This window comes from Inquilinus sp. 2KB_23 (assembly GCF_052115705.1).
Lineage (GTDB): Bacteria > Pseudomonadota > Alphaproteobacteria > DSM-16000 > Inquilinaceae > Inquilinus > Inquilinus ginsengisoli_A.
Window position 1 is genome coordinate 1 of record NZ_JBFRHF010000040.1, and the last position, 40,660, is coordinate 40,660.

The 40,660-nt window shown below is 69.6% G+C and carries 33 protein-coding genes and 2 pseudogenes; 14 read left to right on the forward strand and 21 right to left on the reverse strand.

Translation table 11 applies throughout. The features are described from left to right. Window positions 1-1,831, forward strand: a 1,831-nt coding sequence (locus AB4112_RS33695; protein ID WP_441726495.1) for an aminopeptidase P family protein, incomplete at its 5' end; no start/stop codon positions are given. A gap of 289 nt (window positions 1,832-2,120) precedes the next feature. Here AB4112_RS33695 and AB4112_RS33700 read toward each other — a convergent pair. After that, window positions 2,121-3,374: an MFS transporter gene (locus AB4112_RS33700; RefSeq protein ID WP_441726498.1), complete on the reverse strand. Its 1,254-nt coding sequence runs from the start codon at window positions 3,372-3,374 to the stop codon at window positions 2,121-2,123. Window positions 3,375-3,550: 176 nt separating this feature from the next. On the opposite strand from AB4112_RS33700, the gene AB4112_RS33705 reads away from it, so the two are divergent. Further along, window positions 3,551-4,390: a phytanoyl-CoA dioxygenase family protein gene (locus AB4112_RS33705; protein ID WP_441726501.1), complete on the forward strand. Its 840-nt coding sequence runs from the start codon at window positions 3,551-3,553 to the stop codon at window positions 4,388-4,390. Window positions 4,391-4,629: 239 nt separating this feature from the next. Continuing rightward, window positions 4,630-5,049 (forward strand): hypothetical protein, encoded by a 420-nt coding sequence (locus AB4112_RS33710; protein ID WP_441726504.1) that lies wholly within the window; start codon window positions 4,630-4,632, stop codon window positions 5,047-5,049. A 6-nt stretch (window positions 5,050-5,055) separates the two neighbouring features. On the opposite strand, the gene AB4112_RS33715 is transcribed toward AB4112_RS33710, so the two are convergent. The 3 genes from AB4112_RS33715 to AB4112_RS33725 form a co-directional block, all read right to left on the reverse strand. Further along, window positions 5,056-5,823 (reverse strand): SDR family NAD(P)-dependent oxidoreductase, encoded by a 768-nt coding sequence (locus AB4112_RS33715; protein ID WP_441726507.1) that lies wholly within the window; start codon window positions 5,821-5,823, stop codon window positions 5,056-5,058. Further along, complete coding sequence (locus tag AB4112_RS33720) at window positions 5,820-7,121, reverse strand: MFS transporter (RefSeq protein WP_441726509.1); 1,302 nt, start codon at window positions 7,119-7,121, stop codon at window positions 5,820-5,822. Before AB4112_RS33720 ends, AB4112_RS33715 begins: the two co-directional genes overlap by 4 nt. Window positions 7,122-7,227: 106 nt before the next feature. Beyond that, complete coding sequence (locus AB4112_RS33725) at window positions 7,228-8,616, reverse strand: MmgE/PrpD family protein (protein WP_441726512.1); 1,389 nt, start codon at window positions 8,614-8,616, stop codon at window positions 7,228-7,230. A gap of 146 nt (window positions 8,617-8,762) precedes the next feature. Here AB4112_RS33725 and AB4112_RS33730 point away from each other — a divergent pair, with 146 nt between their 5' ends. The 3 genes from AB4112_RS33730 to AB4112_RS33740 all read left to right on the forward strand — a co-directional run bounded on the left by AB4112_RS33730 (window position 8,763) and on the right by AB4112_RS33740 (window position 11,624). Beyond that, window positions 8,763-9,503: an FCD domain-containing protein gene (locus AB4112_RS33730; protein ID WP_441726514.1), complete on the forward strand. Its 741-nt coding sequence runs from the start codon at window positions 8,763-8,765 to the stop codon at window positions 9,501-9,503. Then, window positions 9,500-10,885, forward strand: coding sequence for an MmgE/PrpD family protein (locus tag AB4112_RS33735; protein WP_441726517.1), 1,386 nt, complete (start codon window positions 9,500-9,502; stop codon window positions 10,883-10,885). Before AB4112_RS33730 ends, AB4112_RS33735 begins: the two co-directional genes overlap by 4 nt. A 103-nt stretch (window positions 10,886-10,988) precedes the next feature. Continuing rightward, window positions 10,989-11,624 (forward strand): DUF924 family protein, encoded by a 636-nt coding sequence (locus AB4112_RS33740; RefSeq protein WP_441726520.1) that lies wholly within the window; start codon window positions 10,989-10,991, stop codon window positions 11,622-11,624. A 58-nt stretch (window positions 11,625-11,682) separates the two neighbouring features. Here the strand turns inward: AB4112_RS33740 and murA are convergent, their stop codons facing one another. After that, window positions 11,683-13,014: a UDP-N-acetylglucosamine 1-carboxyvinyltransferase gene (gene murA, locus AB4112_RS33745; RefSeq protein ID WP_441726523.1), complete on the reverse strand. Its 1,332-nt coding sequence runs from the start codon at window positions 13,012-13,014 to the stop codon at window positions 11,683-11,685. Window positions 13,015-13,331: 317 nt separating this feature from the next. Here murA and AB4112_RS33750 point away from each other — a divergent pair, with 317 nt between their 5' ends. After that, window positions 13,332-14,198, forward strand: coding sequence for a hypothetical protein (locus AB4112_RS33750; RefSeq protein ID WP_441726526.1), 867 nt, complete (start codon window positions 13,332-13,334; stop codon window positions 14,196-14,198). A gap of 120 nt (window positions 14,199-14,318) precedes the next feature. On the opposite strand, the gene AB4112_RS33755 is transcribed toward AB4112_RS33750, so the two are convergent. After that, window positions 14,319-15,077: a metallophosphoesterase family protein gene (locus AB4112_RS33755; protein WP_441726529.1), complete on the reverse strand. Its 759-nt coding sequence runs from the start codon at window positions 15,075-15,077 to the stop codon at window positions 14,319-14,321. Between the two features lie 98 nt (window positions 15,078-15,175). Between AB4112_RS33755 and AB4112_RS33760 the strand changes: the two genes are divergently transcribed. After that, window positions 15,176-15,781, forward strand: a complete 606-nt coding sequence (locus tag AB4112_RS33760) for a DUF1349 domain-containing protein (protein WP_441726531.1) — start codon at window positions 15,176-15,178, stop codon at window positions 15,779-15,781. Here the strand turns inward: AB4112_RS33760 and AB4112_RS33765 are convergent. The 5 genes from AB4112_RS33765 to AB4112_RS33785 all read right to left on the reverse strand — a co-directional run bounded on the left by AB4112_RS33765 (window position 15,778) and on the right by AB4112_RS33785 (window position 20,933). After that, a complete protein-coding gene (locus AB4112_RS33765) occupies window positions 15,778-16,506 on the reverse strand; it encodes an aspartate/glutamate racemase family protein (RefSeq protein ID WP_441726534.1) in 729 nt (242 codons plus the stop codon). The two genes, AB4112_RS33760 and AB4112_RS33765, sit on opposite strands and share 4 nt — an antisense overlap. A gap of 2 nt (window positions 16,507-16,508) precedes the next feature. Then, the gene (locus tag AB4112_RS33770) at window positions 16,509-17,411 is read right to left on the reverse strand and encodes an ABC transporter permease (RefSeq protein WP_441726537.1); all 903 of its coding nucleotides are present in this window, start codon (window positions 17,409-17,411) and stop codon (window positions 16,509-16,511) included. Beyond that, complete coding sequence (locus tag AB4112_RS33775; RefSeq protein WP_441726540.1) at window positions 17,411-18,346, reverse strand: ABC transporter permease; 936 nt, start codon at window positions 18,344-18,346, stop codon at window positions 17,411-17,413. Before AB4112_RS33775 ends, AB4112_RS33770 begins: the two co-directional genes overlap by 1 nt. Window positions 18,347-18,593: 247 nt before the next feature. After that, window positions 18,594-19,889 carry an ABC transporter substrate-binding protein gene (locus AB4112_RS33780; RefSeq protein ID WP_309791963.1) on the reverse strand — a complete coding sequence of 432 codons (1,296 nt, stop codon included), beginning with the start codon at window positions 19,887-19,889 and terminating at the stop codon, window positions 18,594-18,596. 12 nt (window positions 19,890-19,901) lie between these two features. After that, window positions 19,902-20,933 carry an ABC transporter ATP-binding protein gene (locus AB4112_RS33785; protein ID WP_441726544.1) on the reverse strand — a complete coding sequence of 344 codons (1,032 nt, stop codon included), beginning with the start codon at window positions 20,931-20,933 and terminating at the stop codon, window positions 19,902-19,904. 241 nt (window positions 20,934-21,174) lie between these two features. On the opposite strand from AB4112_RS33785, the gene AB4112_RS33790 reads away from it, so the two are divergent. From AB4112_RS33790 to AB4112_RS33810, 5 genes and pseudogenes are all read left to right on the forward strand, one after another. Next, entirely contained in the window at window positions 21,175-21,903 is a 729-nt protein-coding gene (locus AB4112_RS33790; protein ID WP_441726546.1) for a GntR family transcriptional regulator, read from the forward strand. Window positions 21,904-22,241: 338 nt separating this feature from the next. After that, entirely contained in the window at window positions 22,242-22,562 is a 321-nt protein-coding gene (locus AB4112_RS33795; RefSeq protein ID WP_374710590.1) for a GlcG/HbpS family heme-binding protein, read from the forward strand. Further along, window positions 22,526-22,651 (forward strand): annotated as a pseudogene (locus AB4112_RS33800) (hypothetical protein); the annotation flags it as partial. The gene AB4112_RS33795 and the pseudogene AB4112_RS33800, both read left to right, overlap by 37 nt. Window positions 22,652-22,757: 106 nt before the next feature. After that, a complete protein-coding gene (locus AB4112_RS33805) occupies window positions 22,758-23,732 on the forward strand; it encodes a DUF4331 family protein (protein WP_309791959.1) in 975 nt (324 codons plus the stop codon). 89 nt (window positions 23,733-23,821) lie between these two features. Next, window positions 23,822-24,403 carry a HupE/UreJ family protein gene (locus tag AB4112_RS33810; RefSeq protein WP_309791958.1) on the forward strand — a complete coding sequence of 194 codons (582 nt, stop codon included), beginning with the start codon at window positions 23,822-23,824 and terminating at the stop codon, window positions 24,401-24,403. 135 nt (window positions 24,404-24,538) lie between these two features. Here AB4112_RS33810 and AB4112_RS33815 read toward each other — a convergent pair whose 3' ends face one another. The 5 genes from AB4112_RS33815 to AB4112_RS33835 all read right to left on the reverse strand — a co-directional run bounded on the left by AB4112_RS33815 (window position 24,539) and on the right by AB4112_RS33835 (window position 30,170). After that, window positions 24,539-25,585, reverse strand: a complete 1,047-nt coding sequence (locus AB4112_RS33815) for an adenylate/guanylate cyclase domain-containing protein (protein WP_309791957.1) — start codon at window positions 25,583-25,585, stop codon at window positions 24,539-24,541. Further along, window positions 25,578-25,958, reverse strand: coding sequence for a response regulator (locus AB4112_RS33820; RefSeq protein ID WP_441726552.1), 381 nt, complete (start codon window positions 25,956-25,958; stop codon window positions 25,578-25,580). The genes AB4112_RS33815 and AB4112_RS33820 overlap by 8 nt, the downstream gene beginning before the upstream one ends. After that, window positions 25,955-28,717: a response regulator gene (locus AB4112_RS33825; RefSeq protein WP_441726555.1), complete on the reverse strand. Its 2,763-nt coding sequence runs from the start codon at window positions 28,715-28,717 to the stop codon at window positions 25,955-25,957. The genes AB4112_RS33820 and AB4112_RS33825 overlap by 4 nt, the downstream gene beginning before the upstream one ends. A gap of 57 nt (window positions 28,718-28,774) precedes the next feature. Further along, on the reverse strand, window positions 28,775-29,467 hold the full coding sequence (locus AB4112_RS33830) for a Tll0287-like domain-containing protein (RefSeq protein WP_441726558.1): 693 nt from the start codon (window positions 29,465-29,467) through the stop codon (window positions 28,775-28,777). A 370-nt stretch (window positions 29,468-29,837) separates the two neighbouring features. Further along, window positions 29,838-30,170, reverse strand: a complete 333-nt coding sequence (locus AB4112_RS33835; RefSeq protein WP_441726561.1) for a hypothetical protein — start codon at window positions 30,168-30,170, stop codon at window positions 29,838-29,840. A 622-nt stretch (window positions 30,171-30,792) separates the two neighbouring features. On the opposite strand from AB4112_RS33835, the gene AB4112_RS33840 reads away from it, so the two are divergent. After that, on the forward strand, window positions 30,793-34,095 hold the full coding sequence (locus tag AB4112_RS33840; protein ID WP_309791951.1) for a M10 family metallopeptidase: 3,303 nt from the start codon (window positions 30,793-30,795) through the stop codon (window positions 34,093-34,095). A 107-nt stretch (window positions 34,096-34,202) separates the two neighbouring features. Here the strand turns inward: AB4112_RS33840 and ligA are convergent, their stop codons facing one another. The 5 genes and pseudogenes from ligA to AB4112_RS33865 form a co-directional block, all read right to left on the reverse strand. After that, on the reverse strand, window positions 34,203-36,317 hold the full coding sequence (gene ligA / locus AB4112_RS33845; RefSeq protein ID WP_309791950.1) for an NAD-dependent DNA ligase LigA: 2,115 nt from the start codon (window positions 36,315-36,317) through the stop codon (window positions 34,203-34,205). 88 nt (window positions 36,318-36,405) lie between these two features. Beyond that, on the reverse strand, window positions 36,406-38,085 hold the full coding sequence (recN, locus tag AB4112_RS33850) for a DNA repair protein RecN (RefSeq protein WP_441726564.1): 1,680 nt from the start codon (window positions 38,083-38,085) through the stop codon (window positions 36,406-36,408). Window positions 38,086-38,089: 4 nt separating this feature from the next. After that, complete coding sequence (locus AB4112_RS33855; RefSeq protein WP_441726567.1) at window positions 38,090-38,920, reverse strand: outer membrane protein assembly factor BamD; 831 nt, start codon at window positions 38,918-38,920, stop codon at window positions 38,090-38,092. Window positions 38,921-39,066: 146 nt separating this feature from the next. Beyond that, on the reverse strand, window positions 39,067-40,029 hold the full coding sequence (gene lpxC, locus AB4112_RS33860) for a UDP-3-O-acyl-N-acetylglucosamine deacetylase (RefSeq protein ID WP_309791946.1): 963 nt from the start codon (window positions 40,027-40,029) through the stop codon (window positions 39,067-39,069). Between the two features lie 272 nt (window positions 40,030-40,301). Next, window positions 40,302-40,660: pseudogene (locus tag AB4112_RS33865) on the reverse strand (cell division protein FtsZ); the annotation flags it as partial.

A 40,660-nucleotide genomic window follows, 5' to 3' on the forward strand; every position in this document is an offset into this window, starting at 1 on the left:
CCTGCGCGCGGCCAAGGCCGCCGTCGCCGCGGCCCGCCGCCCGGCCGGCCCGCAGCCGGCGGAGCGGCTGGCCGCGCTGCGCGGCGCGCTCGCCCGGCTCGGCCTCGACGGCTATGTCGTGCCTCATGCCGACGAGCACCAGGGCGAATACCTGCCGGCGCGGGCCGAACGCCTGGCCTGGCTGACCGGCTTCACCGGCTCGGCCGGCGTCGCGGTAGTGACCACCGACCGCGCCGCCATCTTCGTCGACGGCCGCTACACCATCCAGGCCGAGCAGCAGACCGACGCGGCCCAGTGGGAGCGCCGGCACCTGCACCAGGACCCGCACGAGGCGTGGCTGGCCGGGGCGCTGCCCAAGGGCGGGAAGGCCGGCTACGACCCGCGCCTGGCCACCGTCGCCTGGGTCGAGAAGACCCGCAAGGCGGTCGAGGCCGCGGGCGGCACCCTGGTCGCGGTCGAGGAGAACCCGATCGATACGCTGTGGACCGACCAGCCGCCGGCGCCGATCTCGCCGACCATCGTCCAGGAGAGCGACGTCGCCGGCCAGGAGGCGCGCGACAAGCGGGCCGAGATCGCCGAGGCGCTGCGGCGCGACCGGCTGGACGCGGTGGTGCTGACCGCGCCGGAAAGCGTCGCCTGGCTGTTGAACCTGCGCGGCGCCGACGTGCCGCACACGCCGCTGCCGCTGTCCTTCGCCGTGCTGCATGCCGACGGGCTGGTCGATCTGTTCATCGACCGGCGCAAGCTGGTGCCCGGCGTCGACCGCCATCTCGGCAACGAGGTCGCGATCCAGCCGCCTTCCAGCCTGGGCCAGGCGCTGGAAGGGCTGGGCCGCGCCGGCAAGGCGGTGCGGATCGACGCCGCCTCGGCCAGCGCCTGGGTGCAGGACCGGCTGAAGGGCGCCAAGGTCGATGTCGGCGCCGACCCCTGCGCCCTGCCCCGCGCCCGCAAGAACGCCACCGAGCTGGAGGGCACCCGCGCCGCCCATCGCCGCGACGGCGCCGCCGTCACCCGCTTCCTGGCCTGGCTGGCGCGCGAGGCGCCGTCGGGCAAGCTCGACGAAGCCAGTGCCGCCGCGAAGCTGCACGACTTCCGGGTCGCCGCCGGGGGGCTGCGCGACGAGAGCTTCGACACCATCTCCGCCGCCGGGCCGAACGCCGCCCTGCCGCATTACCGCTTCAGCGCCGAGAGCAACCGGCCGATCGAGCCGGGCAACGTCTACCTTGTCGACAGCGGCGGGCAGTACCGCGACGGCACCACCGACATCACCCGCACCATCATCGTCGGCACCCCGACCGAGGAGATGCGGCGCGCCTTCACCCTGGTGCTGAAGGGCCATATCGCGATCTCGACCGCGCGCTTCCCCAAGGGCACCACCGGATCGCAGATCGACGCCTTCGCCCGCCGGCCGCTCTGGCAGCACGGGCTGGACTACGACCACGGCACCGGCCACGGCGTCGGCAGCTATCTCAGCGTGCATGAGGGCCCGGCGCGGATCGCCAAGACGCCCAACACCATCGCGCTGGAGCCCGGCATGATCCTGTCGAACGAGCCCGGCTACTATGCCGCCGGCCGCTTCGGCATCCGCACCGAGACCCTGGTGGTGGTGCAGCCCTGCGCGGCGCTGAGCGACGACAGCAGGAGCTTCCTCGAATTCGAGACCATCACCTTCGCCCCGATCGACCTGGCCCTGGTCGACGCGGCGCTGCTGACCGCGGAGGAGCGCGCCTGGCTGGACGCCTACCACGCCCAGGTGCGCGAGATCGTCGGCCCGCAGCTGGACGGCGAGGACCGCGCCTGGCTGGAGCAGGCGACGCGGCCGGTGGGCTGAGACCGTTTGGAAATGCTACTGGCGTGGCCGTCTGACGGCGGTTTCTGCGCTTCCGGTGCTCACGCACCAAACGTGCGCTGCGCTCCGGTTCTCGAAACCACCGCCAGCCGACTCACACCAGCGCATTTCGAAACGGTCTCTATGGACTGCCCTCGCCCTTTTTCTGTCATTGCCCGGCTTGACCGGGCAATCCAGGGGCCACCAAGAGCCGCTCTGGCCGCCCCTTGTCATGCCACGGTCAAGCGGTGGCATGACAAGGGAGGGGTGGGCCTGCCCTACCCCACGCCCCCTACTCCAACTCGACTCCCCGCGTCTCCGGCAGCATCAGCGTGGCGCCGATGTCGAGGACATAGATCACCGCCAGCAGGGCGATCGCCAGGCTGAAGGAATACTGGTTGGCCAGCGCGCCGACCACCAGCGGGCCGAAGCCGCCGACGCCGCGGCCGAGGTTGAACAGCACGCTCTGCGCCGTCGCCCGCGCCGTGGTCGGGTACAGCTCCGAGATCAGGGCGCCGTAGCCGCCGATCATGCCGTTGACGAACATCCCCATCACCGCGCCGCCGAACAGCAGCGCCATCGGCGCCGTCAGCTGGGCGTAGACCACCACCATGATCGCCGCCCCGGCCTGGAACAGGATGAAGGTCGGGCGGCGGCCGATGCGGTCGGCGAGATGGCCGAAGGCGCCGATGCCGACGCACATGCCGAGGATGGTCACCACCGTCCACAGCGCCGATTTGGTCAGGGAATAGCCCATCGCCGTCGACAGGTAGGACGGCAGCCAGATCATCAGCCCGTAATAGCCGAAGTTCTGGACCGAGCAGAGGATGAAGACGGCGAAGCTGATCCGGGTGGTGCGCGTATCCTTGACCAGCAGCCGCAGCGAATTGCCCTGGCGCGAATGTCCCTGCCGCGCCTGGGCCGCGCGGTCGAGGAACAGCGCCGGCTCGCCGATCGTCCGGCGCACCACGAAGGAGATGATGGCGGGCAGCAGGCCGATGGCGAACATGCCGCGCCAGCCGATGAGGGGCAGCAGCAGCGGCGTGGCCAGCGCCGCGGCCAGGACGCCGGCTTGCCAGCCGAGCCCGACATAGGAGGAGGCACGGGCGCGCAGCCGGGCTGGCCAGGTTTCGGCCACCAGGGCCATGCCGATGCCGAATTCGCCGCCGAGGCCGAGGCCGGCGATGGTGCGGTAGGCCAGCAGGTCCCAATAGCCCTGCGCCAGGGCGCAAAGGCCGGTGAAGACCGCGAACAGCAGGATGGTCCAGGTCAGCACCCGCACCCGGCCGATGCGGTCGCTGAGCATGCCGAACAGGATGCCGCCGGCCACCGCGCCGATCAGCGTCGCGGTCACCAGCGACCCCGATTCGGCCGGGGTCAGGGCCAGCCCGGCGGCGACCGCCGACAGCATGAAGCCTAGGATCAGCAGGTCGAACCCGTCCATGGCATAGCCGACCGCGGACGCCACCAGCGCCCGCCGCGCCGTCGCATCCGGCCGGTCCGCCGCGCCGGATCCCACTGCCATCCCGATATCGGATGTGGTCATCGCCGTCCCCCGCCTGCCCCTCGGACTGTCCGAGCATTGTTTCAGTTCGATTGCAAGCAAGACCGGTGCCACGCATAGGAATGCCCGCCCGGTCCCGCCTCCCGCTGGCGGCCGGCGGCGGACGCGCTAGACTGCCCTGATCGGGAGCAATTCCTGCCCGCGGCGAGGACAGACGGATGCTGAGCGAGACCCAGAAGGCGCAGTTCGTGCGCGACGGCTATCTGGTGCTGGACGGCTTCAAGCCGATCGACGAGATTCGCGCCGTGCGGGCCCGGGCCGAGGCCATCGTCGACGCCTTCGATCCCGGCGACAGCGTCTCGATCTTCACCACCGACGACCAGGTGCGGAAGACCGACGAATACTTCCTGACCTCGGGCGACAAGGTGCGCTGCTTCTTCGAGGAGGAGGCGTTCGACGAGGCCGGCCGGCTGAAGCAGGCCAAGGCGCTGTCGATCAACAAGATCGGCCACGCCCTGCATGATCTGGACCCGGTGTTCGACCGCTTCTCGCGCGATCCGAAGCTCGCCGCCCTGGCCGCGGATGTCGGGCTGGCCGAGCCGGAGATCTGGCAGTCGATGTACATCTTCAAGCAGCCCGGCATCGGCGGCGAGGTGCGCTGGCACCAGGACGCCAGCTTCTTCGAGACCACCCCGCTGAGCGTCACCACCTTCTGGTTCGCGCTGGAGGATGCCGACCGCTCCAACGGCTGCCTGTGGGTCGAGCCCGGCGGCCACCGCGGCCCGCTGCGCGAGCGCTTCGTGCTGGAGGACGGCGTCACCCGGATGGAGAAGCTGGACGCTACGCCCTGGCCGACCGACGCCACCGCGGTGCCGGTCGAAGTCAAGGCCGGCGCCCTGGTCTGCTTCCACGGCCGGCTGCCGCATTACAGCGCGCCGAACCGGTCGCCCGCCTCACGCCACGCCTACACGCTGCACGTCACCGACGGCCGCACCGCCTATTCGCCGAGGAACTGGCTGCGCCGCGGCCCGGACCTGCCGGTGCGCGGCTTCGCCTGAGGCCGCCGGCATAGAGCCACTCGTTTTCTGTCATTGCCCGGCTCGACCGGGCAATCCAGGGGCCACCGAGAACCGCTCTGGCCGCCCCTGGATGCCACGATCAAGCCGTGGCATGACACGGGAGGGGGAGCGACGTCGCTCTGGAACCACAGCCGCTTGCCCTTGCATCCTTCCACCGGATGCCGCCATCCTTGCCGCAACGGTTCCGCGAGGGAACCAGCAGCAAGCCGGGAGGCCCCATGGTCAAGACCCAGCTGACCGGGACGGACGACCAGGGCGGCGCCGTCGCGATCCCCAAGGGCGACATCGTCTTCATCCGCGAATCCTACCGGTCGGGTGAGATCCCCGGCCGCACCAAGGTCGATTTCGGCACCGCCGCGACCGAGCAGGAGGCCTATCTGGTGGATTCGCTGACCGCGGTGCTGAAGCAGCTCGGCGCCGGTCTCGCCACCGCCAAACTGACCACGCCCTGCGGCACGGTGGTGCATGTCGCGGCCGCCCGGGTCGAGACCGTACGGGCGCCGCAGAGCTGGCACCACCCCAAGGCCCGCACCATCCTGCTGGCCCGCGGCCGCGAGATCCAGGTGCGCGAGGACCGCGACCTGGCCCTGCGCCGGATCAACGCCGCACGGCCTGACCGGGCCAAGCCGGTGGCGTAGGCGTCGTTACGAGAGGAAGGCCCCGCCGTTGATATGCAGGGTCTGGCCGGTGATGTAGCGGGCCGACGGGCCGGCGAGGTAGCGCACCAGGCTCGCCACCTCCTCCGGCTTGCCGCGGCGGCCGACCAGCGTCGTGTGCTGGGCGTGATGCGCCGGTTCGCCGCCGCGCAGATGGGTGCGCTGGGTGCCGATCAGGCCCGGGACGACGCAGTTCACGGTGATGCCGTCCGGCCCCAGGTCGTGCGCCAGGCCATGGGTGAAGCCGACGATGCCGGCCTTGGCCGTGGTCACATGCACCCGCCCGGCCGACCCGCTATGGGCCGACATGCCGCCGAGGTTGACGATGCTGGCGCCGTCCGACCCTTTGAGATGCGGCACCGCCGCCTGGGCCATCAGGAAGGCGCCGTCCAGGATCACGGCCAGCACCTCGTGCCAATCCGCCAGGGTCATCGCCGCGAACGCCGTCTCGTGCCGGACCGCGGCGCTGTTGACCAGGATGTCGAGCCGGCCGAAGGCGTCGACCGCCGCCGCCACCGTTCCGGCCGCCTGGTCGGGCACGGTGATGTCGGCCAGATGCATCCGGGCCCGGCCGCCCTTGGCCTCGATCTCGCGCACCACCTCGGCCGCGAGGTCGGCGGAGCCCCGGGCGTGGACCAGCACCGCGGCGCCGGCATCGGCGAGGTCGAGCGCGATGGCCCGCCCGATGTTGCGGGCGGCGCCGGTGACGATGGCGACGCGGCCCTCCAGCTCCCGTCCGGCGATCCCTTGGGTCATGGCGAGGTCCTCAACAGGGCGGCATGGGGGCGGCCATCCTCGGCCGGCGCTTCCACCGGCCGGTCGGCGCGGACGAAGAAGGCGAGCACGATGCCGAGGCCGAGCAGCCCGATCGAGATCAGGAAAGGCGGGCGGTAGCTGCCGGTCACATCCAGGATGTATCCGAAGGCGATCGGCGAGACCAGGGCGGCGACCCCGGCCGCGGTGCTGACGAAGCCGCTGGCGATGCCGGCGTAGCGCGGCGCGATGTCGAGCGGCACCGACCAGATCGGCGCCTCGGTCATCTCCAGGAAGAACAGGCCGAGGGCGAGGCAGATGGTGATCAGGATCTGGTCGTGGATGAACAGGACGCCGCTGAGGCAGACCAGCGAGCAGCCGAAACCGAGCAGCATGGCGTTGCGGCGGGCCCGGTTGAGGTCGCCGGTGCGGCGGTAGATCCAGTCGGTCAGCAGGCCGCCCGCGGTGTCGCCGATCATGCCGGCGACGAAGATGATGCTGGAGAGGAGGGCGGAGTCCTTGAGGTCGAAGCCGTATTCGCCGACGAAGAAGCTGGGCAGCCAGCTGAGGTACAGCCACAGCGTCCAGGCATGGCAGAAGAAGGCCAGGGTGACCGGCGCCACCCGCAGGATCAGCCGGCCCCAGGGCACCGTGGCGCGGCTGCCGACCTCGCGGTCGAGCACCGGCAGCTCCGCCAGCTCGGCCTCGGTGATGCCCTCATGCTCGCGGGGATCGTCGCGGAAGTAGTTCCACCACACGGCGACCCAGAGGAAGCTGACCACGCCCAGCACCACGAAGGAGCCGCGCCAGCCCAGCAGCGGGATCAGTGCCACCACCAGCGGCGGCGTCACCGCGGCGGCGAGGCGGGCGGAGGTGTGGGTGAAGCCCTGGGCGAAGCCGCGCCGGACCTTCGGCACCCAGCGGCTGATCGCGCCGGTCGCGGTCGGGATCGTCCCGGCCTCGCCGATGCCGACCAGCAGGCGCGCGCCGATCAGCGTCCACAGCCCGGTGGCGAAGCCGGCCAGCACCGTGCCGCCGGTCCAGAACAGGCCGCTGATCGACAGCATGCGGCGGGCGCCGATGCGGTCGCCGAGATAGCCCGAGATGATCTGGAACAGGGCGTAGCAATAGCCGAAGGCGCCCAGCGCCAGGCCGAGCTCGGTGTTCGACAGGTGCAGCTCGCCCTTTATCAGGGGGGCGGCGATCGACAGGTTCACCCGGTCGACATACATGATGAAGTACATCAGGCAGAGCAGAATGAAGACCCTGCCGGTGGCGCCCTTGAATGCCCGTAGAATCATGGTTCTTCCTCCCGTGGAGGTCGCCGGCGGTTGTTGTTCTTGAAGGCCGGTCTGGAAAGATGGGCCCGGGCCGCGGGGGTGCCGCGGCCCGGTTCGGATTCCGGGGTCAGCCGGCGCGGGCCATCCGGGCGATCTCGCCGGCATCGGCGAAGGTTTGGAGGTCCCAGCACGCCTTGAGCAGCGCGGCCGTCCCGGCCTCGCCATGCACCGGCAGCACCAGGTCGGTGAACTTGGCCTCGAGATCCCCGTCGGTCATCGGCCGGTCGACGCTGCCGATGGCGTGGTCGACGCGCAGATGCAGCACCCGCCCGTCCTTCAGCGTCACCGCGACCGACACCGCATCCGGCGGCATCGCCGGGTCGATCTCGGCGGTGACCTTGTCGCGCAGGGCGATCACCGCAGGGTCCCGCACCTTCTCGTCGCTGTATTGCGGCTCACCGGCGCGGCCGTCGATCAGCGCGACGGCGGCGGAGTGGTAGACGCTGAACTTGCCGTCCAGCCCGGTCTTCGGCGTCTTCTTGCCGGTCAACTCCAGCACCAGCGGATGGACCTTGAGCTCGACCTTGACGATGTCGGCGGCCGCCAGCCCGTGCTGGTTGCGCAGCTGGACGCAGCCGTCGATCGCCGGGTGGATGACGATGCCGCAGGCGAAGGGCTTGTAGCTGTTCAGCAGGATCTCGTTGCGCACGCCCAGCCCGCCGGTGATCTCCTCGTAGTTCCGATGGGTGCTGGTGACGTTGGCCCAGCCGCGCTTGGCCTCGATCCCCTGCTCCGAGCTGGTGTAGCCGCGCTGCGCCAGCAGGGCCGCGGTCAGGCCGTTCTGCGCCGCACGGCCGGGATGGAAGCTCTTGGTCATGGTGCCGAACATCTCGCGCAGGCCGACCGGCTGGGTCGCGGCCAGACCCAGGGCCCAGACCATCTGCTGTTCGTCCAGCCCCAGCAGCTTGCCCGCCGCCGCCGCCGCGCCGAACACGCCGGTGGTGCCGGTGATGTGCCAGCCGACATGGTAGTGGTCGGGATAGACCGCGTTGCCGATGCGGCATTCGACGTCGACGCCCAGGATCAGGGCGTGCAGGAAGTCGCGGCCGCTGACCGGCTTGTACTCGGCCAGCGCCAGGATCGCCGAGGCCACCGGGCCAGCCGGGTGGATCACGGTCTTGAGATGGGTGTCGTCGAAGTCGAAGACATGCGAGCTGATGCCGTTGATCAGCGCCGCATGCAGCACGTCGGTCCGCTCCGAGCGGCCGAGGATGCTGGCCTGGGCCGGGCCGCTGAACGGCGCCATCGCGTCGATGGCGATCGACACCGCCTCGTGCCGGGCGGACCCGACGGCGCAGCCGAGCCAGTTGAGGAAGGTGCGCAGCCCCTCGTGGCGGACATTCGCCGGCAGCGACTCGAACTCCGCCGTGACGAGGTGGCGGGCCAGCAGGCGCGTCACCTGGGGTGCGAGGTCGGGGGGCGAAAGCTCGGTCGGCTGGCCGTGATCGGGGGCCATGGCGGTCCTCATTCCTGGGTCATTCGTGGGGGCGGAGCCCGTCGCGGGTCGCTCTGTCGCATTTCTGTGAATTACATATTGTCGACAATCTTGCAATCTACAATATGTCTTTTCGAACCCCGATCGCGTGCCTTAAGCTGCGGCCCATGACCTCTTCGCTTCCCAATCCGCTGGAGCTCCTGCGCTCCGTCACCCTCTCCGGCCTGGTGCAGGACGAGATCCTGCGCCGCATCAAGGCGGGCGAGATCGAAGTCGGCGCGCGGCTCAACGAGCTCGAGCTGTCGCAGCACCTGCAGGTCAGCCGCGCCCCGGTGCGCGAGGCCCTGCGCGCGCTGCAGGAGGCCGGGCTGGTGCGGCTGGAGAAGAACCGCGGCATGTTCCTGCGGGAGCTGACGGATGCCGAGATCGCCGAGCACTACGCCGTCCGCGCCACCCTGGACGAGATGGCCGGCCGGCTGCTGGCCCCGAAGATCGACGAGGCCCAGATCCTGGAGCTGAAGCGCATGCTGGCGGCGCTGGAGAGCGCCTCGATCCGCGACGGCGTGAACGGCTATTTCCCGCTGAACATCGCCTTCCACGACCGGCTGGTGGAGATGGCCGGCAACGCGACGCTCTTGGACCTGTACCGCCAGGTGGTGAACCGGATGCATCTGGTGCGCCGCCGCAGCTTCGCCACCATCGGCAGCAGCGCCGCCTCGCATGAGGAACACCGCCAGATCCTGGAGGCGCTGGAGACCCGCGACCCCGACGCCGCCGGCGCCGCCATGCGCGGCCATGTCGACGGCGGCTATGCCCGCAACATCATCGCCCGCGCCCCCGAGACCGAGGGGCCGCCGGGCACCGTGCCGCTGCGCCGGACCACCGCCAGGAAGAGACAGAATTCATGAGTGCCGATTTGCCGAAGGCCGGCCAGGCCGTTGCCGAGCGCCTGGGCGCCTGGATCGCGGGCGTCGAGGTCCGGACCCTGCCGGACGAGGCGGTGTACACCGCGCGCATGCTGCTGCTCGACGTCGCCGGCCTGTGCGTCGCCGGCCGGCGCGAGGACTACATCGCCGCCACCCTGGCCGCCGCGGACGGCACCGGGCTGTGCACCGCCCTGGGCCATGCCCGGCCGCTGACCGCCTATGATTCGGCGCTGGTCAACGGCACCGCGGCCCATGGCGAGGATTACGACGACACCTTCGAGGGCGGCCCGGTGCATTCCGGCGCGGTGATCGTGCCGGCGGTGCTGGCCGCCTGCGAACGCGAGCATCTCGACGGCGAGGCGCTGCTGAAGGGCATCGCGGTCGGGGCCGAGCTGATGTGCCGCCTGGCCCTGGTGGCGCCCAAGGCGATCCACACCGCCGGCTTCCACCCGACCGCGGTGCTGGGCGCGCTGGCCGCCGCCGGGGCGGTTTCGGCCAGCCTCGGCCTGACCGCCGACCAGGCCACCGCCGCGCTGGGCATCGCCGGCAGCACGGCCTCCGGCATCATCGAATACCTGGCCGAGGGCACCTCGACCAAGCGCATGCATGCCGGCTGGGCGGCGCAGTCGGGCCTGCGCGCGACGCTGATGGCCCGCGGCGGCTTCGCCGGCCCGCGCACCGTGCTGGAGGGCGTGCACGGCTTCTACAAGGCCTTCGCCCCCTCCCGCACGCCGGATTTCGCGCCGCTGCTGGACGGACTCGGGCGGGACTGGGTGATGCCCAGCATCGCCTTCAAGCCCTATGCCTGCGGAACCATGACCCAGCCCTTCATCGACTGCGCCATCGGCCTGGCCAAGCGCGGCGTGCAGGCCGGCGAGATCGTCTCGATCACCTGCAAGGTCGGCGAAGGCACCGTGCACCGGCTGTGGGAGGACCTGGCGGTGAAGCACCGGCCGCGCACCCCCTATGCCGCGAAGTTCAGCACCCCCTTCTGCATGGCGGTCGGGTTCTTCGACGGCCGCGCCGGCTTCGGCCAGTTCACCGAGGCCCGCATCCACGACCCTGACGTGCTGGCCCTGGCAGCCAAGATCGCCTACCGCATCGACCCGGCGGACGAATACCCGAAGAACTTCACCGGCCATCTCGCCGCCACGCTGGCCGATGGCCGCGTGATCGAGATCCGCCAGCCGCACATGCGCGGCGGCGCCCGCGAGCCGCTGAGCCCGGCGGAGCTGGAGGCCAAGGCGCTGGACAATTTCCGCTACGGCGGCTGGGACGATGCCCTGGCCGAGGCCGCCGGCCACTGGTGCCGCGACGCCTTCTCGGCCCCCGACCTGGCCGCGCTGACGGCGTTCCGGCGGTAGGGTGCGGCCCTCGGACCCGGCGCGACACCGGGTCCGTGCGGAGGTGCCGGCAGCGCATGCGAAGCTGTCCGTCCTTCCCAGAGTCCCGCTGCCGGAGAATGCCATGGCCGATCCCTGCGATTGGCGTGAGGTCTACAGCTTCTGGTTCCCCACGGATCTGGCCGACGCCGACCACGAGCGCCTGGTGAAGCAGCTGCAATGGTGGATGGCGGGGGGTGCGACGCCCGAACTCCCCCGCTTTCTCCCGACCGTCGAAGCCGCCCGGGCCGGGCGGCTCGGGCATTGGTGCGCGGCGCCGGCCGGGCGGCTGTCCCTGATCATCGTGCTCGACCAGTTCACCCGCGGCCTGTTCGCCGGAACGCCCGCCGCCTACGGCTCCGACCCGGATGCGCTGCGCCTCGCCGAGGAGGGGCTTCGCACGGGCGACTACGACGCCCTCTTCCCTTGGGAGAAGGGCTTCTTCCTGATGCCCCTGACCCATGCCGAAGGGCCGGGGCATCAGGAGCGGTTGGACCGGGCAGTGGCGGAGTCCGAAAGACGGCTGGCCGCAGCGCCGGACCATCAGAAGCGGATCTTCGACTTCGCCCTGGGCCAGGCCAGGGGCCACCGCGACGTCATCGCCCGCTTCGGGCGCTTCCCCCATCGCAACGCCGTGCTGGGGCGGCCGTCCACCGCCGAGGAGGCGGCCTATGTCGCGGCCGGCGTGTTCGTCCACCAGCGCCGTCCGGCGGCATCATGAGCCCGCGGCGGGATCGGGCCGCGAACCAGCCGGGTCCCGCCGCTAGAGGTCGCCCCCGCTAGAGGTCGACGCGCCGGATCCGGGCGCCGCAGCGGCGCAGGCGCTCGACCAGGTTGTCGTAGCCGCGGTCGACATGCTCGACCCCGTGCAGCGTGCTGGTGCCCTGCGCCGCCAGCGCCGCGATCAGCAGCGCCGCGCCGGCGCGGATGTCGGTCGCGGTCACCTCGGCCCCGGCCAGCGCCGGCACGCCCCGGATCACCGCGTGGTTGCGCACCACCCGGATGTTGGCGCCCATGCGCTGCAGTTCCGGCACATGGCGGAAGCGGTTCTCGAACAGGGTCTCGGTGATCATCGCCGCGCCCTCGGCGCAGGACAGCAGGGCCATGGCCTGGGGCTGCAGGTCGGTGGCGAAGCCAGGGAAGGGCTGGGTCATGATGTCGACGCCCTGCAGCCCCCCTGCCCCGCGCCGGGCGACGATGCCGCCGGCGGCGGATTCGATCTCGATCCCGGCGCCTTCGAACACCGGCAGCGCGGCGCTGAGCAGATCGGTCGAGGCCCCGGTCAGCCGCAGCTCCCCGCCCGTCGCCGCGGCGGCGCAGATCAGGGTGCCCAGCTCGATCCGGTCGGGCAGCACGTCGTAGGTCGCGCCATGCAGCCGGTCGACGCCGGTGATCCGCAGCGTGTCGGTGCCGATGCCGGCGATGCGCGCGCCCATCGCCGAGAGGCAGCGGGCGAGGTCCGTGACCTCCGGCTCGCAGGCGGCGTTGGTGATGCTGGTCTCGCCCTTGGCCAGGACGGCGGCCAGCATCAGGTTCTGGGTGGCGCCGACCGAGGGGAAGGGCAGCACGATGGCGGCGCCGTGCAGGCCGCCGGGTGCGGACAGCACCACCTCGCCGCCCATGATCTCGGCGGTCGCGCCCATCTGGCGGAAGCCGGCGAGGTGGAAGTCGACCGGCCGCAGCCCGATGGCGTCGCCGCCCGGCAGCGGCAGCGCGATCCGGCCCAGCCGGGCCAGCGCCGCGCCGGCGATCAGGAACGAGGCCCGCATCCGCGCGACCAGGGCGCCGTCGACCCGGCCGCTGCCGAAGCCGGCGCCGGCCATGGTGCCGGACAGGGCCGGGCCTGATTCGTCCCACGACACCTCGACGCCGAGCTCCGCCAGGATGCCGGCGAGGATGGCGACATCGAGGATGCGCGGCAGGTTGCACAGGGTCAGCCGGTCGTCGGTCAGCGCGGCGCAGACCATCAGCGGCAGCGCCGCGTTCTTGGCCCCGGCGATGGCGATCTCGCCGGCCAGCCGCGCGCCGCCCTCGATCTCCAGCCGGCTCGCGGCGGCCGCGGTCCACCACGGCGCCGCCCGGCGGAACGACACGACATTGGCACGCGACATGGCACTCGGCTCCGAACGGTGATCAGGACAGCACCGGGATAGCACGGCACGCCGCGCCAGGGGACCGGGCAATCCGATCCCGCGCGGAGGCCTTCCGGAGCCCCCTCTCCGTCATTGCGAGGAGGCGAAGCCGACGAAGCAATCCATGGCGCCGCCTGGCATGGATTGCTTCGCTGCGCTCGCAATGACGATGTTTGAGGCTGGGATGCGAAGCCAGAAAACCGCTCAGATTGCCTCTCCCGCGTGGCGGGAGAGGCAATCGGCGTAAGCAAAACGTGCATTGTGTTAACTGGAACGACTCGTTCATGATACGTTCCATGAAAACGCCACCAGAAGGGTTCGACATCCAGGCCCACTGCCGCAGCCTCGCGCTGCAGCAGATGGAGATGCTCACCGAAATCGCCGAGATCAGCCTGCAGCTGGTCAGGGGCGAGGGCGCCCGCGCCCTCGACGCCCAGGCCCAGGTGAGGGAAGCGGCGCCCAAATCCGACGAGGCCGCGGCGGCCAGGGCCGAGGCGCGGGAGGCCGGGCTGGCCTTCGCCCGCTTCTCCCGCACGGCGCATCAGTCGCTGGCCCAGCGCGCCCGCGCCGCCGAGAAGCTGTGCGCCCAGGACCGGGCCGAGACCCCCGACCGCCTGGCCGCCCGCAAGGCCCGCCGCGACCGTCACCGCGACGAGGTCCAGGACACCCTGCGGGACATGATCTGCGAGGAGATCGAGGATGAGGGCCGCTTCAACGCCCTGAAGGACGATCTCGAGGAGCGGGTCGACGGGCTCTACGAGGACCAGGACGTCCAGGTCGAGGACCGGCCGGTGGGGTCGGTGATGGCGGGGGTGGCCTGCGGCCTCGGCCTGTCCGAGACCTGGCAGCGCTGGCGCGGCGAGGAATGGCCGGCCACGCCGCGCCCCAGGCGGCCGGCGGGCAGCCCGGCGGAGATCCAGGCGATCCGGGCCAAGCGCCGGAAGGCGGTGACCGCCGCGGTCGAGCGCGACTTTGCGGAATGCGCCGATCCCGCCTGGATCCCGGCGCTGCGGGCCGGGCTGGCGGTGCGGCTGCAGGAGCCCGATGGGATCGAGATGCTCGACACCGAGACCATCGCCACCGCGGCCCATCGCCTCTGCCGGTCCCTCGGGCTCAGCCCGATGATCTTCGGCTTCAAGCCGAAGGCGCCGGATACCGGGTGACGGGCTGGATGGGACGGAGCCACCCCCTCATCACCCCGACACCGTCATTGCGAGCGCAGCTTCGTCGGCTTCGCCTCCTCGCAATGACGGAGAAGGGGGCGGCTGAGGCCCCACCCGGCGTCACGACCCCGCCGCGGACACCCCGAGCGAATGGCCGGTCGCCAGCGCATAGGCCCAGTCCGGCCGCCCGTTTTCGGTGGCCCGGCGGACCGCGCGGTCGTGGTCGTAGGGAATCGCGATCAGCTCGGCCGCCACCCGGTCGCCGTCCAGCTCGAGCATGGCGTAGCGGGCCGAGGGCGACCCCGATTCGGAGACATGGGCCGGCGGAGTCGGGTCGTCATAGGCCGGGCCGCCGATGCTGCCGGGGTTGAGGATCCAGCGCCCGTCCGGCAGGCGAAGCAGATGCTGCAGGTGGCTGTGACCGCACAGCACCACCGGCGCCGTCACATCGCCCAACCGGTCGGCGATGGCGGCCACCGGCGCCCGCACCAGCCGGCCGGCCTCGATGTCCTCGAGCAGATAGGCGTTGTCGTCGTCCGGCCGGGCGTGGAAGGCGAGGATGCCGCCCGGCAGCTCCAGCCGCACCGGCAGGGCGCCGAGCCAGGCGCGGCCGGCGGCGTCGAGCGCATGGCGGGCATAGCCGTCCGAGGTCTGCGGCGACTCGTCCCGGTCTTCCCACACCCAGCGGTCGTGGTTGCCGCGCACCGTCGGCCAGCCCTTTTCCATCAGCAGGTCGAGCGTCTCGCGCGGCCATAGCGGGCTGGAGACGCAGTCGCCGAGATTGACGACGGCATCGGCGCCACGGCGGTCGAGATCGGCCAGCACGGCTTCGAGGGCGAGGAGGTTGCCGTGGATGTCGGCGAGGATGGCGAGGCGCATGGAAACTCCTGTCGCGGACTTGCCGGACCATCATGTCTTGATGGAATGGGCGGCCTCGCGTCTGATGGCGCCGCAATCACGGCACCGGGCGAGAGCTGATGGATATCCTGAACGAGACCTTCCTGTCCCCTGCCCTCGACCCGCGCCTGGCCTGGACCAACCCGCCGCCGGACTGGTCGATCGGGCAGGAGGGCCTGAAGCTGGCCACCGCCGCCGGCACCGATTTCTGGCAGGGCACGCATTACGGCTTCCGGGTCGACAACGGCCATGTCCTGGCCCTGCCGGTCGTGGGCGATTTCACGATGGAGACGGTGGTGCGCGGCAACCCTGTGCACCAGTACGACCAGGCCGGGCTGATGGTGCGGCTGGGGCCTTCCAGCTGGATCAAGACCTCGGTCGAGTTCGAGACGGCGGAGCACAGCCGGCTGGGCGCGGTGGTGACCAATGCCGGCTGGTCCGACTGGTCGACCCAGGACGTCGCCACCCGGCCGGGCGGCAGCATCGGCTTCCGCATCCGCCGCGTCGGCGCCGACTACACGGTCGAGGCCGCGCCGGAGGGCGAGGACCGCTGGGTCCAGCTGCGCATCGCCCGGCTGCACGCCGATGACGGCACCGGCCCGGTCACCGCCGGCCTCTACGCCTGCAGCCCCAAGGCGGCGGGATACGAGGCGCAGTTCGCGCATCTGAGGATCACGCGCGACTAGGTCGGGGCAAAGACGGCGCCGGCATAGGGCTTCGGCCGGGGCGCGGCATAGCCGCCGGTCTTGGCGGTGCGCAGGCCCAGCCGGGCCAGCCCTTCGACCAGCGTGACCGCGGCGGCGACGCCGTCGATCACGGGCACCCCGTGCCGCGCCGACAGCCGGGCGGCGAGGTCGGCCATGCCGGCGCAGCCCAGCACGATCGCCTCGGCCCTATCCTCGGCCAGCGCCGCGGCGATCTCGGCCGAGATCCGCGCCTCGGCGTCCGAGCCCGGCCGCTCCAGCTCCAGCACCGGGATCTCCGATGCCCGCACCCGGGCACAGCGGGTGGCGAGGCCATAGCGCTGCAGGTTGGCCTCGATCACCGGGATCGACCGCGCCAGGGTCGTCACCACCGAGAACCGGCCGGCCAGCAGCGAGGCGACATGGAAGCCGGCCTCGCCGATGCCGACCACCGGCGCCACGGCGAGGCTGCGGGCGGCGTCGAGCCCGGTGTCGTCGAAGCAGGCGATGACATGGCCGGCCACGCCGCGCGCCTCGCCGCGGGCGATCTCCTGCAGCAGGCCGGGCACCGCCAGGGCGCCGTCGACCCAGCCCTCGATCGAGGCCGGCCCGGTCTCCGGATTCACCGCCGTGATGCGGGTGCCCGGCGCCGCAGCGGCCGCGGCGGCGGCCCCGATCTTGGCGGTCATGCCGGCGGTGGTGTTCGGGTTGACGACGAGGATGTCCAAGATCACACCAGCCCCTGCCCGGCGTCGGTGCCGTGGCGGGTGCGGCGGCGGCGCAGCAGAGCCATCAGGCCGAGCGCGGTCAGCACCACCGCCAGCGACACCGCCGTGGTCACCGTGCCCAAAGCATAGATCTCCGGCGTCGTCACCGTGGTGGTCAGGCCCTGCAGCTCCAGCGGCAGGGTGTTCTGCTCGCCGATCGCCTGGGAGGAGCGCGCGATCTCGTCCCAGGATAGGGTGAAGCCGAACAGCCCGACCCCGACCACGCTGGCGCCGATGATCGGCAGCACGACATGGCGGAAGCTCTGCCAGGCGGAGGCACCGAGGTCCCGCGCGGCCTCCTCGTAGCGCCGGTCGAAGCGGTTGAAGACCGCGAACATGATCAGCAGGCCGAAGGGCAGCGTCCAGGTCAGATGCGCGCCGAGGCCGGAGCGGAACAGGCCCATGGCGGTGGTGAAGTCGTCGCTGATCCAGGCGATGCCCCAGCTGTCGCCGAAATCGCGGATGGCGTCGTCGAGCAGCCGGAATTCCAGGGCGATGCCGAGCGACACCACGATCGACGGCATGATCAGGCTGGCGATCGCGGTGTAGAACAGGAGGCCCTGGCCCGGAAAGCGCTTGCGGAAGGCCAGGCCGGCCAGCACCGAGAACGCCATGGTCAGCACCATGACCACGAGGCCGAGTTCGAGCGAGCGCCAGAAGGCGGCGCCGATGTCGACCACGCCCATCCCGGCCCACAGCTTCTCGAACCAGAAGGTCGAGACGCCGTTCATCGGGAAGGTCAGCCCGCCCTGCGGCCCCTGGAAGGACAGCACGAAGATGGTCAGCGTCGGCCCGTACAGGAACAGCACGAACAGCGCGAACACGGCGGCCAGGATGTAGAAGGAGGCGGGGCGGCCCTCGCGCATCACAGCTCCTTCCGGATGTCGACCAGCCGGGTCAGCGCCACGATGATCATGATCACGACCGCGAGCAGGATCACCGCATTCGCCGCCGCGGCCGGGAACTGCAGGTAGCTGAGCTGGACCTGGATCACCTTGCCGACCGAGGCGATCTGCTGCCCGCCCATGACGCCGACGGTGACGAAATCGCCCATCACGATGGTGATGACGAAGATCGAGCCGATGACGATGCCGGGCTTGGACAGCGGCACGATCACGTTCCACAGCGTCTGCCAGCCGCTGGCGCCGGCATCGGTCGCGGCCTCGATCAGCGACCGGTCGATCCGCAGCATCGAGTTAAGGATCGGTACGATCATGAACACGGTGAACAGGTGGACGAAGGCCAGCACCACCGAGAATTCGGAATAGAGCAGCCCGTCGATCGGCTGGTCGATCACGCCGAGGCCCAGCAGGCTCTGGTTCACCAGCCCGTTGCGGCCGAGCAGCGGGATCCAGGAGATCATCCGGATCACGTTCGAGGTCCAGAACGGGATGGTGCACAACAGGCACAGCACCACCTGCATCGCCATGGTGCGGACGTGGAACACCAGGAAATAGGCGATGGTGAAGCCCAGGCCCAGGGTGATGCCCCACACCATCACCCCGATCTTCAGGGTCGAGAGATAGGTCTTGAAGGTGGTGCACAGGTCCGGCAGCGAGGTCAGGCAGCCGTCGAACGCCTCGATATAGTTGCGCAGCGTGAAGTCCGGCACGATCGAGTATTCGGTGTAGTCCCAGAAGCTGACCACCACCACGACCGCCAGCGGCAGCACGAAGAACAGCAGGAACACCAGCATCATCGGCGCCGCCTGGAGGAACGCGACGGCGCGGCCCCGGGCGGCGGCCTGCGGCGCGGCGGCCCGGCCTGCCGGTGCGATGTCTTCGGCGGGAATGGCGGTCATCGACGGCGGCTTTCGATGACCGCGAGCGAAAGGTCGCAAAGCAGAGAGTCCCCCCTCCCCTTGCGGGAGGGGGGTAGGGGGAGGGGGTTGTCGATCGCAGGACCCCACTTCGAAGGATTTGGAACCATGTCGTTGTCCTGGCCGGGAACCCACAACAGCTCGTGCTGCCCGCCCCCCCTCCCCCTACCCCCCTCCCGCAAGGGGAGGGGGGACAAGAAAGACGAGCGCACGCCTTCGCTTCAGCGCCTCACGCGGCGATGAACGCGTTCCACTTGCGGACCATGTAGTCGTTCTCGTCCATCACCGCGTTCCAGCAGGCGACGGAGCCCATGCGCGCGTCGTAGGAGCCGCCGTCGCGCACCGCGCCGGCCTTCTCCATCACCGTGCCGTCGGGCGCCTTGATGTCCTGGGCGGCCGCCTTGCCCTCCATCCAATAGGCCCATTCATAGGGCTCCATATTGGCCTTGGCCGTCTCCAGCACCGCCGAGTAGTAGCCCTGGCGGTTGAGATAGGCGCCGGCCCAGCCGGACAGGAACCAGTTGATGAAGTCGTAGGCGGCGTCGAGCTTCCGGTCCTTCAGGGTCTTGGGCAGGCCGAAGCCGGAGGCCCAGGCGCGATAGCCCTCCTTCAGCGGCTGGAAGGTGCAGGCGATGCCCATCGACCGCACCTTGGTCACGGCCGGCGACCACATCGACTGGATCACCGTCTCGCCTGAGGCCATCAGGTTCACGCTCTCGTTGAAATCCTGCCAGAAGGCGCGGAACTGGCCGGCCTGCTTGGCCTCGGTCAGCAGCTTCATGGTCAGGTCGATCTCCTCCCTGGTCATGTTGCCCTTGTCGGCATAGGTGTGCAGGCCGCTGGATTCCACCACCATCGCCGCGTCCATGATCCCGATCGACGGGATGTTCAGGATCGACGCCTTGCCCTTGAACTCGGGGTTCAGCAGCTCCTTCCAGCTCTCGACCGGCCGGCCGATCAAATCGGGCCGGATGCCCAGCGTGTCGGCGTTGTAGGTGGTCGGGATCAGGGTGATCCACTCGGTCGGCTCGGTCGCGAAGGTCTTCGAGGTCTTGTCGGTGAGGTAGAACACCTTCTTCGGCGCGGTGCCCTGGTCGCCGATTTTCTTGCCGTTCAGCTCGCCCTTGGTGAACACAGTCGAGATCTGGTCGACATACTTGATCCGCTTGGCGTCCATGCCCTGCAGGTTGCCGGCGGGCAGCAGCTTCTTCAGACTGAAATACTCGCTGTCGACCAGGTCGAAGGAGTTCGGCTGGGTGACGATGCGCTTGGTCACCTCATCGGTCGTCACCGGCACGTATTCGATGATGATGCCCAGATCCTCCTTCGCCTTCCTGGCGATGTCGGCGCTCTGGTTCACCGCGGTGCCGAGATAGCGCAGCGTCACCGGCTCGGCCGCGATGATCGCGGGGAAGCCGGTGATGGCGCGGCTGCCGACCAGCGCGCCGGCCGTCGCCGCCGTGGTCTTCAGCAGGGCGCGGCGCGAGAGGCCGCGCGGGTTTTTGGGATGCTTGGTATCCGCCATGGTGAGCCTCCTTCAGGGTTGGGGGCGAAGATCGCCGCGCCCCGCGGCATCGCTGGACAGGGGATGGATGTCGGCGTCCGCCCAGGCCACGGCGACCCGGTCGCCGGGCGCCACCGGATCGGCGAAGAACGCGGCCTCGGGCAGCCAGGCCAGCATGTCGGGGCCCAGGTCGCAGCCGAAGGCGACGTGGACCGTGGCGCCCTGGTATTCGACCCCCTGCACCACCGCCTCGACCGCCCCCGCGGGCAGGCCGGCGCCATTGACCTTCGACAGCCGCAGCCGGTCGGCGCGCAGGGTGGCGAGGGTGCCGCCGAGGCGGACGACGTTGTGGCCGCCGATGAAGCGGGCGACGAATTCGGTGGCCGGCCGGGCGAACAGCTCCTGCGGCGGGCCGGCCTGCTCGATCCGCCCGCCATTCATCACCACGGCGAGGTCGGCCAGGGCCATCGCCTCTTCCTGGCTGTGGGTGACGTGGATGAAGCTGATGCCGAGCTCGGCCTGCAGCCGCTTCAGCTCGGCCCGCATCTTGATCCGCAGGAACGGGTCGAGGGCCGAGAGCGGCTCGTCCAGCAGCAGGATCTGCGGCTGGGTGATCAGGGCGCGGGCCAGCGCCACCCGCTGCTGCTGCCCGCCCGACAGCTGCCCCGGCAGCCGTTCGGCATAGGCCTCCATCGCCACCAGGGCCAGCAGCTCCGCCGCCTTGGCCCGGCGCGCGGGCTTGGCCACGCCGCGCATCTTCAGGCTGAAGGCGACGTTGTCGGTGACCGACAGATGCGGAAACAGGGCGTAGGACTGGAACATCATCGCCGTGCCGCGCTTGGCCGGCGGCCGGTCGGTGACGTTGGTCGGCCCGAGCAGGACGTCGCCGTCCGACACCGCCTCATGCCCCGCGACCATGCGCAGGGTCGAGGTCTTGCCGCAGCCGGAGGGGCCCAGCAGGCAGCAATAGGTGCCGGCCGGGATCTTCAGGTCGACACCGTCCACGGCCACGGTGCGGCCGTAGCGCTTGGTCACCTTCACCAGCTCGAGATCTGCGCCGCGCATCTGCTCTCCCTTGTTGGGAGAACAGGTTTGCAAGCGCTGTGCCAACCGGCCGGGCCGCAGAATTCCCTGGTTTCGGCCCCGGCCGGCGGATCGACTTCGCCCAAGCTTTAGGCAGCCGCATACAGGCGGCCCGAAGATTGTGCACAATCTTGAAGTCTTAAGAATACAATCTTGAGCCCCGATGTCCGCCATGGGATGGTGGGGCCGCAAAGCCGCCGCAAGGCCGTCGCCGGAGTTGGGAATGGACACGCTCGAGACCGTCGGCACCCTGGCCGGAAGCCGCGACATCCCCGACCGCGGCGCGCGGGCGGCGGCGATCTACCGGTCGATCCTGGACGCGATCGTCGAGCACCGGCTGCCGCCGCGCACCAAGCTGTCGGAGGACGAGATCGGCGGCGCCTTCGGCGTCAGCCGCACCATCGTCCGCTCGGCCCTGCAGGCGCTGGCGCACCAGCACATGGTGGTGATCGAGAAGAACCGCGGCGCCTTCGTCGCGGCGCCGACGGTCGAGGAGGCGCGCGAGGTGTTCGAGACCCGCCGCACCCTCGAGGCGGCGATCGCCCGCCGCGCCGCCGAGCGCACGGTGCCGGCCGACATCGCGCGGCTGGAGCGGCATTTGGCCGAGGAGGCGGAGGCGCTGGGCCGGGGCGACCGGCCGCGGGCCATCCAGCTCTCCGGCCTGTTCCATCTCGGCATCGCCGAGATCGCCCGGCAGCGGGTGATGGAGCGGTTCCTGCGCGAACTGGTGTCGCGCGCCTCGCTGGTGATCGCCCTCTATGGCCGCAGCGGCGCCTCGGCCTGCGGCAACACCGAGCATGAGGCCATCCTGCAGGCCCTGGCCCGCCACGACGCCGACCGCGCCGGCGCCGCCATGCTGGCCCACCTGACCCATATCGAGCAGGACCTCGACCTGGAGCCGGCCGAGGCGGGGCCGGTGGACGTGGGGGCGGTGCTGCGAGGGCAGGCCTAGGGACAAAGGCCGATTGGGACCGCGGCTGAAATCGCCGCCGTCGGGTGGGAACCGGCCGATCGCGCATCTCGGTTACATTGACCGGAGGGCGCCGATTCTGTTGAAAAAGTCGGAGCGCCATTTCCACGCGCAACAAAGAGACTAAAAATAGGCAGCCAGAGCACAAAAAGATGCTAGATGGCGGCCGGATCTGCAGCAAACTCGCTCGATTTTGCACTCCAAGTAGTCGTTCGGGACTTTTTCAACGATATCCGCCAATAGCGGTCATAGCGGCGGCGTTTCCCACGTCGCAACCATGAAGTCTCCGATACCATCGTCCAATCGCGGCCACGGATGCGATGCGATATCTAAGCAATGGACTGCATGCGTTCACGACAGCCGAGGCGCTTGCGGAGCGCGTCGAAGGCGAGGCGGCCAAAGCGAAGACACCAGTTGCGGTCTGCATCGTCGGCGTTCACGGCAACCTCGTCCTCCGGCACCGGATGAATGGGGCGCCGCTCTTCTCGCTCCAGATCTACGAGCGCAAAGCCCACACCTCTGCGCTGGTAGGAATGCCTGCGATTGACCTGCCGCGGAGGTGCGGTCCGGCTAGCCACTCCACCCGCTCCCCACGGTCGCCGGGGGCCGCTTTTGTCCAGCGGGCGGAGACACGCCGATAGGCGACGAGGGGCAGGCGTTCGCCGGCGTCGATGTCAGTGGCGGCAACGCCGAACAGGACGTCGCCATCGTCGAGGTGACGCTCCGATGAAGTCATTTGGGTCATGCATCATACGCAACGGGCCGCGTCTTCGCCTGACAGGTTCGTGAGTCCGGGCATGGCCACATCTTAATAGGCGGCAAAGGAGTATCTCATCGTGTCGCATCACTATTCCGGTCCCGACTTCGGCTTCCCCAAGGGAGATGCGCGTTTAGACCTTACCGACCTCTATGCCTTCCCCAAACCCGGGGATCCGGACAAGTCGATTCTGATCATGAATGTGCACCCATCCTCCACGGTGATCCATCCAGAGCCAACCACCGCCGAACCCTTTGCGCCCAACGGGCTGTACGAACTCAAGGTGGACACGAATGGCGATGCGGTGGCCGATATCGCGTTCCGCATTCAGGTCTCGTCCTCACCGGCCGGGTCGCAGATGGCAACGGTGCGTCGTGTGGAAGGATCGCTGGCCGCCGGAGCAGACGACGGCGGTCAAGTCGTCGTCGAGGAAGCTCCGGTTTCGACAGGACTGGACGCACAGATTACACACACGGGCGACTACCGCTTCTTCGCGGGCTGGCGAAGCGAACCTTTTTTCTTCGATACGCAGGGTGCGCTGAACAATCTGCAATTCACCGGTACGGATTTCTTCGCCGACAAGAATGTCTGCAGCATCGTGCTGGAAATGCCCAACTCCGCGTTGGGATCCGGCGCCGTTGGCCTATGGGCCCGTGTTCTGGTCGAGGGCGATGACGGCTGGGTACAGGTTGAGCGCGGTGCGCGGCCCCAGCAAGCGGTTTTCCTGCCCGGCCCGGAGAAGGAATCGTACCTCTCCGCGCAGCCGGCGGACGATAGCCGTTTCGTCGCGGTTTTTGCCCACGCTCTCGAGCATACCGGCGGCTACAGGCCGGATGAAGCGGAGCGTGTGGCAAGAACCTTGCTGCCGGACATCATGCCTTATGACCCGGCGCGGCCAGCCTCCTTCCCGGAAAATGGCAGGACGCTTACGGATGACGCTGCTGACGTCTTCATGGTCATCCTGACAAACGGCAAGGTGGCGGGGGACGCAGTGGGACCGCATGGCGATCTGCTCGCCGAATTCCCTTATTTGGGGCCGCCACACGGCGCTTAGCAGCCGGAGAGCATCTTTCCCTACGCCAACATTGCCCTTTTTAAGACGAGCCTGTTGGCTCCATTCTCTCGTTCAGCGAGGAACATGCGATGCGCTTGATCCTGATTTCCACGATTCTGATTGTTGCCTTCGCGATGCCGGCGGCGGCACATCCCTATTTGGGCTCCGCAGCCTCCTTTACTGCCGGTGTCGCCCATCCCTTCACTGGCCTCGATCACGTCACTGCCATGACGGCAGTCGGTTTGTGGGCCGCTCTCAAAGGCCAACGCGCTCTTTGGGTCTGGCCGGCGACCTTCATCGCCGTCGTGCTGGGTGGCGGTGCGCTGGGCATGGCGCATATCGCCTTGCCTTTGGTCGAGCCTGGCATTTTGGCTTCGGTGGTCGTGCTCGGGCTCGTGGTAGCGCTCGCCATCGATCTGCCGCTATGGGGAGGCGCGGCGATTATCGGTGTCTTCGCGCTGCTGCATGGTCATGCTCATGGATCCGAGGTGCCGAACACCGCCGATGGACTCGAGTACATGGCAGGGTTTGCGCTCGCTACTGCGTCCTTGCTCGCAGTTGGCGTCGGTTTGGGGTTCACATTGTCGCGCTCGGCGTCGGGTGCACTCAATCGCTTCGCCGGCCTCATCTGCGCTGCCGTCGGCGTTGGTTTGTGCGCGGGCGTCCTCTGAACTGGGACCTGGCTCTCGTCGGGAAAGGGGACGAACCGGCCGTTCGGGTCGGCGGCGCGAACTCCGGCACAGGGTCGACGGCCGCCCTCGATCGGATCGAGCCTCGGCCTCGGGCCGAACCACGCCCCGCGGGCCTCAATCGACCCCGTCGCACTCGACCAGTTCGAGCCGGCCTTTGCCCTTGAGCTCGAAGAAGCCCTGGCTGCGGGCGCGGCAGCGGTCGCGGATGCCGGACCACAGGGGCTCGCTGATGAACACCGCGTTGACGCCGGCGCAGGCGGTGACCCGCGCGGCCGTGTTCACCGTGTCGCCCCAGAGATCGAACAGGAACTGCCGCTTGCCGATCACGCCCGCGACCACCGGGCCGTGGTGGATGCCGACGCGGACGCCCCAGCCGGGCTTCGCCTGCCGGGCCGTCGCCACCAGGTCGAGGCCGCAGCGGATGCCCGCCAGCAGCGGATCCTCGACCTGCTGCAGCAACCCCGCCGTCGCCAGCAGCGCATCGCCGATGGTCTTGATCTTCTCCAGCCCGTGGCGGGCGACGATCTGTTCGAAGGTCTCCACCAGCGCCTGCAGCTCGGCCACCACCTGTTCCGGCGGGTTGCGGTCGCAATAGGCGGTGAAGCCGACGATGTCGCAGAACAGCACCGCCACGTCCTCGTAGCGCCGCGGCTTGACCTCGTCGGTCGCCTTCAGCTCGCTGATGGCGCCGGGCGGCAGGATGGCGCGGAGCAGCTGGTCGCTGCGCTCCCTCTCGCGCTCGATCTGCCCGAGATGGGCCGCCTCCTGGTCGCGCAGCCGCTTCTTGTCCAGCGACGCGCCGACCCGGGCCCGCAGCAGGACGGGGTTGAACGGCTTGGGCAGGTAGTCCTCCGCCCCCAGCTCGATGCAGCGCACCACGCTGTCGACGGCATCGAGCGCGGAGATCATCACCACCGGGATGTCGCGCAGCGCCGTGTCGGATTTCAGCGTCTGCAGCACCTCGTAGCCGTCCATGCCCGGCATCATCACGTCGAGCAGCACCAGGTCGAACGGCCGGGTCCGCAGCAGCGCCAGCGCCGCGGCGCCGTCCGCCGCCTCGGTCAGGTTCTCATAGCCCTGGCGCCGCAGGCGGCGGGCCAGGGTGTAGCGATTGGTCTCGTCGTCGTCGACGATGAGGATGGCGGGCGCCGGGTCAGCCATCGTCCCGCGCCTTGCCCAGCAGGGCCTCGATCTTCTGCAGCAGCCGCGCCAGGTCGACCGGCTTGGTGTCGTAGTCGTCGCAGCCCGCCGCGAGGGCCTTCTCGCGGTCGCCCGCCATGGCGTGGGCCGACAGCGCGATCACCGGGATGCCGCGGGTCTCGGGCGCGGCTTTGAGCCGGCGGGTCGCCTCCCAGCCGTCGATCACCGGCAGGCTGAGATCCATCAGGATCAGGGCCGGGGCCTCACGCCGCGCCGCCTCGATCCCCGCCTGCCCGTCGCCGGCCACGACGATCTCGAAGCCGCGTCGCTTCAGGCGGGCGGCCAGCATGTAGACATTGTCCTCATTGTCCTCGACATAGAGGATCCTGGTCATGGCAGTCGCTCCGGAGCGGCCGTCGCGGTGGCGTAGCGGCCGACGAGCTGGCGGATCTGCGCCAGCAGGTCTTCCTGCTCGAAGGCGGCCTTCTGCAGCACATGCTCGACGCCGCCGTTCAGCCGGCGCCGGTCATGGTCGGTCAGGTCGGCCGCGGTGACGATGATGACCGGGATGCCGCTATATTCCGGCACCTTGCGGCATTCGGCCAGGAATTCGAAGCCGTCCATCTCCGGCATCATCAGGTCGAGCAGGATGAGGTCCGGCCGCTCGCGGCCCAGCCGTTGCAGCGCCTCCCGGCCGTTGCCCGCCTCGGCGACCTCCCAGCCCTCGCCGACCAGCAGGCGGCGCATCATCTCGCGGGTCGCGACATCGTCCTCGACCACCAGCGCCCGGCGCGTCGACGCCGTCGATCGGAACCGGGCGAGGATCGCCGCGAGGCGGCCGCGGTCGATCGGCTTGTTGAGATAGCCGGACGCCCCGAGGGCAAAGCCCTTCTGCTTCTCGTCGAGGATCGTGACCATGATCACCGGGATCGCCGCCAGTTCCGGATCGGATTTCATCGCCTCCAGCATGCTCCACCCGTCCATTCCGGGCATCAGCACGTCGAGGGTGATGACCGAAGGGCGTAGGGTGCGGGCGGCCACAAGCCCCTCGGCCCCGCTTTCGGCGGTGATGACGTCGAAGCCCTCGCGGCTGAGGAAGCGGCGCATCAGGTCGCGCACCGTGGCGTCGTCGTCGACCACCAGGACCCGGTCGGCGCCGCGGTGCGGCAAGGCCCGTATGGCGTCGGCGACGCCGGTCGGGGCGAACACCGCCGATGCCTCGGCCGATCCGGGGCCGCCGGCGGGCAGGCGGACGGTGAAGCTGGTGCCGACGCCCGGCTCGCTCTCGACCGTGATGGCGCCGCCCATCAGCGCCGCGAGCCGCTGGCTGATCGCCAGCCCCAGCCCGGTGCCGCCGTATTTCCGGGTGGTCGAGCTGTCGGCCTGCATGAACTCCTGGAACAGCCGGCCGAGCTGCTCCGCGGTCATGCCGATGCCGGTGTCGGAGACGCGGAAGCGAATCCAGTCGCCCTCCGCCGCCGGCTCGCGCGCCACCGCCAGCGTCACCGTCCCCGCCTTGGTGAACTTGCAGGCGTTGCTGAGCAGGTTGAGGATGATCTGCCGCAGCCGGGTGGCGTCGGCCCACATGGCGCCAAGGTCGGCCGGCCGCTCCACCAGCAGGCGGTTGTCGTTGCGGGCGGCCAGCGGCTGGGCCGCGCCGACCGCGTCGGCGACCAGGCCGGCGAGGTCGACCTCCTCGTCATGCAGGTCGAGCCGGCCGGCCTCGATCTTCGACAGGTCGAGGACGTCGTTGATCAGGGCCAGGAGGTGCCGCCCGGCGCGCAGGATGCGGTCGAGCGGCTCGCGGAACTCCTCCAGCGCCTGGTCGGCGGCGTCCTCGGCGAGCATCTCGGCCAGGCCGATGACGGCGTTGAGCGGGGTCCGCAGCTCATGGCTCATATTGGCCAGGAAGCTGCTCTTCGCCACCGTCGCCTGGGTGGCCTGGTCGCGGGCGTCGGCCAGCCGGTCGACCAGCTCGCCGAGCTGCGCCTCCCGCGCCTTCAGCTCGGTGATGTCGGTGAACACGCCGACGCAGCCGCCATCGGCGGTCGCGCGCTCGCTGATCTTCAGCCAGCGGCCGCCGGACCGCTTCTGCTCATAGGCGCCGCCCGGATGGTGGTGGCGGTCGAGCCGCGCCGCCAGCCAGGCGTCGAGCCGGTCGGCGGCGTCCGGGATCACCCCGGCCTGGGCCGCCGCGCGGATCACCGCCTCATAGGTCACGCCCGGCCGGATTTCGACATCGAGCCCGGTGTACATCTCGCGGTAGCGGCTGTTGCAGATCACCAGCCGGTCCTCGGCATCGTAGAGGGCGAAGCCTTCGGAGATGGTCTCGATCGCCTCGCCGAGCCGGCGCTGCGCCCGCTGCGCCTCGGCTTCGGCATCCCGGCGTTCCCGCTCCAGCTGCTCGCGCTCGATCAGGCTCTGGCGCAGCAGCCCGAGGGTGCGGGTCATGGCGCCGATCTCGTCGCGCCCGGCGGGCGGCAGCGGCTCGTCGAGCCGGCCGCCGGTGATCGCCGCCATGGCGCCTTCGAGCCGGCGCAGCGGCCGGATGATCGAGCGCAGGATGACCGCGGTCAGCGCCGCGGCCAGGAGGAAGGCGAGGATGCCGGTGATCAGCGACAGCCGGACCGCCGCCTCGGCGTCGCGCGCCGCCGCGTCGCGCTTGGCGACCGCCTCGCCCTCCAGCCGCTCGACGGTCTGCGCCAGGGTCGCGTCGATGGCCTGGATGTGGCTGCGGGTCTGCGCCATCAGCGCGTTGCCGACCACCCGCTGTTCGTTGGTGTAGGCGTCGACGGCCTTGAGCGCCTGGTCCATCAGCGCCCCGATCTCGGCCTGGATCGCCCGCACGCCCTCGGGATCATAGGGTGCCAGGGCGGCGAGATCGGCCGTCAGCAGGTCGCGCGCGGCGTTGGCGTTCTGCTCCGACCGCACCAGCAGGCTGACGGCGAGGTCGGTGAGCCAGTATTTGAGGTCGCCGAAGTCCTTGGCTGTCTTGTTCGCGGTCTTCAGCACGGTGACCAGCCGCGCCTCCTCGGCCAGCGCCGCGGCCCCGGTCGACACCTGGCGGGTCAGATAGAGGGTCGAGACGGTGAGGATCGCCAGCAGCAGGATCGCCAGGAAGACGAGGCGCGCGCGGATCGAAAACTGCGACATGACGCTCCTGCAAAACCCGGGTCGCGTGCGACGGCGGCGTCGATCCGGTGGTTCAGATCAATCGAACAGGGTGATGCTGATGACGCCGCCGAGGTCGCCCTGGCTGGCGCCCTCCTTGGGATAGCCGGTGATGTCGATCTCGCCCTTGGGCGACCCGTGACAGGCCAGGCAGCCGGCGCCGTAGTATTCCGGCACCAGCACGCGGGTGGCCGGGCGGCCGGCCACCGTGGTCGCCTCGGAGTAGATGCTGTCCTTGACCCAGTCGGGCGACTGGAACTTGCGGCGGATGATGTCGGTCTCGAACGCGTCGGGCGAGGCCCTGCGGTTGCGCACCAGCTCCGGCGGCGCCGTCACCTTGATCTCGGCCCGGCCGCTCTGATCGCGGCGGAACTGCTCGGTCACCAGCCGGGCGAACACGGCGGGCACGAAGCCCTTGAACCCGGTGCCCTGCTGGTTGATCAGCGGCTGGTTCGCATCCATGACCTCCTTGACCGCGAGCGCCATGGCGGCCAGCAGGCGGCCCTTCTCGGACCCGGCATCGACCTGGCGCGGGTCGGCGCCGGTCGCCTTGATCACGTTCTGGATCGCCTGGTCGACGACGACATCCCCGCTCAGCCCCTTGTCCCCCAGAGCGGGGTCGTTGATCCGGGCCTGGCCGGCCGAGATCACGGTGCGGGCGCCGCGCAGGAATTCGGCGATGCTGAGGGCGGTGTCGACATCGTCCTGCATCGCGGCGCGCCCCAGAGGCATTCCTGCCGCAAGCGCCCCCAGCAGCACCAGCGCGGCCAATGCCCTTTTTGTCCCGACAACCCGAAAGAGTGGGCAGGCTTTCCGATACATCGACGCCCCCGAAAGAAAACACAAATGCTTCGCGTAATATTCGATCGACCCAATATTCGCCAAAGAATACGAACCTACGAAATTTTGTTAATATCTTAGCGATCATACCGGATTGCCGCAAGGACATGTCTGGCCGGGCGAGCCGGGTTCAGCGCAGGATCCGAGGCGGATGACGCCTCGGATCCTGCATGCCGCGCGCGTAACCTCTCCCGCTTGAGGGAGAGGTTACGCAGAAGACGCCTGGCATCCTGTCATTCTACAGCCGAGCGTGCCGGGCCCGCTACGGCGACGCCAGCCGGGTCGCCTCGGCGGCGAGCGGATGGTTGGCGTAGGCCCGGGCGAAGTCGCGATAGGCCTCGGCCGTGCCGGTGCGGCGGGCGGCGTCGAACGCGGCATAGACCGCGGCGTCCGGATCGTTGGCCAGGGGGCGCGCGTCCGGCACGGGCCGCTGCTCCAGCCGGCGCCACGCTTCATCCGCCAGGGCAGTTCTCGGATGCCGCGCGATGAAGCGGATCAGCGCCGCGTTCGAGCCGTCGCCGACCGCCCCGCGAAACTCCTGGGCGAGCACCGCCTCGTCGTCCGGCGGTCGCGCCATGCCGGCCTGTGCCACCATCCTCCCCTCCTCCCGAAGCTGCGGGGCGCCGCGGTCCCCGGGAGCGACGGCCCCCTGCGCCCACCACGGCGGCGCCGCGAACAGCACGGACAATGCAAGGCAAATGGAGGGGCAGATCCGGACGTTCATCGGTCCCGGCTCCTTCCGCAGGCGCGCAGAGACGCTGATGCACCGCAAAGACGGCAGGGCGATAGCAGCCCTTTTTCCCACAGGAATATGGCGAATCCATGGGTTCACTCGAAAGCAAATCCTAAGGGCTTAAATCATCATCCGTTCGCCATCGATCCTCGATTTGCCATACGATTTCCGATCTGGGTTTTTAAACACCATATTGACATTAAAAATAATTAATCTATAATTAATGGATAGGAAAAGTCCGTTTGTCTTAGGACATCTTATGATGAAATAGGACTGGCGGGAACAATCTTACGCACCAGGGCGGGGTCGCAGCATGTTCGCGGCATAATACTCCGATATGCCCAATCCGGACTGAAACGCGCAAGGGAACGCCGCGTTCGGGCCCTGAACGATCGGGCCTTCAACCAACCAATAACCAATCAACAAGAAGTCGCGGATTTTCACTCAAAGGTTGCGGATCTTCACCATGTAGGGGAGACCCGATATGAGTTCGTCAGGCATCGTCAAATACGGCCTGTTGTCATCCGACGATGATCTACTCGCCGATCCGATGGCGTGGTCGTCGATGCGGAAATTGTCGAACGACCTGCTGTTCCACCATTCATTTGCCGACGTGTACCGCCTGGATGCGGTCCTGGCCGGCCAGAGCGGCGCGCTGGCGGACGCCAATCGCGCAGCGATCGGCGACCGGTCCGACGGGTTCGTGGTCCACGCGCCCGCTTCGGGCACTGTTTCGGGCGCGCCGCGGCCGGAGGAGAACGGCTCGGCCGACACCACTGCGGCGGTGGCCGCGTCCGGCAACCAGAACATCGACGGCATCCTGGCCGGCGTCCGCTGGTCGGACGGCTTCATCACCTACAGCGATCCGGACGCGGTCTCGGATTACCAGGCCGGCCATCCGGAGGCGTTCAGCGGCTTCCATCAGATGACGGCGCAGCAGATGATCGCCGTCCATTTCGCGCTCAATTCCGCGATCTTCACGCAGCCGGTCGGCGCCTCCGGCTTCGGCGTCGAAGGCTTCACCAATCTCGGCATCGACTATGCCGGCAGCGGTTCGGGGGCCGGCACGATCCGCGTCGTCAACACCACCAATCCCAGCACGGCCTATGCCTATTATCCGGCCAACCAGGTCTATGGCGGCGACGCGTTCTTCGGGCCGAGCGGCGACGCGCCGACCGCCGGCAACTACGACTGGCACACCGTGATCCATGAGCTCGGCCACGCGCTGGGTCTCAAGCACGGCCAGGAGACCGGGGTCTACGGCGCCCTGCCGAGCAATGTCGACTCGATCGAATTCTCGGTGATGACGTACCGCACCTTCATCGGCGACGACACCAGCGGCTACAACTACGAGACCTGGGGGGCGCCCCAGACCTTCATGATGCTGGACATCGCCGCGCTGCAATACATGTACGGCGCGGATTTCACCACCAACAGTGGCAACACCACCTATACCTGGAGCCCGACCGACGGCACGACCTTCGTCAACGGCAACATCGCCATCGATCCGGGCGGCAACCGCATCTTCGCGACGATCTGGGATGGCGGCGGCGTCGACACCTACGACCTGTCGAACTACTCCACCAATCTGACCCTGGACCTGAATCCGGGCGGCTATTCCGTGTTCTCGTCGGCCCAGCTCGCCTATCTCGGCGGCGGACCGAACGGCGGCTATGCCCGCGGCAACATCTTCAACGCGCTGTTGTTCAACGGGGATTCCCGATCTTACATCGAGAACGCCAACGGCGGCAGCGGCAACGACACCATCCAGGGCAATGCCGTCGACAATGTCCTGAACGGCAATGCCGGCGCCGACACCATCAACGGCAACAGCGGCAACGACACCATCAACGGCGGTGACGGCAACGACACCCTGTTGGGCGGGCTCGGCATCGACGTGGTCAATGGCGGGGCCGGCAACGATGTGATCGAGGGCGGCTTCTCCACCGACACCGTCAATGGCGGCGACGGCAACGACACCTTCATCGTCCGCGAGGGCGAGTTCGGCGACAACACCACCGGCGGCGCCGGGGGCGACACGCTCGACCTCAGCAACGTCACGTCGCGCGGGTCGACCGTGAACCTGGCCGCCGGGACCTACGACTTCGTGGCCACCTTCGGCGGCCCCTACACCATCACCGGGGTCGAGAACGTCAAAGGCACGCAGCTGGCCGACACGATCATCGGCGATGCCGCTGCCAACTCCCTCTACGGCAATGGCGGCAATGACACCATCCAGGGCGGCGACGGCAACGACGGCATCAGCGGCGGCGACGGCGACGACCTGATCCAGGGCGGGGCCGGCAACGACGCGCTGACCGCGGGCGGCGGCAAGGATCAGGTCTACGGCAATGACGGCAACGACCGCTTCTTCATCGAGCAAGGATGGAATGGCGGCATCGGCGAGGCCTTCTTCGGCGGCGCCGGGACCGACACCTTCGATGCCTCGACCGTGATCTTCGTCGGCTTCTCGGCCACCATCAACCTGCAGGACGGCATCTTCACCGACAGCAATTTCCCAGGATACGAGATCTGGCTGTCGAGCGTCGAGAACGCCATCGCCACCGACGAGAACGACATCGTCACCGGGTCCGGCGAGACCAACTTCCTTGACCTCGGCGCCGGCGACGACACCGGGTATGGTCTGGGTGGCAACGACGCCATCCTCGGCGGTGCCGGGGTCGACACAATCGATGGCGGCGACGGCAACGACAATATCCAGGGCGGGGCCGGCGATGATAACGTGCGCGGCAGCGCCGGGGCCGACATCCTCAACGGCGGCGCGGATATCGACACCGCGATATACACGGAAGGCGCTGCCGGGGTCACGGTGGATCTGCTGACCGGCACCGGTGTCGGCGGCAATGCCCAGGGCGACACCCTGATCGGCATCGAGAACCTCATCGGCTCGACCTTGGCGGACACGCTGACCGGCAATGCCGGGGCCAACCTGCTGCGCGGCTGGACCGGCAACGACGTGCTCCGCGGCGGGGCCGGCGCCGATACGATCAACGGCGACGCCGGCGTCGACACGGCCACTTATACCGAAAGCGCGGTCGGCGTGGCGGTGAACCTGACCACCGGCACCGGTCTCGGCGGCAACGCCCAGGGCGATGTCCTGCTCGGCATCGAGAACGTCGATGGCTCGAATCTCAACGACGTCCTCACCGGCAGCGCCGGGGCCAATGTGTTGCGCGGACTCAACGGTGACGACATCCTGCGCGGCACCGCCGGGGCCGATACCCTTGACGGCGGAGCTGGCGTCGATGCCGCCACCTATACGGAAAGCGCCGCCGGGGTGGCGGTGAATCTGACCTCTGGCATCGGAGTCGGCGGCAACGCCGCGGGCGATATCCTGCTCGGCATCGAGAACGTCAACGGCAGCCAGTTCAACGACCTGCTGATCGGCAATGCCGGAGCCAATGTGCTGATCGGGCTGAGCGGCAAGGACACGTTCGTCGGCAACGCCGGCGCGGACCGCTTCCTGTACACCGCGGTCGGCGACACCACTGTCGGCGCGAATCGGGACGTCATCACCGATTTCAGCCACAGCCAGGGCGACCGCATCGACCTGGCGGCCATCGACGCCAACACCGTCGCGGCCGGTAACCAGGCCTTCGCCTTCATCGGCTCGGCCGCGTTCACGAATGTGGCGGGCCAGCTGCGCTTCGCCGCCTCCGGCAGCGACACCATCGTCGCCGGCGACGTCAACGGCGACGGCGTCGCGGACTTCAACATCCAGCTCTCCGGCGTGATCGCGCTCGTCGCGGGTGATTTCTCGCTGTGAGCCCGGCCAGACACGACGCCTAGGAAGCATCTGTAGACTTCACGGGCCTGGGGAGATGCCTCTTCCCAGGCCCTCTCCTTGTCTCCGACCGGACAGGCGGGAAGCGCCTACCCCGCCCCGCCGATCAGGCCCAGCCATTCCTGCTCGGTCAGCGTGGTGACCCCCAGCTCGCGCGCCTTGGCCGCCTTGGAGCCGGCGTCGGCGCCGACCACGAGGTAGTCGGTCTTGCCGGAGACCGAGCCGGCGACCTTGGCGCCGAGGGATTCCGCCCGGGCCTTCGCCTCCGGCCGGGTCAGGGTCTCCAGCGTGCCGGTGAAGACCACCGTCTTGCCGGCCACCGCGCTGGCGACCGCGCGCGGCCGCACGAAATCCTCGACCTTGAGCTGCGCCATCAGGTCGTCGAGCACGACCCGGTTGTGCTCCTCGGCGAAGAAGGCCAGCAGGTCGTCGGCCACCGAGGCGCCGATCTGGTCGATCGCGATCAGGTCGCGATAGGCCTCGCTCTCACGGTCCTGCGCCGTCTCCATCCCGGCGCGCCAGGCGTCCAGGCTGCCATAGTGCCGGGCCAGCAGCTTGGCCGTGGCCTCGCCGACCTGGCGAATGCCCAGCGCGTAGATGAAGCGGTCGAGCGGGATGGTGCGCCGGGTCTCGATCGCCTCGAACAGCTTCTGCGCGCTCTTCGGCCCCCAGCCTTCGCGGTTGCGCAGCGGCGTCAGGCTCTCCTTGTCGCGCGTCTCCAGCCGGAAGATGTCGGCCGGGGTCCTGATCATGCCGTCGGCGTGGAAGGCGCGGATGTGCTTGTCGCCCAGCCCCTCGATGTCGAAGGCGTTGCGCGACACGAAGTGGCGCAGCCGCTCCACCGCCTGGGCCGGACAGATCAGCCCGCCGGTGCAGCGGCGGATCACCCCGCCCTCCTCCCGCACCGCCAGGCTGCCGCATTCCGGGCAGGTCTCGGGGAAGACATACTCGATCGCCCCTTCGGGGCGGCGCTCCAGGATCACGCGGACGATCTGCGGGATCACGTCGCCGGCGCGCTGCACCACCACGGTGTCGCCGATGCGGACATCCTTGCGCCGGATCTCGTCCTCGTTGTGCAGCGTGGCGTTGGAGACGACGACGCCGCCGACCGTGATCGGCTCCAGCCGCGCCACCGGGGTCAGCGACCCGGTGCGGCCGACCTGGATGTCGATCGCCTTCAGGATGGTCTGTGCCTGTTCCGCCGGGAATTTGTGCGCGGTGGCCCAGCGCGGCGCCCGGCTGACGAAGCCCAGCCGCTCCTGCCAGTCGATCCGGTCGACCTTGTAGACCACGCCGTCGATGTCGAAGGGCAGTTCGGCCCTGAGCGCGCCGATCTCGTCGTAATAGGCCAGCAGCTCCTCGGCGCCGTGGCACAGCCGCGACGGCTCGTTCAGGCGGAAGCCCCAGGCGGCGACGCGCTTGCGGATCTCGACGATGGTCTTGCCCAGCGGCTCCGACACCTCACCCCAGGCATAGCCGAAGAAGCGCAGCGGCCGCGACGCGGTGATGCTGGGGTCGAGCTGGCGCAGCGATCCGGCGGCGGCGTTGCGCGGGTTGGCGAAGATCGGTTCGCCCGCCTCGGCCCGGCGGGCGTTCAGGGCGGCGAAGTCGCTGCGGTCCATATAGACCTCGCCGCGGATCTCCAGCACGTCGGGGGCGGTGCCCTTCAGCTTCTGCGGCACGTCGTCGATGGTCTTGACGTTGGCGGTGACGTCCTCGCCCTCGCTGCCGTCGCCGCGGGTGGCGGCCTGGACCAGCCGCCCCTTCTCGTAGCGCAGCGAGCAGGACAGGCCGTCGATCTTGGGCTCAGCCATGATCGCGACCGGGATCTCCGGATCGTCGCGCAGCTCCTTGATGAAGGAGCGGACCGAGGCCAGGAAGTCGTGCACATCCTCCGGCGCGAAGGCGTTGCCCAGCGACAGCATCGGGATGGCGTGGCGGACCTTCTTGAAACCGGTGCCCGGCGCCGCGCCGACCTTGGCCGACGGCCCGTCCGGGCGGATCAGCTCCGGGTACTGCGCCTCGATCTCGGCATTGCGCCGGCGCAGCGCGTCGTATTCGCCGTCCGAGACGGTCGGCGCGTCGTGCTGGTGGTAGGCGATGTCGTGGCCTGCGATCTCCTGGGCCAGCGCCGCCAGCTCGGCCGCGGCCTCCTCCGGCGTCAGCGCGTCGACCGGCCGGCCGCGCAGGTTCTGATCGGTCATTCCCGCCTCCCTCGTGCGATTCCGCTGAATCGCGCGGGAATTCTAACGTTTGCCGCCCAATTCGCCATGAGGATCGATGCGCCGGCCGTCAGGACCTGGCGGCGAGCAGGCTGTCTGCCGCCGCGCGGGCTTCCGCCGTGATCTTCGCCCCGGACAGCATGCGGGCGATCTCCTCGCGCCGGTCTTCGGCCGCCAGCGGCACCACATCGGTGACCACGGCGCCGGACCGGTCGGCCTTCTGCACCCGCCAGTGATGGTCGGCGCGGGCCGCCACCTGCGGGCTGTGGGTGACGACCAGGACCTGGACCTGCTGGCCCAGCCGCTTCAGCCTTTCGCCCACCGCGTCGGCCACGGCGCCGCCGATGCCGGCATCGACCTCGTCGAAGATCATCGACGGCAGGGCGCCGGGCGTGCCGCGGTGATGCACCAGCACCACCTTGATCGCCAGCATGAAACGGGCGAGTTCGCCGCCCGAGGCGATCTTGCCGATCGGCCCCGGCGGGCTGCCGGGGTTGGCCGCCACCAGGAAGGCGACGCGGTCGAGGCCGGCGGGTCCCCAATCGGCCTCCGGCAGCGCCTCGATCGCGGTGACGAAGCGGGCCCGCTCCATCTTCAGCGGCGGCAGTTCCTTCGCCACCGCCGCGTCCAACCTGGACGCGGCCTTGCGCCGGGCCTTGGCCAGCGCCTCCGCCGCCCCGACATAGGCGGCGCGGGCCTCGGCCGCCGCGGTGGCCAGCCGCGCCAGCACCGCGGCGCGGTCCTCGACCAGGGCCAGCCGTTCGGCGAACTGCCGGCGCAGCTCGGGCAGGGCCTCGGCCTCCACCCCATGCTTGCGGGCCAGCGTGCGCAGCGCGTACAGCCGGTCCTCCAGCCGCTCCAGCTCGCCGGCGTCGAGGTCGATGTCGGCGGAGAAGCGTTCGATCGCGGCCGCGGCGTCCGCCGCCTCGTCGGCAGCGCGGCCGATCTGGTCCAGGATCGGGTCCAGGCGCCCGCCGGCGCGGTCGGCGATGCGCTGCAGCGACCGCTGCGCCGCCACCAGCGCCCGTTCGGCGCCGCGGTCGCCTGACAGCTCGGACAGCGCCGTGGCGACGCCCTCCATCACCTTCTCGCGGTGCTGCAGCAGGGCGCGGCGCTCGGCCAGCTGTGCCTCCTCGCCCGCTTCCGGCCCCAGCGATTCCAGCTCCTCGACCGAATGGCGCAGGAAGCCCTCCTCGGCCTGGGCGCGCTCGGCCTCGGCCAGCGCCTCCTCCTGCCGCCGCTGGGCGGCGCGCCAGAGGTCCCAGGCGGCGGCGCAGGCCGTGGCCAGCGTCTCGGCCCCGGCATAGGTGTCGAGCACCGCGCGATGGGTCTTGGGGTCGAGCAGCCCCTGGGTCTCGAACTGGCCATGCACCTCGACCAGCCCGGCGCCGATCTGGCGCAGCAGGCCGATCGAGACCGGCTGGTCGTTGACATAGGCGCGGCTGCGGCCGTCGGCGCCGACGCTGCGCCGCAGCACCAGCATGTCGTCGATCGGCAGGTCCTGCTCGGCCAGCAGCGCCTTGACCGGGTGGCCGTCATCCAGCTGGAAGTCGGCGCTGACGGTCGCGGTGTCGGCGCCGTGCCGCACCAGGCCGGCATCGCTGCGGCCGCCGAGGGCGAGGCCCAGCGCGTCGAGCAGGATCGACTTGCCCGCGCCGGTCTCGCCGGTCAGGGCCGACAGCCCCTCGGCGAAGCCAAGCGAAAGCTGTTCGATCAGAACCACATTCCTGATCGAAAGCCCGGCTAGCATGGGATCAGAATATCGAGCCGAGGGTGCGGTCGAACAGGTCCTTGTCGTCCGGCGGGCGGACGCCGTTGGACTCCAAGAGCGCGTAGGCGTCCTGGTACCAGGGGTCGCCCGGGTAGTTGTAGCCGAGCACCGCCGCGACATGCCGCGCCTCGTCGGGCAGGCCGAGCGCGACATAGGCCTCGACCAGGCGCTCCAGCGCCTCCGGCACCTGGCTGGTGGTCTGCCAGTTCTTGACCACGCTGCGGAACCGGTTGATCGCCGCGTTGTAGTCGCCGCGCTTCAGGTAGAAGCGGCCGATCGACATGTCCTTGCCGGCGAGCTGGTCGTAGGTCAGGTCCAGCTTCAGCTTCGAATCACGGGCGTAGTCGCTGTCCGGGAAGCGGGTGATGACGTCGTTCAGCGACTGGGTCGCCAGCTGGGTGATGCGCTGGTCGCGCTCGACGTCCGAGATCCGGTCGTAATAGCACAGCGCCTTGAGGTAGTAGGCGTAGGACAGCTCCTCGCTGCCCGGATGCAGGCTGATGAAGCGGTCCAGCGCCACGGTCGCGCCGTCGTAGTCGCCGCGCTTGTAGCTGGAATAGGCCGACATCAGCTGGGCCTTGGTCGCCCAGCTGGAGTAGGGATGCTGGCGCTCGACCTCGTCGAAGCGCGTCGACGCGGCCTTGTAGTCGCTGTCGTCGAAGGCCTGCTGCGCCTCGGAATAGAGGGTCTCGGGCGGCTGGTCGGCGGCCGGCGCCGCCTTGTCCGACGAGCTGCCGCCGCAGGCAGCGAGAAGAACGGCCGGCAGGACGAGCCCGATCCGCACCACGTGGCGAAACTGCAGACGCTTGTTCACTCGATCATCGCCTTCGGTTCTGTCCGTCCGGGCCCCTATATACCCACCCGGCACGCGGATGGCGAGACGCCTCTCCAGGGGGTGAAATGCGCATCGCCCCTCGACGCGATGCGACGGGGGGCGATGGCGACGATCAAAGGATCGGATCAGGCCGCGTTGGCGGTGTGCAGGACGGCGGCCGGCGCCGGGCGAACCCAAGGCTCCGCCGTGGTTTCAGCACCGAAGCTGGTGTCGTAGCACCAGGCGGTGTCGTCGGCGAACAGGGCCCGCAGCAGCTGGTTGTTCAGCGCGTGGCCGGCCTTGTAGCCATGGAAGTGGCCGAGGATCGGGGCGCCGGCGAGATAGAGGTCGCCGATCGAATCGAGGATCTTGTGGCGCACGAACTCGTCCTCGTAGCGCAGGCCCTCGGCGTTCATCACCCGGTCGCCATTGACCACGATCGCGTTCTCCAGCGACCCGCCGCGGGCGAGGCCGTGGCGGCGCAGCGCCTCGACCTCCTGGACGAAGCCGAAGGTGCGGGCGCGGGCGATCTCGGTCTTGAAGTTGCCGTTCGACAGCCGGACCAGGCCTTCCTGATGGGCGATCGCCCGGCTCGGGAAGTCGATCTCGAAGCTGAAGGTCGCGCTGGCCGACGGGGTCAGCCGGGCCCAGCGGTCCTCGGCGGTGACCTCGATCGGGCGCAGCACGCGGATGCTGCGGCGCAGCGCCGCCTGGCTGACCAGCCCGGCGCATTCGATCAGGAACACGAAGGGCGCGGCGCTGCCGTCCATGATCGGCACTTCCGGGCCGTTCAGCTCGACCACCGCATTGTCGACGCCGCAGCCGCGCAGCGCGGCCATCAGGTGTTCGATGGTGCCGACCGAGATGCCTTGGGCGCCGCTGATCAGGGTGCACAGCCGGGTGTCGGTGACCTTGTCCCAGCGCGCCGTGATGCTGCGGCGGCCCTGGGGCAGATCGGTGCGCACGAAGACGATGCCGGTGTTCACCTCACCGGGGCGCAGCACCATGGTCACGTCCTGCCCGCCATGCAGGCCGACGCCGGTGCACTTGATCGCGGTCTTCAGCGTCTTCTGCGTCGCCGCACCCGATTCCGCCGAGAGATGAGCCACGATGGGATGTCCTTCGCTTCGCGTACATGCACTTCGTGGGACAAAGTGCTGATTGGGCTTCCCTTTCGGGACGTTCGAACCCTAGCCCGGCGGGCACGCAAGCAAAAATCACACTTTGTTTCGGACTGTTACGCGTCGGCCTTCATGTGCGGCGGCCCAAAAGAAAGGCCGCCCGTGGGGCACGGGCGGCTTGAGGATCAAAAGCAGGGCATGACATCCCCACCGGCCGCAAGGGGAGCAAGCGACCGGTGGGGTGGTTCAGGGTCGGCCCGTCAGTTCGCCTGGCGGCGCAGGAAGGCCGGGATGTCCAACGCGTCCTCGTCGCTGCGCGGCAGCGGCGCGCGGCCGGCATCGATCGCCAGTCGCTGCTGTGCCACCGGACGCGGCGCTTCGGCCACCGGGGCCGGGGCCCGCGGCGGGTCGACGCGCGTCGCCGGCTCCTGACGCAGGGTCGGCTGGGCGTGGTGCAGTTCCGGCGCCGGCTCCTCCTCGCGCAGCAGGCCAGTCACGCGACGGAACAGGCCCAGGCGCTTGCGACCGGCATCCGGCGCGGCGACGGGCTGCGGCTCGGGCACCGGCTGCGGCGCCGCCGCCGGGCGGGCCGCCGAGGCCATGGCCGGACGGGGGGCGA

Bases quoted from the DNA above. Each gene is read 5' to 3' on its own strand.
- AB4112_RS33740 (WP_441726520.1), top strand. From the start codon at position 10,989: ATGGCCGATCCCTGCGATTGGCGTGAGGTCTACAGCTTCTGGTTCCCC.
- AB4112_RS33810 (WP_309791958.1), top strand. From the start codon at position 23,822: ATGCGCTTGATCCTGATTTCCACGATTCTGATTGTTGCCTTCGCGATG.
- AB4112_RS33815 (WP_309791957.1), bottom strand. From the start codon at position 25,585: ATGGCTGACCCGGCGCCCGCCATCCTCATCGTCGACGACGACGAGACC.
- AB4112_RS33710 (WP_441726504.1), top strand. From the start codon at position 4,630: ATGGTCAAGACCCAGCTGACCGGGACGGACGACCAGGGCGGCGCCGTC.
- AB4112_RS33705 (WP_441726501.1), top strand. From the start codon at position 3,551: ATGCTGAGCGAGACCCAGAAGGCGCAGTTCGTGCGCGACGGCTATCTG.
- AB4112_RS33785 (WP_441726544.1), bottom strand. From the start codon at position 20,933: ATGCGCGGCGCAGATCTCGAGCTGGTGAAGGTGACCAAGCGCTACGGC.
- murA (WP_441726523.1), bottom strand. From the start codon at position 13,014: ATGTCGCGTGCCAATGTCGTGTCGTTCCGCCGGGCGGCGCCGTGGTGG.
- AB4112_RS33790 (WP_441726546.1), top strand. From the start codon at position 21,175: ATGGACACGCTCGAGACCGTCGGCACCCTGGCCGGAAGCCGCGACATC.
- AB4112_RS33750 (WP_441726526.1), top strand. From the start codon at position 13,332: ATGAAAACGCCACCAGAAGGGTTCGACATCCAGGCCCACTGCCGCAGC.
- AB4112_RS33760 (WP_441726531.1), top strand. From the start codon at position 15,176: ATGGATATCCTGAACGAGACCTTCCTGTCCCCTGCCCTCGACCCGCGC.
- AB4112_RS33730 (WP_441726514.1), top strand. From the start codon at position 8,763: ATGACCTCTTCGCTTCCCAATCCGCTGGAGCTCCTGCGCTCCGTCACC.
- AB4112_RS33835 (WP_441726561.1), bottom strand. From the start codon at position 30,170: ATGGTGGCACAGGCCGGCATGGCGCGACCGCCGGACGACGAGGCGGTG.
- ligA (WP_309791950.1), bottom strand. From the start codon at position 36,317: ATGACCGATCAGAACCTGCGCGGCCGGCCGGTCGACGCGCTGACGCCG.
- AB4112_RS33770 (WP_441726537.1), bottom strand. From the start codon at position 17,411: ATGCGCGAGGGCCGCCCCGCCTCCTTCTACATCCTGGCCGCCGTGTTC.
- AB4112_RS33720 (WP_441726509.1), bottom strand. From the start codon at position 7,121: ATGATTCTACGGGCATTCAAGGGCGCCACCGGCAGGGTCTTCATTCTG.
- AB4112_RS33775 (WP_441726540.1), bottom strand. From the start codon at position 18,346: ATGACCGCCATTCCCGCCGAAGACATCGCACCGGCAGGCCGGGCCGCC.
- AB4112_RS33830 (WP_441726558.1), bottom strand. From the start codon at position 29,467: ATGCCTCTGGGGCGCGCCGCGATGCAGGACGATGTCGACACCGCCCTC.
- recN (WP_441726564.1), bottom strand. From the start codon at position 38,085: ATGCTAGCCGGGCTTTCGATCAGGAATGTGGTTCTGATCGAACAGCTT.
- AB4112_RS33715 (WP_441726507.1), bottom strand. From the start codon at position 5,823: ATGACCCAAGGGATCGCCGGACGGGAGCTGGAGGGCCGCGTCGCCATC.
- AB4112_RS33755 (WP_441726529.1), bottom strand. From the start codon at position 15,077: ATGCGCCTCGCCATCCTCGCCGACATCCACGGCAACCTCCTCGCCCTC.
- AB4112_RS33820 (WP_441726552.1), bottom strand. From the start codon at position 25,958: ATGACCAGGATCCTCTATGTCGAGGACAATGAGGACAATGTCTACATG.
- AB4112_RS33795 (WP_374710590.1), top strand. From the start codon at position 22,242: ATGCGATATCTAAGCAATGGACTGCATGCGTTCACGACAGCCGAGGCG.
- AB4112_RS33825 (WP_441726555.1), bottom strand. From the start codon at position 28,717: ATGTCGCAGTTTTCGATCCGCGCGCGCCTCGTCTTCCTGGCGATCCTG.
- AB4112_RS33725 (WP_441726512.1), bottom strand. From the start codon at position 8,616: ATGGCCCCCGATCACGGCCAGCCGACCGAGCTTTCGCCCCCCGACCTC.
- AB4112_RS33780 (WP_309791963.1), bottom strand. From the start codon at position 19,889: ATGGCGGATACCAAGCATCCCAAAAACCCGCGCGGCCTCTCGCGCCGC.
- AB4112_RS33735 (WP_441726517.1), top strand. From the start codon at position 9,500: ATGAGTGCCGATTTGCCGAAGGCCGGCCAGGCCGTTGCCGAGCGCCTG.
- AB4112_RS33700 (WP_441726498.1), bottom strand. From the start codon at position 3,374: ATGACCACATCCGATATCGGGATGGCAGTGGGATCCGGCGCGGCGGAC.
- AB4112_RS33840 (WP_309791951.1), top strand. From the start codon at position 30,793: ATGAGTTCGTCAGGCATCGTCAAATACGGCCTGTTGTCATCCGACGAT.